General features: G+C 68.6%; 50 protein-coding genes and 3 tRNA genes (1 of these 53 cut by a window edge). 25 read left to right on the top strand and 28 right to left on the bottom strand.

The window, feature by feature from the left end; all coding sequences use genetic code 11:
- Both EPA64_RS12385 and EPA64_RS12380 read left to right on the top strand, forming a co-directional pair.
- Positions 1 to 748 carry the 3' portion of an RNA degradosome polyphosphate kinase gene (locus EPA64_RS12385; protein ID WP_134726665.1) on the top strand. Its footprint begins 1,418 nt before the window's first position, so 748 of the gene's 2,166 nt are visible here — the last part of the coding sequence; the start codon falls outside the window, past its left edge; the stop codon is at positions 746 to 748.
- A gap of 48 nt (positions 749 to 796) precedes the next feature.
- Positions 797 to 2,323, top strand: a complete 1,527-nt coding sequence (locus EPA64_RS12380; protein ID WP_134726664.1) for a Ppx/GppA family phosphatase — start codon at positions 797 to 799, stop codon at positions 2,321 to 2,323.
- A gap of 120 nt (positions 2,324 to 2,443) precedes the next feature.
- On the opposite strand, the gene trpA is transcribed toward EPA64_RS12380, so the two are convergent.
- Positions 2,444 to 3,241: a tryptophan synthase subunit alpha gene (gene trpA, locus EPA64_RS12375; protein WP_134726663.1), complete on the bottom strand. Its 798-nt coding sequence runs from the start codon at positions 3,239 to 3,241 to the stop codon at positions 2,444 to 2,446.
- 133 nt (positions 3,242 to 3,374) lie between these two features.
- Here trpA and ychF point away from each other — a divergent pair, with 133 nt between their 5' ends.
- A complete protein-coding gene (gene ychF / locus EPA64_RS12370) occupies positions 3,375 to 4,472 on the top strand; it encodes a redox-regulated ATPase YchF (protein WP_134726662.1) in 1,098 nt (365 codons plus the stop codon).
- 359 nt (positions 4,473 to 4,831) lie between these two features.
- Positions 4,832 to 4,921, top strand: a tRNA-Ser gene (locus EPA64_RS12365).
- 177 nt (positions 4,922 to 5,098) lie between these two features.
- Here EPA64_RS12365 and EPA64_RS12360 read toward each other — a convergent pair.
- From EPA64_RS12360 to EPA64_RS12335, 6 genes are read right to left on the bottom strand one after another with little or no spacing between them, the layout of a single operon-like run.
- Entirely contained in the window at positions 5,099 to 6,985 is a 1,887-nt protein-coding gene (locus EPA64_RS12360; protein ID WP_220443749.1) for a CocE/NonD family hydrolase, read from the bottom strand.
- Positions 6,982 to 8,556 carry an ABC transporter substrate-binding protein gene (locus EPA64_RS12355; protein WP_134726661.1) on the bottom strand — a complete coding sequence of 525 codons (1,575 nt, stop codon included), beginning with the start codon at positions 8,554 to 8,556 and terminating at the stop codon, positions 6,982 to 6,984. Before EPA64_RS12355 ends, EPA64_RS12360 begins: the two co-directional genes overlap by 4 nt.
- Complete coding sequence (locus EPA64_RS12350; RefSeq protein ID WP_134726660.1) at positions 8,553 to 9,611, bottom strand: ABC transporter ATP-binding protein; 1,059 nt, start codon at positions 9,609 to 9,611, stop codon at positions 8,553 to 8,555. The genes EPA64_RS12355 and EPA64_RS12350 overlap by 4 nt, the downstream gene beginning before the upstream one ends.
- Entirely contained in the window at positions 9,608 to 10,585 is a 978-nt protein-coding gene (locus tag EPA64_RS12345; protein WP_134726659.1) for an ABC transporter ATP-binding protein, read from the bottom strand. Before EPA64_RS12345 ends, EPA64_RS12350 begins: the two co-directional genes overlap by 4 nt.
- Positions 10,582 to 11,460 carry an ABC transporter permease gene (locus EPA64_RS12340; RefSeq protein WP_134726658.1) on the bottom strand — a complete coding sequence of 293 codons (879 nt, stop codon included), beginning with the start codon at positions 11,458 to 11,460 and terminating at the stop codon, positions 10,582 to 10,584. The genes EPA64_RS12345 and EPA64_RS12340 overlap by 4 nt, the downstream gene beginning before the upstream one ends.
- The gene (locus EPA64_RS12335) at positions 11,457 to 12,425 is read right to left on the bottom strand and encodes an ABC transporter permease (RefSeq protein ID WP_134726657.1); all 969 of its coding nucleotides are present in this window, start codon (positions 12,423 to 12,425) and stop codon (positions 11,457 to 11,459) included. The genes EPA64_RS12340 and EPA64_RS12335 overlap by 4 nt, the downstream gene beginning before the upstream one ends.
- Before the next feature lie 143 nt (positions 12,426 to 12,568).
- Here EPA64_RS12335 and EPA64_RS12330 point away from each other — a divergent pair, with 143 nt between their 5' ends.
- Positions 12,569 to 13,468: a LysR family transcriptional regulator gene (locus tag EPA64_RS12330; protein WP_134726656.1), complete on the top strand. Its 900-nt coding sequence runs from the start codon at positions 12,569 to 12,571 to the stop codon at positions 13,466 to 13,468.
- A gap of 489 nt (positions 13,469 to 13,957) precedes the next feature.
- On the opposite strand, the gene EPA64_RS12325 is transcribed toward EPA64_RS12330, so the two are convergent.
- The 11 genes from EPA64_RS12325 to EPA64_RS12275 all read right to left on the bottom strand — a co-directional run bounded on the left by EPA64_RS12325 (position 13,958) and on the right by EPA64_RS12275 (position 22,704).
- The gene (locus EPA64_RS12325) at positions 13,958 to 14,239 is read right to left on the bottom strand and encodes a CRISPR-associated protein Cas4 (protein ID WP_246026742.1); all 282 of its coding nucleotides are present in this window, start codon (positions 14,237 to 14,239) and stop codon (positions 13,958 to 13,960) included.
- On the bottom strand, positions 14,236 to 14,625 hold the full coding sequence (locus tag EPA64_RS12320; RefSeq protein ID WP_134726654.1) for a GtrA family protein: 390 nt from the start codon (positions 14,623 to 14,625) through the stop codon (positions 14,236 to 14,238). The genes EPA64_RS12325 and EPA64_RS12320 overlap by 4 nt, the downstream gene beginning before the upstream one ends.
- 7 nt (positions 14,626 to 14,632) lie before the next feature.
- Positions 14,633 to 16,207 carry a hypothetical protein gene (locus EPA64_RS12315; protein WP_134726653.1) on the bottom strand — a complete coding sequence of 525 codons (1,575 nt, stop codon included), beginning with the start codon at positions 16,205 to 16,207 and terminating at the stop codon, positions 14,633 to 14,635.
- A gap of 37 nt (positions 16,208 to 16,244) precedes the next feature.
- Entirely contained in the window at positions 16,245 to 17,150 is a 906-nt protein-coding gene (locus tag EPA64_RS12310; protein WP_134726652.1) for an NAD-dependent epimerase/dehydratase family protein, read from the bottom strand.
- Entirely contained in the window at positions 17,147 to 18,172 is a 1,026-nt protein-coding gene (locus tag EPA64_RS12305; protein WP_134726651.1) for a glycosyltransferase family 2 protein, read from the bottom strand. Before EPA64_RS12305 ends, EPA64_RS12310 begins: the two co-directional genes overlap by 4 nt.
- A 159-nt stretch (positions 18,173 to 18,331) precedes the next feature.
- The gene (locus EPA64_RS12300) at positions 18,332 to 19,051 is read right to left on the bottom strand and encodes a sulfate/molybdate ABC transporter ATP-binding protein (RefSeq protein ID WP_134726650.1); all 720 of its coding nucleotides are present in this window, start codon (positions 19,049 to 19,051) and stop codon (positions 18,332 to 18,334) included.
- A gap of 11 nt (positions 19,052 to 19,062) precedes the next feature.
- The gene (cysW, locus tag EPA64_RS12295) at positions 19,063 to 19,947 is read right to left on the bottom strand and encodes a sulfate ABC transporter permease subunit CysW (protein ID WP_134726649.1); all 885 of its coding nucleotides are present in this window, start codon (positions 19,945 to 19,947) and stop codon (positions 19,063 to 19,065) included.
- Positions 19,940 to 20,776: a sulfate ABC transporter permease subunit CysT gene (gene cysT, locus EPA64_RS12290; RefSeq protein ID WP_181953516.1), complete on the bottom strand. Its 837-nt coding sequence runs from the start codon at positions 20,774 to 20,776 to the stop codon at positions 19,940 to 19,942. Before cysT ends, cysW begins: the two co-directional genes overlap by 8 nt.
- A complete protein-coding gene (locus tag EPA64_RS12285) occupies positions 20,776 to 21,762 on the bottom strand; it encodes a sulfate ABC transporter substrate-binding protein (RefSeq protein ID WP_134726647.1) in 987 nt (328 codons plus the stop codon). Before EPA64_RS12285 ends, cysT begins: the two co-directional genes overlap by 1 nt.
- A 96-nt stretch (positions 21,763 to 21,858) precedes the next feature.
- Positions 21,859 to 22,077, bottom strand: a complete 219-nt coding sequence (locus EPA64_RS12280; protein ID WP_134726646.1) for a hypothetical protein — start codon at positions 22,075 to 22,077, stop codon at positions 21,859 to 21,861.
- Between the two features lie 174 nt (positions 22,078 to 22,251).
- Positions 22,252 to 22,704 (bottom strand): RrF2 family transcriptional regulator, encoded by a 453-nt coding sequence (locus tag EPA64_RS12275; protein ID WP_134726645.1) that lies wholly within the window; start codon positions 22,702 to 22,704, stop codon positions 22,252 to 22,254.
- Positions 22,705 to 22,906: 202 nt separating this feature from the next.
- On the opposite strand from EPA64_RS12275, the gene EPA64_RS12270 reads away from it, so the two are divergent.
- From EPA64_RS12270 to EPA64_RS12230, 9 genes are all read left to right on the top strand, one after another.
- Positions 22,907 to 23,392 (top strand): Lrp/AsnC family transcriptional regulator, encoded by a 486-nt coding sequence (locus EPA64_RS12270; RefSeq protein WP_134726644.1) that lies wholly within the window; start codon positions 22,907 to 22,909, stop codon positions 23,390 to 23,392.
- Positions 23,393 to 23,549: 157 nt separating this feature from the next.
- Positions 23,550 to 25,040 carry a cysteine--tRNA ligase gene (gene cysS, locus EPA64_RS12265; RefSeq protein WP_134726643.1) on the top strand — a complete coding sequence of 497 codons (1,491 nt, stop codon included), beginning with the start codon at positions 23,550 to 23,552 and terminating at the stop codon, positions 25,038 to 25,040.
- Complete coding sequence (gene cimA, locus EPA64_RS12260) at positions 25,037 to 26,647, top strand: citramalate synthase (protein WP_134726642.1); 1,611 nt, start codon at positions 25,037 to 25,039, stop codon at positions 26,645 to 26,647. The genes cysS and cimA overlap by 4 nt, the downstream gene beginning before the upstream one ends.
- On the top strand, positions 26,644 to 27,396 hold the full coding sequence (locus EPA64_RS12255) for a squalene/phytoene synthase family protein (protein ID WP_134726641.1): 753 nt from the start codon (positions 26,644 to 26,646) through the stop codon (positions 27,394 to 27,396). Before cimA ends, EPA64_RS12255 begins: the two co-directional genes overlap by 4 nt.
- Before the next feature lie 92 nt (positions 27,397 to 27,488).
- Positions 27,489 to 28,550, top strand: a complete 1,062-nt coding sequence (locus EPA64_RS12250; protein WP_134726640.1) for a protein-glutamate methylesterase/protein-glutamine glutaminase — start codon at positions 27,489 to 27,491, stop codon at positions 28,548 to 28,550.
- A gap of 328 nt (positions 28,551 to 28,878) precedes the next feature.
- Positions 28,879 to 30,198, top strand: a complete 1,320-nt coding sequence (ugpB, locus tag EPA64_RS12245) for a sn-glycerol-3-phosphate ABC transporter substrate-binding protein UgpB (RefSeq protein ID WP_134726639.1) — start codon at positions 28,879 to 28,881, stop codon at positions 30,196 to 30,198.
- A 55-nt stretch (positions 30,199 to 30,253) separates the two neighbouring features.
- A complete protein-coding gene (gene ugpA / locus EPA64_RS12240; protein WP_134726638.1) occupies positions 30,254 to 31,135 on the top strand; it encodes a sn-glycerol-3-phosphate ABC transporter permease UgpA in 882 nt (293 codons plus the stop codon).
- Positions 31,132 to 31,980 (top strand): sn-glycerol-3-phosphate ABC transporter permease UgpE, encoded by an 849-nt coding sequence (gene ugpE / locus EPA64_RS12235; protein ID WP_134726637.1) that lies wholly within the window; start codon positions 31,132 to 31,134, stop codon positions 31,978 to 31,980. Before ugpA ends, ugpE begins: the two co-directional genes overlap by 4 nt.
- A 2-nt stretch (positions 31,981 to 31,982) precedes the next feature.
- Complete coding sequence (locus tag EPA64_RS12230) at positions 31,983 to 32,987, top strand: sn-glycerol-3-phosphate import ATP-binding protein UgpC (protein ID WP_134726636.1); 1,005 nt, start codon at positions 31,983 to 31,985, stop codon at positions 32,985 to 32,987.
- Positions 32,988 to 32,997: 10 nt separating this feature from the next.
- On the opposite strand, the gene EPA64_RS12225 is transcribed toward EPA64_RS12230, so the two are convergent.
- On the bottom strand, positions 32,998 to 33,858 hold the full coding sequence (locus tag EPA64_RS12225) for an MBL fold metallo-hydrolase (protein WP_134726635.1): 861 nt from the start codon (positions 33,856 to 33,858) through the stop codon (positions 32,998 to 33,000).
- A 123-nt stretch (positions 33,859 to 33,981) separates the two neighbouring features.
- Here EPA64_RS12225 and EPA64_RS12220 point away from each other — a divergent pair, with 123 nt between their 5' ends.
- From EPA64_RS12220 to EPA64_RS12205, 4 genes are all read left to right on the top strand, one after another.
- Positions 33,982 to 35,319 (top strand): ATP-binding protein, encoded by a 1,338-nt coding sequence (locus EPA64_RS12220; RefSeq protein ID WP_134726634.1) that lies wholly within the window; start codon positions 33,982 to 33,984, stop codon positions 35,317 to 35,319.
- Between the two features lie 147 nt (positions 35,320 to 35,466).
- A complete protein-coding gene (gene lon, locus EPA64_RS12215) occupies positions 35,467 to 37,884 on the top strand; it encodes an endopeptidase La (protein ID WP_134726633.1) in 2,418 nt (805 codons plus the stop codon).
- Between the two features lie 243 nt (positions 37,885 to 38,127).
- Positions 38,128 to 38,640, top strand: a complete 513-nt coding sequence (locus EPA64_RS12210; RefSeq protein WP_134726632.1) for an HU family DNA-binding protein — start codon at positions 38,128 to 38,130, stop codon at positions 38,638 to 38,640.
- Positions 38,641 to 38,702: 62 nt separating this feature from the next.
- A tRNA-Val gene (locus EPA64_RS12205) sits at positions 38,703 to 38,777 on the top strand.
- Positions 38,778 to 38,927: 150 nt separating this feature from the next.
- Here the strand turns inward: EPA64_RS12205 and uvrB are convergent.
- Positions 38,928 to 41,111, bottom strand: coding sequence for an excinuclease ABC subunit UvrB (gene uvrB, locus EPA64_RS12200; protein ID WP_134726706.1), 2,184 nt, complete (start codon positions 41,109 to 41,111; stop codon positions 38,928 to 38,930).
- Positions 41,112 to 41,223: 112 nt separating this feature from the next.
- Positions 41,224 to 41,856 (bottom strand): superoxide dismutase family protein, encoded by a 633-nt coding sequence (locus EPA64_RS12195; RefSeq protein WP_134726631.1) that lies wholly within the window; start codon positions 41,854 to 41,856, stop codon positions 41,224 to 41,226.
- Between the two features lie 119 nt (positions 41,857 to 41,975).
- Here EPA64_RS12195 and EPA64_RS12190 point away from each other — a divergent pair, with 119 nt between their 5' ends.
- Positions 41,976 to 42,287 carry an ETC complex I subunit gene (locus EPA64_RS12190; RefSeq protein WP_134726705.1) on the top strand — a complete coding sequence of 104 codons (312 nt, stop codon included), beginning with the start codon at positions 41,976 to 41,978 and terminating at the stop codon, positions 42,285 to 42,287.
- 136 nt (positions 42,288 to 42,423) lie between these two features.
- Here EPA64_RS12190 and EPA64_RS12185 read toward each other — a convergent pair whose 3' ends face one another.
- Positions 42,424 to 42,672, bottom strand: a complete 249-nt coding sequence (locus EPA64_RS12185; RefSeq protein ID WP_134726630.1) for a DUF6522 family protein — start codon at positions 42,670 to 42,672, stop codon at positions 42,424 to 42,426.
- 615 nt (positions 42,673 to 43,287) lie between these two features.
- Positions 43,288 to 43,377 (bottom strand) — tRNA-Ser (locus tag EPA64_RS12180).
- A gap of 94 nt (positions 43,378 to 43,471) precedes the next feature.
- Here EPA64_RS12180 and EPA64_RS12175 point away from each other — a divergent pair.
- The 3 genes from EPA64_RS12175 to EPA64_RS12165 all read left to right on the top strand — a co-directional run bounded on the left by EPA64_RS12175 (position 43,472) and on the right by EPA64_RS12165 (position 48,362).
- Complete coding sequence (locus EPA64_RS12175; RefSeq protein WP_134726629.1) at positions 43,472 to 44,455, top strand: hypothetical protein; 984 nt, start codon at positions 43,472 to 43,474, stop codon at positions 44,453 to 44,455.
- Between the two features lie 234 nt (positions 44,456 to 44,689).
- A complete protein-coding gene (locus EPA64_RS12170) occupies positions 44,690 to 45,745 on the top strand; it encodes a cysteine synthase A (RefSeq protein ID WP_134726628.1) in 1,056 nt (351 codons plus the stop codon).
- A 16-nt stretch (positions 45,746 to 45,761) separates the two neighbouring features.
- Positions 45,762 to 48,362: a DUF3772 domain-containing protein gene (locus tag EPA64_RS12165; RefSeq protein WP_134726627.1), complete on the top strand. Its 2,601-nt coding sequence runs from the start codon at positions 45,762 to 45,764 to the stop codon at positions 48,360 to 48,362.
- Between the two features lie 696 nt (positions 48,363 to 49,058).
- Here EPA64_RS12165 and gyrA read toward each other — a convergent pair.
- The 3 genes from gyrA to EPA64_RS12150 all read right to left on the bottom strand — a co-directional run bounded on the left by gyrA (position 49,059) and on the right by EPA64_RS12150 (position 53,067).
- A complete protein-coding gene (gene gyrA, locus EPA64_RS12160) occupies positions 49,059 to 51,737 on the bottom strand; it encodes a DNA gyrase subunit A (RefSeq protein ID WP_134726704.1) in 2,679 nt (892 codons plus the stop codon).
- 204 nt (positions 51,738 to 51,941) lie between these two features.
- Entirely contained in the window at positions 51,942 to 52,442 is a 501-nt protein-coding gene (locus tag EPA64_RS12155) for a disulfide bond formation protein B (protein WP_246026741.1), read from the bottom strand.
- 28 nt (positions 52,443 to 52,470) lie between these two features.
- On the bottom strand, positions 52,471 to 53,067 hold the full coding sequence (locus EPA64_RS12150; protein ID WP_134726626.1) for a DedA family protein: 597 nt from the start codon (positions 53,065 to 53,067) through the stop codon (positions 52,471 to 52,473).
- 139 nt (positions 53,068 to 53,206) lie between these two features.
- Between EPA64_RS12150 and ypfJ the strand changes: the two genes are divergently transcribed.
- A complete protein-coding gene (gene ypfJ, locus EPA64_RS12145) occupies positions 53,207 to 54,052 on the top strand; it encodes a KPN_02809 family neutral zinc metallopeptidase (RefSeq protein ID WP_134726625.1) in 846 nt (281 codons plus the stop codon).
- Positions 54,053 to 54,074: 22 nt separating this feature from the next.
- Here the strand turns inward: ypfJ and EPA64_RS12140 are convergent, their stop codons facing one another.
- Positions 54,075 to 54,263 (bottom strand): hypothetical protein, encoded by a 189-nt coding sequence (locus EPA64_RS12140; protein WP_134726624.1) that lies wholly within the window; start codon positions 54,261 to 54,263, stop codon positions 54,075 to 54,077.
- 49 nt (positions 54,264 to 54,312) lie between these two features.
- On the opposite strand from EPA64_RS12140, the gene EPA64_RS12135 reads away from it, so the two are divergent.
- Positions 54,313 to 54,792 carry a type II toxin-antitoxin system RatA family toxin gene (locus EPA64_RS12135; RefSeq protein WP_134726623.1) on the top strand — a complete coding sequence of 160 codons (480 nt, stop codon included), beginning with the start codon at positions 54,313 to 54,315 and terminating at the stop codon, positions 54,790 to 54,792.
- On the opposite strand, the gene EPA64_RS12130 is transcribed toward EPA64_RS12135, so the two are convergent.
- A complete protein-coding gene (locus tag EPA64_RS12130; RefSeq protein WP_134726622.1) occupies positions 54,753 to 55,358 on the bottom strand; it encodes a gamma-glutamyl kinase in 606 nt (201 codons plus the stop codon). The genes EPA64_RS12135 and EPA64_RS12130 overlap by 40 nt on opposite strands.
- A gap of 164 nt (positions 55,359 to 55,522) precedes the next feature.
- On the opposite strand from EPA64_RS12130, the gene EPA64_RS12125 reads away from it, so the two are divergent.
- Complete coding sequence (locus EPA64_RS12125) at positions 55,523 to 56,098, top strand: DUF4202 domain-containing protein (RefSeq protein ID WP_134726621.1); 576 nt, start codon at positions 55,523 to 55,525, stop codon at positions 56,096 to 56,098.
- The last annotated feature ends 156 nt before the right edge of the window (positions 56,099 to 56,254 follow it).

Genomic DNA, 56,254 nt, shown 5'->3' with positions numbered 1-56,254 from the left:
CCCGATCACGGCGCGCATCTATACCGATTTGTCGCTGTTCACCTGCGACCCGGCGCTGGGGCGCGACGCGACCAAGGTGTTCAACTATCTGTCGGGCTATGTTCAGCCCGAGGGGCTGGAAAACCTGGCGATCAGCCCGATCAACCTGAAATCGACGCTGCTGGACCTGATCGCGCGCGAGGCGGAATACGCCCGCCGGGGCCGGCCCGCCGAGATCTGGGCCAAGATGAACAGCCTGATCGACAAGGAGGTGATCGAGGCGCTGTATGCCGCATCCGACGCCGGCGTCCGCATCAACCTGGTGGTGCGCGGCATCTGCGGCGTGCGTCCCGGCATCGCGGGGCTGTCGGACAACATCCGCGTCAAGTCGATCGTCGGGCGGTTCCTGGAACACAGCCGCATCGTCTGTTTCGGCAACGGCCACGGCCTGCCGTCGCGCAAGGCGCGCGTGTTCATCAGCTCGGCCGACTGGATGGGCCGCAACCTCACGCGGCGGGTGGAAACGCTGATCGAATGCCTGAACGACACCGTCAAGGCACAGATCACCAGCCAGATCATGGCCGCCAACATGGCCGACGAGGCGCAAAGCTGGCTGCTGATGCCCGACGGCCGCTATCTGCGCCACCTGCCGGACGGGCGCGACGACCTGTTCAGCTGCCACCGGTTCTTCATGGAAAACCCGTCGCTGTCCGGGCGCGGGACGGCGGGGGCGGGGGACGTTCCGGCCTTGACCCATTCGTCCGACTGAACCAAACGCAAGCCGCGCCCGTTGCGCGATGATGACCGGGGGATTCCCATGAACCTCACAACGACGTCGGGCCGGCGCGTGTCGCCCTTTGGCAAGCAGGGGCTGCCGGTGCGCTCGGCGCGCGAGCTGAAGCGGGTGGGGGTCGTCGATGTCGGCTCGAACTCGATCCGGCTGGTGGTGTTCGACGGCGCGGCGCGCAGCCCGGCGTATTTCTATAACGAAAAGATCATGGCGGGGCTGGGGCAGGGGTTGGCCAGGACCGGCGTCCTGAACCCCGACGGCGTGCGCCGCGGCATGGCCGCGCTGACCCGGTTCGCGGCGCTGGCGCAGGGCATGGGCATCGAATCGCTGACCTGCGTCGCCACCGCTGCCGTGCGCGAGGCCGCCGACGGCCCGGCGTTTCACCGCGCGGTCGAAAAGCAGACCGGCCTGCAACTGTGGGTCATCGACGGCGAGGAGGAGGCGCGGCTGTCCGCGCAGGGCGTGATGCTGGGCTGGCCCGACGCGCGCGGGCTGGTCTGCGACATCGGCGGCAGCTCGATGGAACTGGCCGAGGTCGCGGGCGGCACCGTCGGCCGCCGGATCAGCACGCCGCTGGGGCCGTTCCGCTTGCAGCAGGTCGAACCCAAGGCCCAGAAGCGTCATATCGAAAAGGTGCTGATCGAGACCGCCGAACAGATCGGCACGGATCACGAACAGCTGTATCTGGTCGGCGGGTCGTGGCGGGCCATCGCCCGCCTGGACATGGAACGCCGCGCCTATCCGATGACGGTGCTGCACGAATACCGCATGACGGCGGACGACGTGATGGCGACGGTCAAATGGATCGGCCAGAACGACCTGTCGGCGCTGCGCTCGCGCACCGGGATCTCGGGCAGCCGGATCGAACTGGTGCCGCTGGCCGCGCAGGTGCTGCGCCAGCTTGTGCAGACTTTCCCGGACTCGCGCATCGCCATCAGCTCGTATGGCATCCGCGAAGGGCTGCTTTACGAACAGATGCCCGACGGCATCCGCAGGCGCGACCCGCTGATCGAGGCCGCACGCTTCACCGAACGCCAGATGGCGCGGATGCCGGGATCGGGGAAAAAGCTGTATCAGTTCCTGATGCCGCTGTTCCCCGACGCGACGCCCGCGCGCGAACGGCTGATCCGGGCCGCCTGCCTGCTGCACGACACCAGCTGGCGCGCGCACCCCGATTATCGGGCCGAGGCGTGCTTTGACAACGTCACCCGCGCCAATCTGGCCGCGCTGTCGCACCCCGAACGGGTGTTTCTGGGGCTGGCGCTGCTGCACCGTTACAAATCCAGCCGGGCAGGGTCGTCGATGGCGCCGCTGTTCAGCCTGTTGTCCGAGGACGAGATCCGCGATGCCGAGACGCTGGGCCGCGCGATGCGCTTTGGTGCGATGTTTTCCGTGGGCGACCCGGCCGAGGCGGGCGAACTGGCGTTGGACCGCGAACAGGGGGAGCTGCGGCTGGCCCTGACCCGCACCGGCCGCGCCCTGATGGGCGAGGTGGCCGAGGCGCGGCTGGCCGCGCTGGCGCAGGTGCTGGGGGTTCAGCCGGTCGTGACGTGACATGATGGCGCGTCCACGCGGCGGGACGGCCGGTCAGCGGCAGGGGGCGCGCCCCGTTCCGGCCCCGTGCGGGCCGCCGGTCCCATGCGGCGGCATGCGGCGCATCCGCGCCGCCATCCGTCAGCCGCGATGCGCGCCTGCGGCGAGGCTGGCGACAAAGCCCAGCACCTCGTCCACGGTCTGCCCCTCGGCGATCCGCTTGACGATGGCCGATCCCACGACGCAGCCGTCGGCCACGCGGGCCACCGCCTCGGCCGCGTCCGGGGTCGAGATGCCGAAGCCCACCACCACCGGCAGTCCCGCGGCGGCGCGGATGCGCGCGACCTCGGGGGCGACCTCGGCCGCGTCGGCGGCGGGTCCGCCGGTGATGCCCGTGACGCTGACGTAATAGACGAACCCCGAGGTGTTGCGCACGACCGCCGGCAGGCGGCGGTCGTCGGTCGTGGGCGTCGCCAGCCGGATGAAGTTCAGCCCCGCCGCCTGCGCGGGCAGGCACAGCTCGGCGTCCTCCTCGGGGGGCAGGTCCACGACGATCAGCCCGTCCACCCCGGCCGCGGCCGCCTCGGCCAGAAAGCCGTCGACGCCGCCGGTGCGGGCATAGATCGGGTTGTAATAGCCCATCAGCACGATCGGCGTCTCGTCGTCGGTCCGGCGGAACTCGCGCACCATGTCCAGCGTGGCGGTGACGCTGCCGCCCGCCGCCAGCGCCCGCTGGCCCGCCGCCTGGATCGTGGGCCCGTCGGCCATCGGGTCGGTGAAGGGCATCCCCAGCTCGATGATGTCCACGCCCGCGCCGGGCAGGCCGCGCAGCACCGCCATCGACGTCTCGCGGTCGGGATCGCAGGCCATCGTATAGGACACGAACGCCTTGCGTCCCTCGGCCTTGAGTGCGGCGAAACGGGCGTCGATTCGGGTCATGCGTGCGTTCCCTTGGGGGTTGTCGGATCGCCGACCTTGCTAGGCCATCGCGGCGGCGGCGGGAACCCCGTCGCGCTTTACGCCCCCGCCGCCCTGACCTAAAAGGCCGCCAGACCGGGAAAAGGATGCGATCATGGGCTTTCGGATGGGGATCGTCGGGCTGCCGAACGTGGGCAAGTCGACGCTGTTCAACGCGCTGACGCGGACCGCCGCGGCGCAGGCCGCCAATTTCCCCTTCTGCACGATCGAGCCGAACGTGGGCGAGGTCGCGGTCCCCGATGCCCGGCTGGACCGGCTGGCCGCCATCGCCGCGTCGAAACAGATCATCCCGACCCGCATCACCTTTGTCGATATCGCGGGGCTGGTTAAGGGCGCGTCCCGTGGCGAGGGGCTGGGCAACCAGTTCCTGGCCAACATCCGCGAGGTGGACGCCATCGCCCATGTCCTGCGCTGTTTCGAGGACGGCGACATCACCCATGTCGAGGGTCGCGTTGACCCCGTCGCCGACGCCGAGACGATCGAGACCGAGCTGATGATCGCCGACCTTGAATCGATCGAGCGGCGGCTGGCGAACCTGTCCCGCAAGCTGAAGGGCGGCGACAAGGAGGCGGTGGCGCAGGACCGCCTGCTGAGGCAGGCGCAGGCCGCGCTGGAGGCGGGCCAGCCCGCCCGCACCGTCCCCGTGGCCGAGGACGACCGCAAGGCGTGGGACATGCTGCAGCTGCTGACGGCAAAGCCTGTCCTGTTCGTCTGCAACGTGGCCGAGGAGGACGCCGCGAACGGCAACGCCCAGTCCGACCGCGTGGCCGAAATGGCGCGCGCGCAGGGTGCGGGCCACGTCGTCATCTCGGCCCGGATCGAGGAAGAGATCAGCCAGCTGCCCGCCGGCGAGGCGCAGATGTTCCTGACCGAGATGGGGCTGGACGAGGCGGGCCTGGACCGCCTGATCCGCGCCGGCTATGCGCTGCTGGGGTTGCAGACCTATTTCACCGTGGGGCCGAAAGAGGCCCGCGCCTGGACGATCACCCGCGGCACGCTGGCCCCGCAGGCCGCCGGCGTCATCCACGGCGATTTCGAAAAGGGCTTCATCCGCGCCGAGACCATCGCCTATGACGATTACGTCGCGGGCAACGGCGAGGCCGGCGCCCGCGAGGCGGGCCGTTTCCGCGTCGAAGGCAAGGGCTATGAGGTGAAGGACGGCGACGTCCTGCATTTCCTGTTCAACGCCTAAGTTGCGCGGCGCAGGGGCGGTGTTCGGGCCTGCCGCGGCGCAGGTCGCGCGCTGACCGGCCGGCGGCCGGTGAACGGTTTTGGCCACAAGGCGGCCCCTGCTGGCGCGGGGGCGCGCGTCACACGCGCATGTGGCAGGTCGTCCCCTGAACGGGACGCCGCGCTGTAAACAGCACCGGGCCACAAGGCGGGCCGGTGGCGTCGTCGCGCGCGCCACTGGCGCATGTGGCAGGTCGTCGCGCCCGCACGCGTCACTCGCGCATCCGGACACCTGTTTACGCCGATCCGCACCGAAAAAACTGCAGTTATATAACCCCAGGCCCTTGTTCCCCGCCGCCCCCTGCTGCTAGACCCCGCGGCGGAGATGTGGCCGAGTGGTCGAAGGCACACCCCTGCTAAGGGTGCAGGCGGGAAACCGCCTCGAGGGTTCGAATCCCTTCGTCTCCGCCATCATTTTCATGATTTCAGTGGCTTACAAAAGCGGTGTTGCAGTTGAGTGTGCCCGGAATCGGCCGGCCGCGTCACTTCAGCCCTTCCAGCTCATACACGATGCAGTAGACCTCGAACTTGGGGCGACAGCGCCCGCCGCTCTGGCGGGCTGCTGTTTAGACTCCCCGGTGCGGCAAGTCAGTCGATTCTCATCAACTCAAGCCGCGTGCCGGCGCCCAGATGAACTGTGTTCGTCGCCACACGCGACCGGCGTGAGGTTCCCTCGGCTTCGCCAGTGTTAGGGTTGATGTCGAACTTGGGGAAGTTCGAGGACGAGATGTCCAACCGGATCCGGTGGCCCCGTTTGAACAGATTTGCCGTGGCGAACGGCTGGATCGTGATTTCGAAGGGACCTTCGCCTGCCTCGACCAGGCGCGGCTTGTCCCATCCGTCGCGGTAGCGAACGCGGAAGATGCCATCCGACAGGTTCAGCGCATAGCCGCGTGGATAGTCAGCCGACGGCGGATAGACGTCGATCAGCTTTGCCGTGAAATCGGTGTCAGGCGCATCGGTGGACACGCGCAGCCGGACGGTCACCGGGCCGGCGATTGTCATGTCCTCCTCAAGTGGCGCAGTCTCGAAGCTGAGCACATCGCGCCGCGCCGAGAGCGGCATCCCGGGCGAGGTGCAGCCGAAGAAGCCCCCTGACTCGACCTGGTCGAAGCCGCCCCCGGTGAAGATCGGCTCGCCCGAAGTCAGCGCGCCGCCGATTGTCGGGACGGGATCGCGGGGGTCATAATCATAGCTGAGGGCGCCTTTCCGGGGCTCTGTCGTGCCCAGCGTCATGTCAGGCGACGGATAGAGGACGAGGGGTGTCGCGTTGCCGGGCGGCCAGTCCGAGGCGCCGATCCAATGGCCGCCGTGATCGAGATGGCCGTCCTTTGTGCGCCGGCCCGAACCGCCGCCCATGATGAAGACCTTGACCGGCTGCGGGTCATCCTCGCCTGGTTCATCCTTCAGCCAGCGGGCGAAGAACTTCAGCCGGTAGCTCAGCCAGTCGCGGTCGATCTGTCCGTCGAAGGTCGCCGCCGGCCCGAAGTCCACATCCCCAAAGACCGTGCGCGAGCGGTTTCCGTGCGTCCATGGCCCCATGATCAGCGTCAGCGGCCGCCCGGGATCGCCCTTGAGACCCGCGTAGTTCTCCAAGGTCGTGGGGACATAGACGTCATACCAGCTCGACATGAAGATGATGGGCACCCTCGGGAAGCTGTCGTAATAGCCCGCCGCCCAAAGCCCGGTGCGCTTCCAGAAATCGTCAAAGGTGCCGTGCTGCCACTGGTCCAGCAGATAGGCCTCGTAGTCGGGATCCCACCGGACTGGCGAGCGGCCCCGCGTCCACGGGGTCTGGCGCATCCAGCCGAATATATCCTCGGCCTCGATGGCGGCGCGGATCTCCGGGTTTGCGATGGCACGCGGGCTTTCGTGGGCGCGGTTCCAAGCCCAGGTCGCCTGCTTCATCTCGAGCGCACCGCCCTGGCGGATGCCGCAGGTGAAGGCGTTCGAAAAGCCGCCTGAATCGACCGCCATGCAGGCCAGCCCCGGAGGATTCAGGCAGGCCATCGCCATCTGCACATGGGCGTCATAGCTGAGGCCCATCGTGCCGACGCGGCCAGCGTTCCAAGGCTGGCCAGCAAGCCAGACCATGCTGTCGTAACCGTCCTCGGCCTCGTTCACGTATTTGGTGAAGGTGCCTTCCGATCCATAGCGGCCGCGACAATCCTGCCAGACGACCGCATAGCCTTCCCGCACCAGCCGCATGGCCAGCTCGGGCCGGGTCATCGGCTTGGGGTCCGCCACGGACAACTCGGTCCGCGGCGTGCCCGCCTTGTCATATGGCGTGCGCTCGAAGATGACGGGGCGCGCGTCGCCAAGGGGCTGCCCGTTCCGTGCCGGCAGGTAGATGTCGGTCGCGAGCCGCACGCCGTCGCGCATCGCCACCATGACGTTCCGGTGGACGACGACGTCGGGGGCCAGCACCTCGGCAGGCGTCAGCTCGGCCGGGTTCGGAACGGGCGCCTGGGTCATTGTGCGCGCCGCACGTCCTGGGCCAGGGTGTCCTCGGCAAGGCCACCCTCGATCTTCAGGCCGTCCCGCGTCGCCCAGTGGTTCTTCTGCCAGTAGAGCGGCACGATCGGGGTTTCGGCGAAGACGGTCGTGGTCGCCTGCTCGAGCAGCTCCATCCGCTTAGTCTCGTCGAACTCCTGCAGGGCGGCTTCAAGCTGGGTGTCGAACTCAGGGTCCGAGAAGCGCATCCGGTTGAACGCGCCCTTTCCGGCATCCTTGTCATAGGTGTGAAGCAGCGACTGCAGCAGCGGCGCCGAGGTGGGCGTGGATGCCCCCAGCGAGAACACGAAGGCGCCATAGTCGCCTGCCGAGGCCGCCTTGGAATAGACGTTGTAAGGGAACACCTTGACGCCGTTCACCTTGAGGCCGCCCCGCGTCAGCATCTGCCCAAGCGCCTGCGCGAGATCCGCGTCGCCGGGAAAGCGGTCATTCGAGGACGAGATGGTGATGCCGAAGCCCTCGGGATAGCCTGCCTCGGCCAGCAGCGCCTTGGCCTGCGCAGGATCGGCCTGATCGGCTGCAAGGGTGGCGACATGGCCGCCCAGGCCCTCGGGCGCGAGTTGGCCGGCCGGGGTGCCCGCCCCGCCCATGATCCGATCAACGATCAACTGCCGGTCGATCATCAGCGAAATCGCCTTGCGCACGCGCGGGTCGCTGAAGGGGTTCGTGGCCAGCGGCTTGCCGTTCAGGTCGGTGACGTCGGCAGGCGCCTCGTCGCCCCGCTGCGACAGCGCGAGGTAGATCACCCGACCCGAAGGGGCCGAGACGACCTCGACGCCCTCGGTCTGTTCCAGACGCGGCACGTCCGCGGGCGGAACGGCGTCGATGACCTGCACCGCGCCCGACAGCAGCGCCGCGACACGGGCCGCGTCGTTCGAGATGAAGCGGACCTCGACATCCTTGAACTCGGGCTTCTCGCCCCAGTATCCATCATAGGCTTCCAGCCGCAGCGCCTCGCCCGGGGTCCAGGACACGAACTTGTAGGGCCCGGTGCCGACGGCCACGGCGGGCTGCATGAAATCCTCGCTGGCGCGGCCCTCGACGGCCGCCTGCTTGACGATGAAGACGCGCCCGATGTTCTCCATCAGCGATGGCGCGGGCTCGGTCGTGGTCACGCGCAGGGTGCGGTCGTCCACCTTTTCCAGCTTGGCAATGGCCGCGACCTGATCGGTGTAAGGCGCGGGCGAGTTCGGCACCTCGTCGGCGCGTTCCAGCGACCAGATCACGTCCTCGGCCGTCAGGGGCGAGCCGTCGTGGAAGGTGACGCCCTCGCGCAGCGTGATTTCCCAGGTCGTCGGATCGACGTTCTTCCAGCTTTCGGCCAGGCCGGGGCTCATCTGGTAGTTCTGGTCGAAATCGACCAGCCGGCCGAAGATCATCTCGGATGTCTGCTGGTTGTTTCCGGTGCGGGAGAACTGCGGGTCAATCGAGGATTGTTCGCTCGAACGGCCGATGATGAGGTCCTGGGCGAAGGCCGGGACGGCGCCAGCCAGCAGCGCGGCTGCCGCCACGGAGGCGAGAAAGCGTTTCATGGGGTTCCCTGTCGTTGAAGTTGTTCTTGCTGGGCAGAGCCGAGGCGCGGCGACATGCGCGCTTCGGGGTCGTTCAGGTGGCAGGCGGAACGGTGGGCGGGGACGATTTCGGCCAGGGCCGGACGAACCCGCGTGCAGACCTCCATCGCGAAGGGGCAGCGGGGGTGGAAATGGCAACCGGGCGGCGGATTGACCGGCGAAGGGATTTCCCCCTTCACGGTCGAGAAGGCGCGCCGGCGGCGGTCGAGCCGCGGGATCTCCTCCAGCAGGGCCTGTGTGTAGGGGTGGTTGGGCGCCGCGAAGACGGCATCCGCCGGCGCCTCCTCGACGACACGGCCCAGATACATGATGACCACGCGGTCCGAGATGTGGCGCACCACCGACAGGTCGTGGCTGATGAACAGCAGCGTCAGCCCCAGCTCGCGCCGCAGTTCCATGAACAGATTGATGACCTGCGCCTGGATCGACACGTCCAGCGCGGCGATGCTTTCATCGCAGACGAGGAACTCGGGGTTCACGGCCAGCGCCCGCGCGATCCCGATGCGCTGGCGCTGCCCGCCCGAGAACTGGTGCGGATAGCGACCCGCGAACGAAGGATCGAGCCCCACGCGCGCCATCAGCCCGGCCACGCGCGCAGGCACCTCTGCCGCGGGCACAAGTCCGTGGACGCGCGGCGCCTCGCCAATGATCTCGGCCACGCGCTTGCGCGGGTTCAGCGAGGACATCGGGTCCTGGAAGATGATCTGGGTCGCCAGCCGGGCACCGCGCGCCTCGGCCCCGCGCAGCGTGGCAATGTCACGACCCTGGTTCAGCACCCGCCCGGCGGTCGGCGGCAGCATTCCGGCCACGACGCGCCCAAGCGTGGACTTGCCGCAGCCGCTCTCGCCGACCAGTCCCACGACCTCGCCCCGTTTCACGGTCAGGTCCACGCCATCGAGCGCATGGACGGTCGCGGGCGGCTTGGCGAGGCCCGCGCGAATGGCCAGCCGCTCGGCCAGGTCAGGTTCCCGGCGGAACAGCTTGGTCACGCCTTCGACGCGGATCATCTCGATCATGGTGTGCCCTCCAGCGGGTGGAAGCAGCGCCAGCCGCGGTTCTCGGCCACGAGAGTCTCGGGCGGATCGACAAGGCAGGTTTCGGTGGCGCGCGGACAGCGCGGACGGAACGGGCAGCCCTCGGGACGGCCGAGCGGCGGCGGCGCCGAGCCGGGGATCTGGCGCAAGGGCCGGCCGCGGTCGTTCGCCATCGGAGTCGAGGCGATCAGACCCTGGGTATAGGGGTGGCGTGGGCTGTCCAGCACCTCGTCCACCGTGCCGCGTTCGACGATGCGCCCCGCATACATGACCGCGATCTCGTCAGCCAAGGCGGCCACCACGCCCAGGTCGTGACTGATCCAGATCAGCCCCATCCCCATCTCGGCCGCGAGCTTCTGGACCTGTGCGAGGATCTGGCTCTGGATCGTCACGTCCAAGGCGGTCGTGGGTTCGTCCGCGATGATCAGGTCGGGTTCGTGCAAGAGCGCGATGGCAATGGCCACGCGCTGGCGCATCCCCCCCGAAAACTCGTGCGGATAGGCGTCGATGCGTTCCTCGGGATGCGGGATGCCGACCTTGGCCAGCACCTCGACCGAGCGCGCCCGCGCCTCGGCCCGGCTGACCTTGCGGTGGGCGAGCACGGTTTCCACCATCTGCGTGCCGATCCTGAGGACCGGGTTCAGGGTCATCATCGGGTCCTGGAAGATCATCGCGATCCGGTCGCCGCGCAGCGCCCGCAGGCGGTCGGGCGATGCCGCGCGCAGGTCCTCGCCCTTGAAGTCCAGCGTGCCCTCGACGATGCGACCCGGCGGATCGACCAGCCCGAGCAGCGAGAACCCGGTGATCGACTTGCCCGAGCCGCTTTCCCCGACAAGGCCCAGGATCTGCCCGCGCTTCAGCATCAGGTCCACGCCGTCCACGGCCTTGATGGTGCCGGCGGGCGTGGGAAAATGGGTCTTCAGCCCGCGGACGGTCAGCAGGGTGTCGCCGCTCATGTTGCAAGCCTCGGGTTCAGGACTTGGCGCAGCCGGTCGCCGACCACGTTGATCGAGAAGACCAGCACCAGCAGCAGCAGGCCGGGGTAGACGCTGATCCATGTCTGCCCCGCCAGCAGCACCTGATAGCCGTTGGCGATCAGCAGCCCCAACGAGGGTTCTGTGATCGGCAGACCGATGCCGAGAAAGCTCAGCGTCGCCTCGGCGGCGATGGCGGTCGCCACCTGAATGGTGCCGATGATGATCAGCGGCGGCAGGCAGTTCGGCAGGATATGCATGGCAAGGATGCGCGCCGGCGACAGGCCGAGGCAGCGGGCGGCCTCGACATAGTCCTTGCCCGCCTCGACCAGCGCGGCGCCGCGGACGGCGCGGGCGAAATAGGCCCATTGCACGATCACCAGCGCGATGATGACCTTCCATGTCCCCTGGCCGAAGACGACGAGGATCATCAGCGCGATCAGGATCGTGGGAAAGCCCAGCATCAGGTCCACGACCCGCATGACGAAGGCATCGAGCCGGCCGCCCGCATAGGCCGCAATCAGTCCCAGCGCGGTCCCGACCAGCAGCGCCAGAACCCCGGCCGTCACACCCACCGACAGGCTGGTCCGCAGTCCGTAGAGCATGGCCGACAGCATGTCGCGGCCCTGCGCGTCGGTGCCGAGCCAGTAGGTCATGCCGCTGTAGCCTTCCGCGCCCGGCGGCAGGCGGGCGTCGAACATGTCGATCTGCCCGAGGTCATAGGGATTCTGCGGCGCCAGCACCGGTGCCAGGATCGCCGCCGCGAACAGCAGCAGGCAGACGATGGCCGCGATGGTCGCCTTGGGGCTGCCAAGCAGACCCCGCAGCGCCCGGACGAGAATGCCGTCCCTGCTCATGCCCGCCTCCGAACACGCGGGTCGAGCGCCGAATAGAGGATGTCCACGACGAAGTTGATGACGATGAACATCGTCACGATCACCAGGATGTAGGCCACCACGATGGGCCGGTCGAGCGCATTGATGGAATCGATGATCAGCTTGCCGACCCCCGGCCAGGCGAAGATCGTCTCGGTCACGACCGCGAATGCGATCAGCGAGCCGAACTCGATCCCCAGAACGGTCACGATGGGAATAAGGATGGTCTTGAGCACATGGACCATCAGGATGCGCCGCTCGGAGATGCCGCGGGCGCGGGCGAACTTGACGAAATCCAAGGGCATCGTCTCCTGCACGCCGGTCCGCGTGAGCCTGATCACCAGCGCGATCTGCGCAAGCGCGAGGTTGGTGGCTGGCAGGATCAGGTGGCGGATGCCGTCCCATGTCGCAAAACTGGTGCGGATCCCCAGGATTTCGCCCGTCTGGCCGCGGCCGGTCGAGGGCAGCCAGCCCAGCCAGACTGCGAAGATCATGATCAGCATCATCCCTTGCCAGAAGTTCGGCAGCGAGAAGCCCACGATCGAGCCTGTCATCACGCTCTCATCGACCAGCGTGCCGGGACGGCGCCCGGCCCACAGGCCCAGAGGCAGGCCGATCATCAGCGACAGGATCAGGGCGGTGAACGTCAACTCCAACGTTGCCGGCAGTCGCTCGAAAATCACGTCGAGCGCCGGGCGGTTGAAGACGAAGGAGCGCCCGAAATCGCCTGTCAGCGCAGAGCCGAGGAAGTGCAGGTATTGCACCGGCAGCGGCTGGTCGAGCCTGAGCGACGCCGCGACCTGAGCGCGTTCCGCTGCACTCGCATCCGCCGGCAGCAGGATCTCGAGCGGATCGCCGATCGCATACACGCCGACGAACACGATGATGGAGGTGACGAGCAGGACCAGCACGGCCTGCATCAGTCGGCGCAGCAGAAAGACCGTCATGTCCGCGCGTCGGCCCGCCGAAAATCGGCTGATTGCTTCATCTGCTGCCCTCTCCCCACCAGCTTCGGGCAACTTGCAACGCGATTCGGGTTTATGCAATGATATGAGATAATAGCGTCATTTGATGCGGGAATCGCATAGCCTTGGATTTGAACCTCCTTACGACCTACCACGCGATCCTCGAAACCGGCTCGACCCAAGGGGCGGCACGACGGCTTGCGGTATCTCAGTCCGCGGTCAGCCGGAGGCTGTCGCAACTTGAGGCAGAACTGGGGCTGGCGCTGTTCCAGCGCGACAAGGGCCGGCTGGTGCCGACGCGCGAGGCGCGGATGCTGGACGCGCAGATCGGCCTCGTGCTGGACCACGGCGCGCGGTTGCGGACCCGCGCCCGGGAAATCGGCAGCGGCAATGCCGCCTCGATCACGCTGCGCATCGCCGTTCCGGCGAGCCTGACGCTGTCGATCCTTCCCTCGATACTGCAGGAGTTCCTGTCCCGGAACGATCGCGTGCAGGTCGAGGTCCACAGCGGCGCCTACGACACGATTGAACGGATGCTGCTGGATGAACGTGCGGAAGTGGGCTTTCTGCGCATGCCCACGCAACGCGGCGGGCTGGCGACAACGCCGGTCATTTCCGCGCGGACCGTCTGCGTCATGTCGCAGGATCACCCCCTGGCGGGGCAGGAAACCGTATCGGTCAATGATCTCTTCGGAGTGCCGTTGATCCTGCTCGGCCGCTTGCGACTTCCGCGCCGGGACATCGACGAACTGTTCTGGGCGCATGGCCTGCGCCCGGATGTCCGTATCGAGGCGCATTCGGTGATGTCAGCTTGCGCCCTGGCGGCGAGGGGATTGGGCGTCACGTTGGTGAACGAATTGATGGCACGCGACTATGTGCATCTTCCGATCGCCATCAGGCCACTCGCAGAACGTGTCTTGCACCACTTCTCTTTCGCAATGGCAGAGCAGGTGCCGCCCAGCGAGACCATGCACGATTTCGTCCGGGTTGCGACCAACCATCTCACCGGGATGCCATTGTCCTGATCTCGTTGAACAGGACGCAGAGTGACGTAATCAGCTTAGCGACGTTCCCGAGCCGATTGACCAGCGTGTGGCCATTTCGAGGGCACGCCCGCCTTCAGTCCCAAGAATTGTGCCGCTGCATCTACTGCCGTAACCACGGGTTTTGTTTCAACGCGGCGGACTGCGCATGCAGGCGGCGAGCCGGACGCGCGCCCCCAAAAATGTTCGGATAGTATGCCCCAGGATCCATAATGCCGTATTATCCGGCCAAGAGGCGGGAAATTTCGTCGTCATTGCGCTAATGCGACTGTCCGCTGAACTGGCTAGAGACTGTACTTGAGTAGCACGATCCCTGGTAGCAGCCCGCAAGTCTGCGGCATGTCAGCTAAAGTGTGATTTCGATCTACATGGAGGAAGGTTACTACGACTTACCAGTTGGAAAAGACGACGGAGTCTCGGCTCGAACGGGGAGTGCTAGGGTGGTGACGTAAAGCGTGTTGAGCAGCTTCTTCACGGGCCTTCCTCGGCGGTAGCGGCCTCGACCTGACGGCGGCGCCAGGCCCGGACGGCGCGCGCCATGCTGTCAGGGCGGCACAGTTCGATCAGCGAGCAGGCGCGGCAGCGGCTGCGATGGGGCGTGGGCGGCGGGGTGATGCCGCTCGACAGGACGGCGGCCAGCTCGACCGCGGTCGCCTCGGTCAGGGCGCGCAGGTCGGGGTCGAAGGTGACGTTCACGCGCCGTTTCGTCGTGGCGTAGAACAGCGCGCCTTCGGGCACCGGCTGCCCTGTCACTCGATCGCGCGCGGATAAACCCAATGCCGGGAAACCAGATAGGTCGAGACGGCGATCACGCCGGTTGTCGCGACCTGTGCCGGGAAAAGCGGAACCCCAAGCCCCTCGACCAGAGCCGTCATCGCGGCGGAGTTGAAGGCAAGTGCGCCGAGATGCATGGCCACGAACCGCGCCGCCGTGGCCTTGCCGGGCCGTCCCGCGCCGAAGGTGAACCAGCCCTGCAGCAGGAAATTATAGATCATGCTGAGGACATAGCAGCAGGCGGTCAGCAGCGGCAGGTTCCCGATCTTTCCCTGCAGCAGGAACAGCAGAAGGAAATAGACGCCGGTGGACGACAATCCCACCAGACCGAACCTTGCCGCTTGCATCAGGTTGATGGTCTTCATGGCCCGATCAGTCGGCGTTTCGTTTCAGAAGAAAGCCGTAATCGCCCTGCATGACGATGCTGTAATCCGTGCCGACATAGTCCAGCAGGGCTGTCAGCACGGGCGTTGCGGGCTTGCGCGGGCGCAGCACGTCGCCTGTGCGTTCCACCGCCTCATGTTCGATCAGCACGAACGGGGGCTGCGTCCGGTGCAGGCTTTCGGCAATTTCGCCCATCCATGCCGTATACAGGGGGAAATCGCGGGTCATCAGCTCGACGGCGGGGGTGATGAAACGGTGGCTGGGTTGCCGTCCGGCCAGATAGGGGATCTGGTAAAGCGTGCCGTATTGCACAATCCGGTCGTCGGCCCCGGTTCCGGCCTTTATCATGGCGACCAGGCGGGCCTGATCGCTGCCGGTCATGCCGCTGTGCGGGACGGGCGTCATCCCGTGGGCGGCGATATCGGCCAGATAGTGCCTTTCCCCCCACAGCTTCTTGAAGGTTCCGGCGCAGACAAGCAGGACCGTCAGCACCAGCGCCAGCCGCAGCGCCGTCCGCGCCGGGCCTGCCCGCGCGGTCCGCGCCCATGTGGCCAGCCCGTCCACGGCGACGGCGGTCAGCAGGATCAGGACCGGCAGGGCACCGCCAAGGTGATAGCCGAAGCCCTTGTTCTGCGCGAAATACGACAGCGCGATGGCCGCGCACAGCCCGATCACCAGCATCGCCGGATAGGACAGCCTGCTGTCGCGGCGGACCCACAGGAACAGCCCGACGGTGGCGCAGAACGTCAGCCAGTGCCAGGCACCGAAGAACGTCGCGCGCAGGGTTGCCATCGGGTCCAGCGGCGGCTTGTCCAGATAGACCAGCGAGGTGAACACGACCGATTGCTGATACCAGTCGTCCAGATTGCCGATCCACACTCCCGCGCCGACGACCACGGCGAACGGCAGAAGAAAGCCGGCCGCAAGCAACCCGATGCGCGCGCCCGCCTCATGCTTGCGGGCGATCCCGACCCAGGCGCGGGGCGCCGCCTCAAGGATGATGAGGCCGGCGAGGACGGAAAGATAGGTCGGCCGCACCAGCACCGCGCAGGCCGTCAGCATCCCCGCGATCAGGAACGACCGCCGCTCGTGCCGGGGACCGGCCAGCATCGCCGCGCAGGCGCAGAGCAGCAGCCCCACCGCGATCACGTCCCGCTGGCCGGCCATCCAATAGCCCGAGGTCACGTAAAGCGTGGGATAAAGCGGCAGCACGATGAAACGGGCCAGATCAAAGCGCGCCCGGTGCAGGAACAGCGCCATCGCCAGCGTGACCGCCTGAAGCATCAGGAAATCGGCCAGATGCCAGCTATACGCGCGGGGTCCGAACAGGCGGATGGCGATTTCCTGCAGGATCATGCCGCCGGGCCAGTTCATGTCGAACGTCCCCGAATAATAGGGCACCCCCTGCGTCGCCAGCCACGCCATGTAATCGAACTGCATCTGGTCGGGCGACGGCGGGATCTTGAGATACAGCACCCCCAGAAACGGGATGGATGCGAGCCAGGCCAGCACAAGCCCGCGGCGGGCGAGTGTCGGCGCGGGCGGGCTGATGCGGTCGATCATCGGCATCATCCTTGTCGGCCCCTGCGCGGGCCCTTGGTCAGCGCGGCCGGGCGTGCGCCAAAAGCGCGATCCCCGTCGCCAGCGGCGTCCGGGTCCACCCGGCGGGCAGCGCCGAGGGCAGAAAGCTCATGTTGCGGGTGTTCGTCGGATGGGGATCGAACTGCAGGCGCAGCGGCAGGTCGAGGCAGCGGCCGACCAGCTCGATGATCTCGTGGACGGCGGTCGGTCGTCCCGCCGCCAAAAGATGGACGCTGACCGCGCCATTCCCCGCGGCGCCGATGCGGCTTGCGACGTAACGGCCGATGTCGTCGGCCAGCACATAGTCGCGCAGCGTCCCCGGACTGCCGAAGATGCGGGTGGTCGCGCCCTTCAGCGCATTGCCGATCAGCGCCGCGACAAGCCCCACCCGGCCCGTGCCCGCCGCACCATAGACGGTGCTGGGGCGGTGGACATGGCGCCCGTCCAGCGTCGTGGCCTGCCGCAGCAGGGTTTCCTGCGCCAGCTTGCCGTGGCCATAGGGGCGCAGCGGGCGCGGCAGGCTGGCGGCGGTGCAGTGGGTCTGGCCTTCGAACAGGCCACCGGCCGAGCTGAGCAGATGCACATCGACCGTCGGGGCGGGGCGGTCCGCCTTGATCTGGCAGGCGAACGTGACAAGTTCGTCCACCAGCGCGGTTTCGCGGGCCATATCCCCGGGGCTGGACCCAAAGCCGCTGCATCCGGCGGCCCAGACAAGGATGACGCGGTCCGGCGTCCCCAGCGCGCCCCGGATCGCATCGCGCTGCGCGCGACGCAGGTCCGCATCCTGCCAGTCATAGGGCAACAGCTCGCCCTGCGCCTGAAAGCGGATGCGCAACGCCCGCGCGATCGCGCTGCCGACCAGCCCCGTCCCGAACAAGAGAACCCGGCACCGCTGCCCGCCCGTGGCAAGGCGCCACATCCTCATGGGACCGGCCGTTGCGCGAACCACGATGCAAGCGCCGGATCGCTGGACCGGTCGATGGTGAAGAACGTGGGCTTGCCGTGCGCCTTGAGGATCAGGGTGGACAGATACTGCAGCGCAATTCCCAGCATGAACGAGGAAAGCCCGCCGAAGAACGAGACCGTCAGGAACAGCGAGGTCCAGCCCCGCACCCGGATTTCCTGCGGGTAAAGGACGTTGAGGGCCAGGAAATACAGGCTGCCCGCCACCGCCAGCCCCATCATCGCCAGCCCCAGAACCGCGCCCATGCGCAACAGCCTGATCTGGCTGGAAAACACCATCCGCCAGGCATGCGAGAACAGGGATTTCATCGTATAGCCGCTGCGGCCGGTGCGGATATACCGTTCGTCCTTCATGTCGGCATAAACCATCTGAATGCGCTGGGTGAACCACGACAGGGCGATGTCCAGATAGGTGTCATGCGTGCAGACGCTGGCGGCGGCGCGCGCCAGCGGCCCGCGGATCAGCCGAAAGCTGTTGAAGCTGGACAGGTTCCGGTTTTCCGTCAGCCACTGCATCATGCGCTTGAAGATGCGCGAGGTGAAATCCCGGACGGCCGCCTCGTGGACGCCGCCGTTCGGATGGGCATAGACAAGGTCGGCCCCGCTTGTCGCGGCCTTGCCCAGCATGACCGGGATCAGCTCGGGCCGGTGCTGCAGATCCTCGTCCATCGTCACCACCCAGTCGCCCGAACTGTGCAGGATGCCGACAATCGTCGCCGGGTGCTGGCCAAAGTTCCGCGACAGGTGCAGCGCGATGATCCAGGGATGTTCCGTTGCCAGCCGATCGATGAGCGGGGCGGAATCGTCGATTGCGGCATCGTCGACGAAAATGATCTCGGCCAGCGCGAACGGACAATCCTGCGCCTGCAGGTCAAGCCGGAGGTCGTCGATCGCCCTTGTGAGCGTCCGCAGATACTCGCCGCCGCAATATACGGGAACGACAATGCTGATTGTGACGGGCACCTGGGCAATGTCGTAAGCCATAGGCTCTCTTGCCAGAAATCCGGGGCTGCGCAGCCCAGCTTCATGCCCGAGGCCCTGAACCGTCAAGGGATTTCTGGGCCGGCGCCGCGGAACGCCCGCCCGGACACGCGCCGGGCGACCTGCGCGGCGCGACCCTGCGCCGCCAAACCCTGCACCGCATCACGCGCCGATGAAATCGCGCACAAAGCCGGTGGCGGGGCGGTTGCGGATGTCGGCGGGCCTGCCGACCTGCTCGATGCGACCCATCGACATGACGACGACCAGATCGGCAAGCGCCATCGCCTCGTCCTGGTCGTGGGTGACAAAGACCGTCGTCAGCCCGGTTTCGTCATGGATGTCGCGCAACCCCTGCCGCAGTTCCTTGCGGACCTTGGCGTCCAGCGCGCCGAACGGCTCGTCCAGCAGCAGCATCCGCGGCTCGATCGCCAGCGCGCGGGCCAAGGCCACCCGCTGGCGCTGCCCGCCCGACAGCTGGGTCGGGTATCGGGCGGCGATCTGGGGCAGCTGGATCAGGTCCAGCAGGCGGGTCACGCGGCGGGTGATTTCCGCCTTGGTGGGGCGGGAGGCGCGGGGCCGGGCGCGCAGGCCGTAAGCGATGTTGTCGAACACCGTCATGTGCCGGAACAGCGCATAGCTTTGGAACACAAAGCCCGCGCGGCGGTCCTGAACGGTCATGCCCGTGGCGTCCTGCCCGTCGAACAGCACGCGGCCGGACGTCGGAAACTCCAGCCCCCCCAGGATGCGCAGCAGCGTCGTCTTGCCTGACCCGGACGGGCCCAGCAGCGCGACCAGCGCCCCCTGCGGGATGGACAGCGACACCGGATGCAGCGCCGTTGTGGTGCCGAACGCCTTGGCGATCTCGTCGATTTCGATATGCATGGCGATCCTTGTCAGTGGCGGCGGTTGGCGGACAGCGAGTCCGCGTGCCGCAGTTCCAGGACGGTCTTGAGGGTCAGGGTGATCAGCGCCAGCCCGCACAGCAGCGCGGCCATCGAGAAGGCGGCGACCGAAAGATATTCGTTGTAAAGCATCTCGATGGTGATCGGCATGGTCGCGGTCTGGCCGCGGATCTTGCCCGACACGACGGCGACCGCGCCGAACTCGCCCATCGCGCGGGCCGTGCACAGCAGCGTGCCGTAAAGCAGCGCCCAGCGGATGTTGGGCAGCGTGACGGTGCGGAACGTCCGCCAGCCCGACGCGCCCAGCGTCAGGGCGGCCTCCTCCTCGGCCCGGCCCTGTTCGATCATCACCGGGATCAGCTCGCGGGCGACAAAGGGAAAGGTCACGAAGACCGTTGCCAGCACGATCCCGGGAATGGCGAAGACGACGGGAAGCCCGTGCGCCACCAGCCAGCCGCCCAGGGCCGAGTTCGCCCCGAACAGCAGCACGATGCACAGCCCCGCAACCACCGGGCTGACCGAGAATGGCAGGTCGATCAGCGTGATCAGGAACGCCTTGCCGCGAAAGTCGAACTTGGTGATCAGCCACGCGGCGGCAATGCCGAAGGCCGCGTTCAGCGGCACAGCGATCCCCGTGATCAGCAGCGTCAGCCGGATGGCGGACCGCGCATCGGGATTGCCGAGGCTGGCTATCGACGCGGCCCAGCCCTGGGCCAGCGCCTCGGCAAAGACGGCCGCCAACGGCGCGGCAACCAGCAGCGCAAGCCCGCCCACGGCGACAAGGATCAGGGCCGCGCGCAGGGCCGGGGCCTCGTCCGTGGGGCGGCGGAACGACGGCCGGGTGGCGGCGGGGCGGTGCAGGGTTGCGTCAGACATGACCGATCCTCCGGCGTGACCAGATCTGGATGAGGTTGATGACCAGCAGCATCAGGAACGAGATCAGCAGCATCGCCAGCCCGATCGCGGCGGCCCCGCCGTAATTGTATTCCTCAAGCTGGATGACGATCAGCAGGGGCGCGATCTCGGTCCGCAGCGGGATGTTGCCGGCGATGAAGATGACCGACCCGTATTCCCCGACCGCCCGCGCCAGCGCCAGCGCAAAGCCGGTCAGCGCCGCGGGCGCCAGCATCGGCAGGATGACATTGCGCAGGGTATAAAGGCGCGAGGCGCCAAGGCTGGCGCTCGCCTCCTCGATCTCGGCGTCGATCTCGTCGATGACGGGCTGGACGGTGCGCGTGACGAAGGGCAGGCCGACGAAGACCAGCGCCAGAAAGATGCCCCATTGCGTATAGGCGATCTTCCAGCCGGCATCGGCGGCAAGGCTGCCCAGGACGCCGTTCGGCGCATAAAGCGCGGTCAGCGCGATTCCCGCGACCGCCGTCGGCAGCGCGAACGGCAGGTCCACCGCGGCGTCAAGCAGCCGCCGTCCGGGAAAGCTGTATCGCACCAGCACCCAGGCCAGCAGCACGCCGAAGACCAGGTTGAACATCGCCGCCAGGAACGACAGCCGGAACGACAGCCACAGCGCGGCCCACACCCGGTCGCGGTTCAGCGTGTCCCAGATGTTGGCCGCGCCGAACTCGGCCCCCTGCCACAGCAGCGCGCCGACCGGCAGCAGCACGACCAGCGACAGCATGGACAGGGTGATCCCGGCCGAAAGGCCGAGACCGGGCATCGCGGAGCGCTGGATCAGGGGCGCGCGCATCATTTTGCCACATGGATCTGGTCGAAGATGCCGCCGTCGCCGAAGTGTTCCGGCTGCACCTTGGCCCAGCCGCCCAAGTCCCCGATCGTCACCAGGTCCAGCTTGGGAAAGCGGGCGACGTCGGCCGGGTCGGCGGCGCTGGCGTCCCAGGCGCGGTAATAGTGCTTGAACGCCAGCGCCTGCGCCTCGGGGGTGTAGAGATAGTCCAGATAGGCCGTCGCCAGCTTGCGCTGCGCGTCGTCGGCGATGTTGGCCTCGACCAGCGCCACGGGCGGTTCGGCCAGCACGCTGACCGAGGGGACGACGATGTCGAACTGATCCTCGCCCAGTTCCGCCAGCGCCAGATACGCCTCGTTTTCCCAGGCCAGCAGCACGTCGCCGATGCCGCGCTGCGCGAAGGTCGTGGTGGCGCCGCGCGCGCCGGTGTCAAGGACCGGAACATGGGTGAACAGATCGGCCACGAACGCCTTGGGATCGCGGCCGTTCTTCTCGGCCCAGGCCCAGGCGGCCAGATAGTTCCAGCGCGCCCCGCCGCTGGTCTTTGGGTTCGGGGTGACGACCTCGACCCCGTCCTGCAGCAGGTCGCCCCAGTCCTTCAGGCCCTTGGGATTCCCCTCGCGGACCAGGAACACGATGGTCGAGGTATAGGGGCTGGAATTGTGGGGCAGCAGCGCCTGCCAGTCCGCCGGCAGCTTGCCCGCCGCGGCGATCCTGTCGATGTCGGACGCCAGCGCCAGCGTCACCACCTGCGCGTTCAGCCCGTCGATCACCGAGCGCGCCTGCGCGCCCGATCCCGCGTGGCTCGTCTCGATCTGCGGGGTTGGATTGCCCTGCGCCGTCCAGTGCGCGATGAACGCCTGGTTCACGTCGCGGTAAAGCTCGCGGGTGGGATCATAGCTGACGTTCAGCAGGGACTGGGCGTGCGCTGCGGGGGCAAAGGCCAGCAGCGCCAGCGCAAGGGCGGAGATGTTGAACGGTCGGGTCATGCTGTGCGTCCTTTCAGGGATGGCGGCGGCGTGCGGCGGGCCGGCCCGAAAGGCAGGTGCCTTTCGGGGGATCGCGGTCGCGCCGTGGTGTCGCGGTCAGATCGTGGTTGTTTCCGGCAGCGGCTGGATGCGCGTGTCCCAGATGCCCCGGTCACGCCCGGCCAGCAGGGCCGCGGCGGATTTGTCGGGGTCGCGGCTGAAAGCCTGCAGCGGGGCGCCGTTGATGCGATGCGCCCGGCCGGTGCGCCGGTCGATCAGGGTGACGGCGCAAAGCGGCCGGGGGGCCGGGTCGTCGGGGCGGGTCCGTGCGGTCATTGTCTCGATCCTTCGATCGGTCCGGCCGTGAGGGTCGGCCATGCACTAAATAACGACCAAGTTGGTCGTATTAGGCAACAGGAAAGTTTGTTCGTTCTGAAGCGGTCGCAGAGAACAGGATTCCCCGGCGCCGCGGGCTTTCTTGCTGCAAACCCTTGAAAAGGATTACGGATATCAGTCCGCAGTGACCCGCGCCGCGACCGCCTCGGATCGCAGCATGTCGGCAAGGCTGAGCGAGTCGATCAGGATCAGATAGGACCAGAACACCTCGGCAAAGACCTTGCGCAGGCGGCAGGTCGCCTCGTCCGTGCAGTCGTCACAACGCTGATAGGCGCTGCGCGACAGGCAGGGCAGGGGGGCAATCGGGCCGTCGATCAGCCGCAGCAGTTCGGAAATGGCGATATCCTCGGGGCGCTTGACCAGGCTGTATCCGCCCGCGCGGCCGCGAATCGAGCTGACGATGCCGGCGTTGCGGATTTCCAGCAGGATCTGTTCCAGGAACCGCTTGGGCGTCCCCGACCGGCGGGCGATCGCCTCGATGGTCAGGGGCTGGGGCTGGTCGCGCCCTGATTCGTCCCCCAGCACCAGCAGGGCCTTGAGCGCGTATTTCATCTTTTGCGTGATCATGCGCCCCCCGGTCCCGCCGACACCCCTGTCAGCGATATAGGCCGCGCGTCCGCCGCAGGCCATAAACACGATCAACGCGCGTGATTTTCCCGCAGCGAGTTGCCGCCCCACTACTCGTCCGCCGCGAGCCATGTAGAATAACGACAAAGCTGCTAGACATTAGTCGTTTTTCCGGCATCCTTTGCGGTGAGAGGAGTCGCCCATGCCCGATGCCGCCGCGCCGCTGGACCTGATCGACCGCAAAATCGTGGCCGTGCTGATGTCGGACGCGAACACCCCCATCGCCCAGATCGCCGACAGGGTGGGCCTGTCCCAGACGCCCTGCTGGAAGCGTATCCAGAGACTGGAAAGCACCGGCGTGCTGACCGGGCGGGTGGCGCTGGCCAATCCGGCGATGCTGGGCCTCGGCCTGACCGTCTTTGTCAGCATCGAGGCGCCCGAGCATGGGCCGGAATGGCGTCAGACATTCGCCCGCGCCATCGAGGCCCTGCCCGAGGTGATGGAGACGTGGCGGATGGCGGGGGACATCGACTATCTGCTGCGCGTCGTGGTGCCGGACATGGCGGCGTTCGACCGATTTTACCGGGCGCTGACCGATGCCGTGCCGATCAAGAACGTGACCTCGCATTTCGCGATGGAACGGCTGCGCTATACGACCGCCTACCCGGTCAACACCCGCGACCGCTGACCGCGATTCCGCCGCGCCCCGCCGCTTGCCGGGCCGCACCGGCGCTGATAAGCGGGGCGGCATGAGCGCACTGGCCGCAACCATCTGCTGCATTACCGTCTGACACGCGACAGGCGGGCCGTTCACGCGTGACATGAACCCCGCCAAAGGGGAAATCATGGTCGAGATCAAGCTGACCAACACCCGGACCCGCCGGAAAGAGCGGTTCGAACCGCTGAACCCCGCCGACGTGCGGATGTATCTGTGCGGGCCGACCGTCTATGACCGCGCGCATCTGGGCAACGCGCGCCCCGTGGTGGTGTTCGACGTGCTGTATCGCCTGCTGCGCCATGTCTATGGCGCGGATCACGTCACCTATGTCCGCAACTTCACCGATGTGGACGACAAGATCAACGCGGCCGCGCTGGCTCGCCAGCAGGCCGGCGATGCGCGCCCGCTGGAAACGCTGATCGCCGAACGCACGGCCGAGACCATCGGCTGGTATCACGCCGACATGGACGCCCTGGGCGCGCTGCGCCCGGCGATCCGGGGCGAGGTCAGCGACCGGGCCGAGCCGCGCGCGACGGCCTATATCCCCCAGATGATCGCGATGATCGAACGCCTGATCGCCACGGGCCACGCCTATGCGGCCGAGGCGCATGTGCTGTTCGACGTGCGGTCCTATCCCGCCTATGGCCGGCTCTCCGGCCGGTCGGTCGACGACATGATCGCCGGCGCGCGGGTCGAGGTCGCCCCTTTCAAGCGCGACCCGATGGATTTCGTCCTGTGGAAGCCGTCCGACGCCGAAACTCCCGGCTGGGACAGCCCCTGGGGTCGTGGCCGCCCCGGCTGGCACATCGAGTGTTCCGCCATGTCCGAGGCGCTGCTGGGCCGGTCCTTCGACATCCACGGCGGCGGCATCGACCTGCAGTTCCCCCACCACGAAAACGAGATCGCGCAAAGCTGCTGCGCCTATCCCCACGACGATTTCGCCCGCGTCTGGCTGCATAATGAAATGCTGCAGGTCGAGGGCAAGAAGATGTCCAAGAGCCTGGGCAATTTCTTCACCGTGCGGGATCTGCTGGATCAGGGGATACCGGGCGAGGTGATCCGGTATGTGTTCCTGATGACGCATTATCGCAAGCCGATGGACTGGACGGCGGAGAAGGTGCGGGAGGCGGAGGCGACGTTGCGAGAATGGCATACGTTTGTCGAGCATTGCACAACTTCATCAGATCCAGATCCACAAGTTCTCGCCGCACTGGCGGACGACCTGAACACGTCGGCAGCAATCTCGCGGCTGCACGTCATGGTGAAGGAAGCGATGACGGGGAGCACTGACCATTTCATAGGCTTGAGAGCCTCCTTTTGCGCCTCTGCGCAATTATTGGGATTGCTCGCGCCTGAATTAGGATCTTGGACAATGCCGACTGCTGTCGAAAGAGAGATAAAAGAAACGCTCGGAGAAATCGGCCGAAGACTTCAAGAAGCGCGGCGTGTCAGCGACTATAATCGCGCGGATGCGATTAAGAACGGTCTAACGGATTTGGGTATTTCCGTCCAACTTGGAACGACCACATGCGACTTCAAGTGGGTAACTCCGCGCGATACTAAAGTCGCTCAGCAGCTCCTTGATGCCGTGGCAAACATGCTGCGAACTGTGCAATGACCCGCCTCACCCTCTACGACACCACCCTCCGCGACGGCCAGCAGACGCAGGGCGTCCAGTTCTCCGCCGCCGAGAAAACGGAAATCGCGGTCATGCTCGACGCGCTGGGGGTGGACTATATCGAGGGCGGCTGGCCGGGCGCGAACCCGACTGACAGCGATTTCTTCGCCGCCGCGCCCCCGACGCGCGCCACCATGACCGCCTTCGGCATGACGAAACGCGCCGGGCGGTCGGCGGAAAACGACGACGTGCTGGCGGCGGTGCTGGATGCACGGACGCCCGCCGTCTGCCTCGTCGGCAAGACCCACGACTATCACGTCCACGAGGCGCTGGGGATCACCCTGGCCGAGAACCTCGACAACATCGCCGCATCCGTCGCCCATGTCGTGGCGCAGGGGCGCGAGGCGATCTTTGACGCCGAACACTTCTTTGACGGCCACGCCGCCAACCCCGGCTATGCGCTGGACTGCCTGCGGGCGGCGCTGGACGCAGGCGCGCGCTGGGTCGTGCTGTGCGACACCAACGGCGGCACGCTGCCCGACCGCATCGGCGAGGTCACGGCGCAGGTCATCGCGGCGGGCATCCCCGGTGACCGGCTGGGCATCCACACCCACGACGACACCGGCAATGCCGTGGCCGGAACGCTGGCGGCCGTCGCCGCTGGCGCGCGGCAGGTGCAGGGCACGCTGAACGGGCTGGGCGAACGCTGCGGCAACGCCAGCCTGACGACGCTGATCCCGACCCTGCTGCTGAAAGAGCCGTTCCGCTCCACCCTGACAACCGGCATCGCGGCGGATGCGCTGGCCGATCTGACCCGCATCTCGCGCCGGTTGGACGAAATCCTGAACCGCGTCCCGCTGCGCTCGGCCCCCTATGTCGGCGCCTCGGCATTCGCCCACAAGGCGGGGCTGCACGCCAGCGCCATCCTGAAGGCGCCCGAAACCTATGAACACGTCGCGCCGGCTGCGGTCGGCAACGCCCGGGTGATCCCGATGTCGAACCAGGCGGGACAGTCGAACCTGCGCGCGCGGCTGGCAGGCGCCGGCATCGCGGTCGAACCGGGCGACCCCGCGCTGGCCCGCATCCTGACCACCGTCAAGGACCGCGAGGATCAGGGCTATGCCTATGACAGCGCGCAAGCCTCGTTCGAGCTGCTGGCCCGCGCCGAACTGGGCCTGCTGCCCGCCTTCTTCGAGGTCGAGCGTTACCGCGTCACCGTCGAGCGCCGCGTGAACGCCGCCGGGCGGCGCATTTCCGTGTCCGAGGCGGTGGTCGTCGCCAGCATCGGCGGCGCGCGCGTGATGTCGGTCAGCGACAGCGTGGACGCCCAAGGCAACGATGCGGGGCCGGTCAACGCGCTGTGGGGCGCGCTGGCCAAGGATCTGGGACCGTGGCAGTCGTCCATCGACGACATGGCGCTGGCCGATTTCCGCGTCCGCATCATCGGCGCGGGCACCGACGCGGTGACGCGCGTCACCATCGATTCCGTCGATGGCCGCGGCACCGCGTGGTCGACCGTGGGCGTGTCCCCGAACATCGTGGACGCAAGCTTCGAGGCGCTGGTCGAGGCGATCCGCTGGAAGCTGATCCGCGACGCCGCCGCATGAGCCTTGAGGCGCTGACCGGCACGCTGCAGACGGGCGACCCCGACCGGCTGGCGATGGCGCTGATGGCGCCCCGCGCGGCGCGCCCGCGGCTGATCACGCTTTACGCCCTGAACCTGGAACTGGCGCGGACGCCGCTTGCCGCGCGCGACCCGCTGATCGCGGAAATGCGGGTGCAGTGGTGGGTGGACCGGCTGGCCGGGCTGGCGGACGGCCCGCCGCCGCCGCATGAACTGCTGACGCCGCTGTGGGCCGCCTGGGGGGACCGGGCCGCGCGGTTCGCGGCGCTGGCCGAGGCGCGGCGCCGCGACGCCGCGCGCCGTCCCTTTGCCGCTGCGGCCGAGGCGGCGGATTACGCCGCGGCGACCGGCGGCGCGGTGATGACCTGGGCGGCCGCCGAACTGGGCGGGCACGGTCCCGCGGTTCGGGCGCAGGGGCAGGGTGCGGCCATCGTGGCCTGGCTGCGGGCGGAACCCGCGCTGCGGGGAATGGGCATGGGCTGGTCGCGGCCCGACGCGGGCCACGCGGCGGAACTGGCGGCGACGGGGCGCGCGGCACTTGCCCGCGCCGCGGCGGAACGGCGGCCGATCCCGCGCGCGGCGTCCGCCGTGCTGTTCGCGGGCGTCGGGCCGCAGACGGTGCTGGACGCCGCGGCAGCGGGGGGCGCGCCGCGCCCCGTGTCCGAGTTCGCGCGCCGCGCCGCGCTTGCCCGGCTGGCGCTGACCGGGCGCTGGTGGATCGGCGCGGCTTAACCGGTTCTTCAGCGGTCTGTGCGAGCGTCGGGGCGCAATCGAATCGCATGGGCGGCGCATGTTCCTGTTTCCTCAGCCGGCAGACCGCTGACATGCGTCCGGTCCGCGTCCTGATCGTCGACGACTCGTTGACCATGCGCCGGCTGATCCGGCTGGCGCTGTCCGCCGACCCGCGGATCGTGGTCGTGGGCGAGGCGCGCGACGCCGCCCACGCCCGCCAGCGCATGGCCGAGCTGGACCCCGACGTGCTGACCCTGGATGTCGAGATGCCCGGCATGTCGGGGCTGGATTTCCTGCGGCGCCTGATGGCGACGCGGCCGATGCCGGTCATCATGGTGTCCACCGAAACCCACGGCGGCAGCGCAGCCGCGATCGAGGCGCTGGCGCTTGGCGCCGTCGACTGCGTGGGCAAGCCTGCCGGCACCGCCTCGGCCACGGCCTTTGCCGCGCTGCCCGATCTGGTGGTGGCCGCGTCGACGGCGCGCATATCGCCACTGGGGCGCCGCACCGCGGGCATCCGTCCAGCGCCGCCGCAAGGCGGGTTCGTCTGGAACGGCCGCTTTGTGCTGATCGGTTCGTCCACCGGCGGGGTCGAGGCGCTGGAGCGTATCCTGGCCGAGTATCCGGCGAACTGCCCGCCCACGGTGATCGTCCAGCACATGCCGGCGGGCTTTCTGGCCAGCCTTGCAGGCCGGCTGAACGCGCGCGTGGCGCCGACGGTGCAGCTTGCCGCCAGCGGCGCGCCGCTGGTGCCGGGCCACGTCCATATCGCGCCGGGCGGCGACACCCACCTGACCATCGACGCGCGTCTGGCCCCCGTCTGCCGGCTGGTGCAGTCGGATCGCCGGGGCGGCCACCGTCCGTCCGCCGACGTGCTGTTCGAATCCGCGCTGCCGCTGGGGGGCAACGCCGTGGCGGTGCTGCTGACCGGGATGGGGCGCGACGGGGCGCAGGGCATGCTGGCGATGCGCCGCGCGGGCAGCGTCTGCCTGGCGCAGGATCAGCAAAGCTGCGTCGTCTTCGGCATGCCGCGCGTGGCGCAGGAACTGGGCGCGGTGGACCGCATGGTCGCCCTGCATGACATGGCCCGCGAAATCCTGGCCGCGTCCGGCCGGGGCGTCGGGGCGTTGGCCGGGCGCGGCGGTCGGGCATGACCGTTGCGCGGGTCCACGACGCGCCCACGCGTTCACGGCTGAAACGGCGGGCGGCCATCCTCTGGCGCCCAAAGGCGAACAGATCCTGCCCGGTGTGCGCCGCAAGTCCGGTCCCGTCGGGCGTGTCGAGTTCAGTTCTGGGCATGCCGCGTTTCGGGCTGCTGCGGTCCCGGCGTCGTCGGCGGCTTTCTCGCGGGCGCGTCAAGCGGCTTGCGCCAAGGCGTGCCAGCCTGCATCCTCACGGGACTGTCAACAAACTGTCGCGATGCGGCGCTAGTCTTCCGCCTGTTGCAACCGCCTTGATACGCACGACAAACAAGGGACCGACATGAACCGTCTTCTGATGACCTCGGCCGCGGCACTGATCGCCACGATGGGCGCCGCGCAGGCGAAAACCGAAATCCAGTGGTGGCACGCGATGGGGGGCGAGCTGGGCGCCAAGCTGGAAGAGATCGTGAAGGGCTTCAACGACAGCCAGGACGAGTTCACCGTCGTCCCCAGCTACAAGGGTACCTACCCCGAGACGATGACGGCCGCGATCTCGGCGTTCCGGGCCAAGCAGCAGCCCGCGATCGTGCAGGTCTTCGAGGTCGGCACCGGCACCATGATGGCGGCCGAGGGCGCGATCCGGCCGGTCCATCAGCTGATGAAGGACGAGGGCGCGGCCTTCGATCCGCAGGCGTTCCTGCCCGCCGTCGTGGGGTATTACACCGATACCGCGGGCAACATGCTGTCGATGCCGTTCAACAGCTCGACCCCGATCCTGTATTACAACAAGACCGTGTTCGAAAAGGCGGGCCTGGACCCGAACGCCCCGCCCAAGACCTGGGCCGAGGTCGAGCAGTTCTCGAAGAAGATCAAGGACTCGGGGGCGGCCCCCTGCGGCTTTACCACCGGCTGGGTGTCCTGGATCCAGACCGAGAACTTCTCGGCGTGGCACAACCAGCCCATCGGCACCGAACAGAACGGCATCGGCGGCCCCACGGCCCGGCTGACGCTGAACGGGCCGGTGCAGGTCAAGCACTGGGGCAATCTCAAGAAATGGGCGGACGAGGGCCTGTTCAAATACGGCGGCCCGGTCGGCGGCGACAACGCGCCCCCCATGTTCTACAGCCAGGAATGCGCGATGGTCATGAACAGCTCGGCCAGCCGGGCGGGCGTGATCGCCAACGCCAAGGATTTCGACCTGGGCTTCGGCATGCTGCCCTATTACGACGATGTCGAGGGCGCGCCGCAGAACTCGATCATCGGCGGCGCGTCGCTGTGGGTGCTGGAGGGGCGCCCGGCCGAGGAATACAAGGGCGCGGCCCAGTTCTTCAGCTATCTGTCCAGCCCCGAGGTGCAGGCAGACTGGCACCAGTTCTCGGGTTATCTGCCGATCACGCAGGCGGCCTATGACCTGACGAAATCGCAGGGGTATTACGACCAGAACCCCGGCGCGGAAACCGGGCTGCAGCAGATCACGCTGAACCCGCCGACCGAGAACTCCAAGGGTCTGCGGTTCGGCAATTATGTCCAGATCCGCGGCATCATCGACGAAGAGTTCGAGCAGATGCTGGCCGGTTCCAAGACCGCCCAGCAGTCGCTGGACGCGGTCGTCGAACGCGGCAACAAGCTGATCGAGGATTTCGCGGCGCAAAGCCAGTGATCACGGGGCGGGGGCTGCCGGTCGGCGGCCCCCATCCGAGCGCGCCGGACATCCGATGAAACGCACGATCTTCAACAGCCAACTGCTGCCGTGGCTGCTGCTGGCCCCCCAGCTTGCGGTGACGGCGATCTTTTTCCTGTGGCCGGCCGCGCAGGCGATCTGGCAAAGCTTTCTGCGCCAGGACGCGTTCGGCATCTCGACCACCTTCGTCGGCCTTGCGAATTATGCGGCGCTGACCGACAGCGCGGAATACATGAACTCGCTGCGGGTGACGGCGGTGTTCGCGGTCGCGGTCACGGCGCTGTCGATGGGGCTGGCGCTGCTGCTGGCGCTGGCGGTGGACCGGATGCGGTCAAGCGCGCGGGCCTATACGACGGCGCTGGTCTGGCCCTATGCGGTGGCGCCGGCCGTCGCGGGCATCCTGTGGTGGTTCATCTTCAACCCGACGGTGGGCGTGCTGCCCTATGTGCTGCGCGGGATCGGCTATGACTGGAACCACATCAGCTCGAAATCCGACGCGATGACCCTGGTGGTGATCGCCAGCGCGTGGAAGCAGATCAGCTATAACTTCCTGTTCTTCGTCGCCGGGCTGCAATCCATCCCCGCCAGCCTGCGCGAGGCTGCGGCCATCGACGGCGCGGGGCCGGTCAAGCGGTTCTGGACCATCACCCTGCCGCTGTTGTCGCCGACGACCTTCTTCCTGCTGGTCGTGAACATCGTCTATGCCATGTTCGAAACCTTCGCCGTCATCGACGCCACGACCGAGGGCGGGCCGGCGCAGGCCACGAACATCCTTGTCTACAAGGTCTATTTCGACGGCTTCATCGGGCAGAACCTCGGTTCGTCGGCGGCGCAGTCGGTGGTGCTGATGGCGATCGTCATCGTTCTGACGGTGATCCAGTTCCGGTGGGTCGAACGGCGGGTGGCCTATTCATGATCGAGAACCGTCCTGTCCTGACCTTGCTGGCGCATCTGGTGCTGATCCTGGGCGTCGCCATTGTCGCCATGCCGCTGTGGGTGGCGTTCGTCGCCTCGACCCACACGGCGACGGATTTCATGTCGGGGCGCGTGCCGATGTGGCCCGGCCCGCATTTCGTGGAAAACTATGCGCATATGTTCGGGCAGGGCGTGTCCACCAGCGGCACCCCGCCCATCGGGCCGATGATGCTGAACAGCCTGATCATGGCGCTGGCGATCGCGCTGGGAAAGATCGCGATCTCGATCACCTCGGCCTTTGCCATCGTCTATTTCCGGTTTCCGTTCCGCCGGCTGGCGTTCTGGGCGATCTTCGTCACGCTGATGCTGCCGGTCGAGGTGCGGATCGTGCCGACCTTCAAGGTGGTGGCCGACCTTGGGATGCTGAACAGCTATGCCGGGCTGTCGATCCCGCTGATCGCCAGCGCGACCGCCACGTTCCTGTTCCGGCAGGTGTTCCTGACCATCCCGGACGAGCTGACCGAGGCCGCGCGCATCGACGGGGCGGGGCCGTTGCGGTTCTTCCGCGACATCCTGCTGCCGTTGTCGCGCACCAACATGGCGGCGCTGTTCGTGATCCTGTTCATCTATGGCTGGAACCAGTATCTGTGGCCGCTGCTGATCACCACCGACCCCAAGTATTACACCATCGTCGCGGGCATCAAGCGCATGGCCGACGCCGTTGACGGCCTGCCCCAGTGGCATCTGGTGATGGCGACCGCCGTGCTGGCCATGCTGCCGCCGGTGCTGGTCGTCGTCGGGATGCAGAGGCTGTTCGTCAAGGGCCTTGTCGAGACGGAGAAATAGGAATGGCTGCGATCACCCTCGACAACCTCGGCAAGGTCTATGCCCAAGGCAGCCGCGCCGTGGGCGACGTCAACCTGGACATCGCGGATGGCGAGTTCATCGTGCTGGTCGGCCCGTCCGGCTGCGGAAAATCGACGCTGCTGCGGATGATCGCGGGGCTGGAAAGCATCACCGACGGGCAGGTCCGCATCGGCGGGCGCGTGGTCAACGACGTCGAACCGGCCGACCGCGACATCGCGATGGTGTTCCAGAACTATGCGCTTTACCCGCATATGTCGGTCCGCCAGAACCTGGCCTATGGGCTAAAGAACCGCCGCACCCCGCGGGCCGAGATCGACCGCCGCGTGGCCGAGGCGGCCGAGATCCTGCAGATCGGCCCGTTCCTGGACCGCAAGCCCCGCGCCCTGTCCGGCGGCCAGCGCCAGCGCGTGGCGATGGGCCGCGCCATCGTGCGCGAACCGGCGGCGTTCCTGTTCGACGAGCCGCTGTCGAACCTGGACGCCAAGCTGCGCGGCACCATGCGGCTGGAAATCAAGGCGCTGCAGACGCGGCTGGGCACGACCTCGGTCTATGTCACCCACGACCAGCTTGAGGCGATGACGCTCGCCGACCGGCTGGTGGTGCTGAACGGGGGGCGGGTCGAACAGATCGGCACGCCCCTTGACGTCTATCGCCGCCCGGCGTCGACCTTTGTCGCGGGTTTCATCGGCAGCCCGGCGATGAACCTTGTCCCCGCCGCCGCGCTGCCCTTTGCGGATGCGCCCGCGGGCGCCGTGGTCGGCATCCGCCCCGAAGACCTGCGCCTTGACGCGCGCGGCCCCGTCGCCATGACGCTCCGCGCGGTCGAGGAGCTGGGCGCGACCCGGCTGGTCCACGGCCACACCGGCGGCCAGCCGATCACCGCCGTGCTGCCCGTCGATGCGCCCCTGGGCGACCGGCTGCAGCTGGCCGTGGCCGAGGGCGCGGTCCATCTGTTCGACGCAACAAGCGGCAAGCGGATCAACTGACCGGCGGCCCTCAGGCCCTGCGCCAGATGGCGTCGGCGGCGATCCGCGGATCGGCTGCGACCGCGCCAAGGTCCGCCAGCGCCACCAGATGCGCCAGCACGTTGCGCGTCGCCGCCGGCAGCAGGGCAGGGGCAATGTCATAGACCCGCGCCGCCAGATCGGACGCGCGGCCCGGCCCGGCCTCCAGCGCGGTCAGGATCTGCGCGGTGCGCGCGCGCCGGTGCGCGGCCAGTTCGGCCAGCCGCGCCGCCGGGTCGCGGACCGGCCCCCCATGCGCCGGCAACAGCGTCCGCGCGCCCCGCGCCGCCAGCCGGTCCAGCGCCCGCAGGTAATCCGCGACATCCCCGTCGGGCGGAGAGATCAGCGTCGTCGTCCAGTCCATCACCACGTCGCCGCACAGGATGCGGTCACCCAGGGCGAACGACAGGTGGCAACCCATGTGGCCCGGCGTGTGCAGCGCCTCGATCCGCCATTCGTCGGTCTCGATCACCGCGCCGTCCGGCAGGACGACGTCGGGGCGAAAGCCGTGGTCCACGCCTTCGGACGGGGCCAGCTGGCCCAGGGCCGCAAGCCTGTCCATCACTGGCGAACGGCCCGCGTCCGGCGCGCCGAAGGCCATGACCGGCGCGCCCGTGGCCGCCGCCAGCCGGGGCACCGCGCCGGAATGGTCAAGATGCGGGTGCGTCACAAGGATATGCGTGATCCGTCCCGGACCCGCCGCCGCCAGGATCGCATCGACATGGCCGGGCAGGTCGGGGCCGGGGTCCACGACGGCCACCGCCTCGCGCCCGATCAGAAAGCTGTTCGTGCCCGGCCCGGTCAGGGCGGACGGGTTCGCCGCGGTCAGCACGCGCACGGGTATCTCGGTCATCATGCCTGCCTATGGGATCGCCATCGCGCCGCAGCAGACAGCCCGCGGCCGCCGGGCGCAAGCCGCATCGCCCGCCCTTTCGCAGCCGCCCGCCCGCCGCTAGTCTGGCGCGATGAGGCGCGCATGAACTTCTCATGGCTCAAGCATCTGATGCCGCGCGGGCTTTACGGCCGGGCCGCGCTGATCCTGTTCCTGCCGGTCGTGGTCGTGACGCTGGTGGTCGGCGTCATGTTCCTGCAGCGCCATTTCGAGGATGTGACCCGCCAGATGTCGGCGACCGCCGCGGCGGAACTGGCGCTGGTCGCCGATCTTGTGGCGCAGGCCCCCGATGACGCAGCGGCGCTGGCGGCGGGCCGGCGCGTGGCCGAGCCGTTGGGCCTGACCCTGCAACTGCCGCCGCCCCCCGGTCTGGCGGACCGGCGGGTGTTCTATGACCTGTCGGGACGGGTGGTGATCGCCGAACTGCGCGCCCGCATTCCCGCCGTCCGCGCCGTCGATCTGTCCGACCTGCGCCGCGTGGTGGTCGCCCTGGACGGCCCGCGCCCGTTTGCCCTGGCGTTTCCGCGCACCCGGCTGACCGCGTCGAACCCCCACCAGCTGCTGGTGCTGATGATCCTGACCTCGGCCCTGATGACGGCCATCGCCACGATCTTCCTTCGCAACCAGATGCGCCCGATCCGCCGGCTTGCCGTGGCCGCCGAGGCCTATGGCCGCGGCCGGGTGGAACCCTATCGCCCTGCGGGCGCCATCGAGGTGCGCAGCGCGGGCACCGCCTTCCTGGACATGCGCAACCGCATCGAGCGCCAGAACGAGCAGCGCAAGCTGATGCTGTCCGGGATCAGCCACGATCTGCGCACGCCGCTGACCCGGCTGCGGCTGGGCCTGTCGATGCTGTCCCCCGACCTGCCCCCCGAGGATGACGAGATCCGCGACATGGAACGCGACGTGGCCGAGATGGGCGCGATGATCGACGCCTTTCTGGAACACGCCCGCGACGCGGCGCAGGACACCCCGGCCGAGGCGCGGGCGGCGATCCCCTTTGTGCAGTCCGTCGTGGCGGACGCGCAGCGGGGCGGGCAGCCCGTCTCGGTCGGCACGATGCAGGGCGGGGTCGAGGCGCTGGCGCATTTCAGCCCCCAGGCCATGCGCCGGGCCGTAGAGAACCTGATCGGCAACGCCGTGCGCCACGGCACAAGGGCGCAGGTGGACGCCGCCGTGACCGCACGCAGCTTTCGCATCACCGTCGAGGATGACGGTCCGGGCATCCCGGCCGAGCGCCGCGACGACGCGCTGCGCCCGTTCGTCCGGCTGGACGCCGCGCGCAACCGCGACCGGGGGCAGGGGGCGGGGCTGGGGCTGGCCATCGCCGCCGACATCGCCCGCGCGCATGGCGGCCAGCTGCGGCTGAGCGATGGCGACCGGCTGGGCGGGCTGCGGGCCGAAATCGTGATCCCGCGCTGAGGATCGTTCCAACTCGATCTATTGAGTGAACATCGCGCGAACGCCCCACCATTGCAGCACGGCCCTGCTGCACCTAGATTGATCGCAAGCAGGAATGACGCGCTGCCCGCCTTGGGGGCGCCCGTTCCGGGCAAGAAAGGAACTCAGATGACCGAGACTTACACCAGCACCCATCCGGTCCTGCCGCTGCGCGACATCGTGGTGTTCCCGCACATGATCGTTCCGCTGTTCGTGGGGCGCGAGAAATCGGTGCGCGCGCTTGAGGCGGTGATGGAACAGGATCGCCCGATCCTGCTGGCCGCGCAGCGCGACGCGTCCATCGACGAACCGGCCACCGACGGCATCTTTTCCACCGGCGTGCTGGCCAACGTGCTGCAGCTGCTGAAACTGCCCGACGGCACCGTCAAGGTGCTGGTCGAGGGGCAGTCGCGCGTCCGCATCACCCAGTTCGCCGACAACGACGACTATTTCGAGGCGGCGGTCGAACCGCTGTCGGAAACCGGCGGCGACGCCGAGGCGTCCGTGGCGATGGTGCGCGCCGTGGCCGACGAGTTCGAGCGTTACGTCAAGATCCGCAAGAACATCCCCGAAGAGGCCGTGTCCTCCGTGGCCGAGGCCCGCGATCCCGCCCGGCTGGCGGACCTCGTATCCGGCCATCTGGGCATCGACATCCTGAAAAAGCAGGATTTGCTTGAGACGCTGGACGTCGCCAAGCGCCTTGAGAAGGTCTATGGCCTGATGCAGGGCGAAATGTCGGTGCTGCAGGTCGAAAAGAAGATCAAGAGCCGCGTCAAGAACCAGATGGAGAAGACGCAGCGCGAGTATTACCTGAACGAGCAGATGAAGGCGATCCAGCGCGAGCTGGGCGACGGCGAGGACGGCCAGAACGAGCTGGCCGAGCTGGAGCAGAAGATCGCCGCCACCAAGTTCAGCAAGGAAGCGCGCGAAAAGGCCGAGGGCGAGCTGAAGAAGCTGAAGTCGATGTCGCCGATGTCGGCCGAGGCGACGGTCAGCCGCAACTATCTGGATTGGCTGCTGGCGCTGCCGTGGGGCGTCAAGTCGCGCACCCGGCGCGACCTTGTCGCGGCCGAAAAGGTGCTAGACGCCGATCACTATGGCTTGGAAAAGGTCAAGGAACGGATCGTCGAATACCTGGCCGTGCAGACCCGCAGCGACAAGCTGAAAGGCCCGATCCTGTGCCTCGTCGGCCCGCCCGGCGTCGGCAAGACCTCGCTGGGCAAGTCGGTCGCCAAGGCCACGGGACGCGAGTTCATCCGCATCTCGCTAGGCGGCGTGCGCGACGAATCCGAGATCCGGGGTCACCGGCGGACCTATATCGGCTCGATGCCCGGCAAGATCATCCAGGCGCTGAAAAAGGCCAAGACCACGAACCCGCTCATCCTGCTCGACGAGATCGACAAGATGGGGCAGGATTTCCGTGGCGACCCGGCGTCGGCCATGCTTGAGGTGCTGGACCCGGAACAGAACGCGACCTTCGTGGACCACTATCTCGAGGTGGAATACGACCTGTCCAACGTGATGTTCCTGACCACGGCCAACAGCTATAACATGCCGGGTCCGCTTCTGGACCGGATGGAGATCATCCCGCTGGCCGGCTATACCGAGGACGAGAAGCGCGAGATCGCCAAGGGGCACCTGCTGCCCAAGCAGATCAAGGCCAACGGCCTGCGCAAGGGCGAGTTCTCGGTCACCGACGAGGCGCTGACCCATGTCATCCGCTATTACACCCGCGAGGCGGGGGTGCGGAACCTGGAACGCGAGATCGCCAAGCTGGCCCGCAAAGCCGTGACCGAGATCCTCAAGGGTCGGGCGACCTCGGTCGAGGTCACGCCCGAGACGGCCGAGGGCTATCTGGGCGTCCGCCGGCACCGCTATGGCCTGGCCGAACAGGACGATCAGGTCGGCGTGGTGACGGGTCTGGCGTGGACGCAGACCGGCGGCGATCTGCTGCAGATCGAGGCGCTGAAGCTGCCCGGCAAGGGCGTGATGAAGACGACCGGGAAACTGGGCGACGTGATGAAGGAATCCATCGACGCCGCCGCCAGCTTTGTGCGGTCGGTTGCGCCAGAGCTGGGCATCGAGCCGCCCCAGTTCTCGAAACGCGACATCCACGTCCACGTCCCCGAGGGCGCGACGCCCAAGGACGGCCCGTCAGCGGGTCTGGCGATGGTCACGTCGGTCGTCAGCGTGATGACCGGCATCCCCGTCCGCAAGGACGTGGCGATGACCGGAGAGGTCACGCTGCGCGGCAACGCGCTGGCCATCGGCGGACTGAAGGAGAAGCTGCTGGCCGCCCTGCGCGGCGGCATCAAGACGGTGCTGATCCCGCAGGAAAACGCCAAGGATCTGGCCGACATCCCGGCGAACGTAAAGGAGGGGCTGACCATCATCCCCGTCTCGAACGTCCGCGAGGTGCTGCGCCACGCGTTGGTGCGCATGCCCGAGCCGATGGACTGGGACGAGGCGGCCTATGAGGCGGCCGAGGCGACCCGCATTGCCGCGCTGCGCGACGGCGGCGCGGGGGGCTTGACGCTGGCCCATTGAGGCGCGACCGGACACGGGCTTACAGGGGGCGTCGCGTTTGCGGCGCCCCTTTTCCATTCCAACCGGGCCGGGCAGGGGCTTGAGGCTGGCCTATCAACGCGCGACCGGACACGGGCTTACAGGGGGCGTCGCGTGTGCGGCGCCCCTTTTCCATTTCAGCCGCGCCGGGCGGGGGCTTGACGCGGTCGCAGGGGCAACCTCATTAGGATGCCGAAAGTTTTTATTTTATTGCAGAGGTTCAGCATGAAAGACGCCAAGCGCCGTCCGGACGACTCGGGCGGGGACGAGCCGCTGCCGTCGCCGGCACCGGCGACCCGCGAACCCAAGGCCGGAAAGGCCGGCAAGGGGGGCAAGCGCGACCGCAAGCCCCGTGACGACAACAAGCCGGGCAAGGCGCGCCCCGCCGCCGCTGCAGCACCCGGGGATAAGGCGCCAGAGGAAAGCGCCCGCGACGATGCGGCGCCTGCGGATGCCGCGCCCCTGACCCTGCAAAAGCGCGAGTTCCTGGACAGGATCGTCGCCACAACCGGCCAGCCGCGGGCGCAGGTCCGGGCGGTCGTCGATGCCGCGCTGTCCGAACTGGGCCGTGCCGTGGGGGCGGGCGAGGATCTGGCCCTGCCGCCGCTGGGCAAGGTCCGCGTCGCCAACCAGCGCGGCGACAAGGGCGGCCCGGCGATCATCCTGCGCCTGCGCCGTCCTGCCGCGGCTGAAAGCGGGACTGCTTTGGCCGCGCCGGTTGCCGATGGTGACGCGTGACGCGACTTGGTGCCGATGACCCCTTGCGGCGGCGCTCGGCTGCGGCTATCTAGCCGTCCACCGGGTGATTAGCTCAGCGGTAGAGCGCTTCGTTCACATCGAAGATGTCAGCGGTTCAAATCCGTTATCACCCACCATTATTTCAGAACCGTCCTGCCCCGCAGGACGGTTCTTTTCGTATCGGCAATCGACATGGGGTCGCGGCCACGCCGTGAAAAGCCATTGCTCGCAGCGCACCATGACACCAAGGCCGCGACCCGGACATCTTGCGCGCGGCGGTCCCGGCCTCAGCCCCGGCGGCTGCGCTTGTTCCCGCCGCGCTGGCCGGCGCGGCCCGCCGTGGACCGGCCCTTGGACTTGACGGCCAGGTCAGCCGCCTCGTCCACCGCCTGCTGGCGGGCCAGCGGGTCGTCGGCGACGGCCAACTCCACCGCCTCAAGGCGCTTGACCTCGTCGCGCAGGCGCGCGGCCTCCTCGAACTCGAGGTTCTCGGCGGCCTTGCGCATCTGGGCGCGCAGCGCGTCCAGATGGGCCTGCAGGTTGGCGCCGACCAAGGGCTTGTCAGTCTTTGTCGTGATCCGCGCCTGATCGGTGTCGCCCTGCCACAGGCCCGCCAGAACGTCCTCGACGTTCTTGCGGACGGTCTGCGGGGTGATGCCGTGCGCCTCGTTATAGGCGTGCTGCTTGGCCCGCCTGCGCTCGGTCTCGGCCATCGCGCGTTCCATGCTGCCGGTGATGCGGTCGGCATAAAGGATCACCCGCCCGTCCACGTTCCGCGCCGCCCGGCCGATGGTCTGGATCAGCGAGGTTTCGGACCGCAGGAAGCCCTCCTTGTCGGCGTCCAGGATCGCGACCAGCCCGCATTCCGGGATGTCCAGCCCCTCGCGCAGCAGGTTGATGCCGACCAGCACGTCATAGGCGCCCAGCCGCAGGTCGCGCAGGATCTCGATCCGTTCGATCGTGTCGATGTCGCTGTGCATGTAACGCACGCGGATGCCCTGTTCGTGCAGGTATTCGGTCAGATCCTCGGCCATGCGCTTGGTCAGGGTCGTGACCAGCGTGCGATAACCCTGCTTTGCCACCAGCCGCACCTCGTCCAGCAGGTCGTCCACCTGCGTTTCGACGGGGCGGATTTCGATCACCGGGTCCAGCAGGCCGGTGGGGCGGATGATCTGTTCGGTGAACACGCCGCCGGTCTGGTCCATTTCCCATTGCGCGGGCGTCGCCGACACGAAGACGGATTGCGGGCGCATCGCGTCCCATTCCTCGAACTTCAGCGGGCGGTTGTCCATGCAGCTGGGCAGGCGGAATCCATGTTCGGCCAGCGTGAACTTGCGCCGGAAGTCGCCGCGATACATGCCGCCGATCTGCGGCACGCTGACGTGGCTTTCGTCGGCAAAGACGATGGCGTTGTCGGGGATGAACTCGAACAGCGTGGGCGGCGGCTCGCCCGGCGCGCGGCCGGTCAGATAGCGCGAATAGTTCTCGATCCCGTTGCAGACGCCCGTCGCCTCCAGCATTTCCAGGTCAAAGTTCGTCCGCTGCTCCAGCCGCTGCGCCTCCAGCAGCTTGCCCTCGTCGGTCAGCTGCTTCAGCCGGACCTGAAGTTCGGACCGTATCCCCTTGATCGCCTGCTGCAATGTCGGGCGGGGGGTGACATAGTGGCTGTTGGCATAGATGCGGATCTGCTTGTAGTCGCCCTCGCGCGCCCCGGTCAGCGGGTCGAACTCGGTGATGCTTTCCAGCTCGTTTCCGAAGAACGAAAACCGCCAGGCGCGATCCTCAAGGTGGGCGGGCCAGACCTCGACCAGATCGCCGCGCACGCGGAATGCGCCGCGCTGGAATGCGGTATCCAGCCGCTTGTATTGCTGCGCCACCAGTTCGCCGATGAACTGGCGCTGGTCATAGGATTGCCCCACCACCATGTCCTGCGTCATCGCGGAATAGGTTTCGACCGAACCGATGCCATAGATGCAGCTGACCGACGCCACGATGATCACATCGTCGCGTTCCAGCAGCGCCCGCGTCGCCGAATGGCGCATCCGGTCGATGGCCTCGTTGATCTGCGATTCCTTCTCGATATAGGTGTCGGACCGGGGCACATACGCCTCGGGCTGGTAATAGTCGTAATAGCTGACGAAATACTCGACCGCGTTGTCGGGGAAGAACCCCTTGAACTCGCCGTAAAGCTGCGCCGCCAGCGTCTTGTTGGGGGCAAGGATGATCGCCGGCCGCTGCGTCGCCTCGATCACCTTGGCCATCGTAAAGGTCTTGCCGGTGCCGGTCGCGCCCAGCAGCACCTGGTCGCGCTCGCCCGCGATGACGCCTTGCGACAGCTCGGCGATGGCGGCGGGCTGGTCGCCGGCCGGATCGAACCCTGTCTGCAGCGTGAACGCGCGGCCGCCTTCCAGCTTTTCGCGGCGCGGCGGCAGCGGCACCAGGACGGGCGCGTTGGTGTTGTTGTGGGCCATGAGAACCTCTGCCGGACCATGCGGCTTGCCATAGGTGGCCTCGGAACGGCGGCGGTTCAAGCGAAAGGGCCGCCCCGAACGGCGGCCCCTTGTTGCATCCGCGCCGGCAGGCTCAGTTCGCCGCGGCCTCGAACACGCCGCAGGCGACGCGGTCGCCGGCGTTGCCCGACGGCTGGCTGGCGTAATCGTCCTTGCCCGAATGGATGACAAAGGCGGATCCGTCATCGTCCATGACCTGGTCCATCGTCACGTTCATGGAGAAGAAATCGGCGTTCACCGCCCCGTCCGCGGCGGCGGCGATGTTGGGCAGGTCGCCGGAATGCATCCCGCCCGCGGCATGGGCGCCGTGCTGCTTGTCGCCGGCAAGGTGGCCGCCGGCGGATTCAAAGGCCGGGGCCTCGCACTTGCCGGTCTCGTGGATATGAACGGCGCGCTCGCCCTCGGGCAGGCCGATCAGCGCCAGCGTGACCTGGATCGCGCCCGACGCCGTCTCGGACACGGTGACCTGGCCGTGGTCGGCGCCGTCGGCCCCCTTGAGTGCGGCGACCGTGGACCGCATGGCGGCGCCGTCCGCCGCAGGGGCCGCAGTTGCGTCGGCGGGGGCGGCCGCGTCGGCGGGGGCGGGGGTCGTCTGACCCGGCGCAGCCATCGGCGCCAGCGCCAGCACCGCCCCCAGCATCAGCGCGGCCGGCAGCCGCAAGTCATCGAGTCGGGCCGCAACGGCGGCGGCGGTCGGACGGTTCATCGTCGGATCTCCCTTCTGGGTATGCCTGCCAACGCGCGGTCGCGGGATGCGTTCCCGCCGGGCTTGAACGCCCCGCACGGTTGCGCCAAAAGATGGGCACCACCATCGGGGTCATCTTCATGCGCGTCCGCATCTATCAGCCTGCCCGCAACGCCATGCAGTCGGGGACCGCCCGGACGAAATACTGGCTGCTGGAGTTTCCTGCGGCCGACCCGCGCGCCATCGATCCGCTGATGGGCTGGACCAGCAGCGATGACACCCAGGCGCAGGTCCGGCTGAGCTTTGCGACCCGCGCCGAGGCCGAGGCCTATGCCCGGGCCGAGGGGCTGGAGTATGTCGTGGTCGAACCGAACCGGCGCGCCGCGAACGTCCGCCCCCGCGGCTATGGCGAAAACTTCGCCACCGACCGCCGGACGCCGTGGACGCATTGACGGTCGTTGTTCGGGGCATGGCTGCTGCCGGCCGCGGCTGAAATCAGGCTGACATCCGCCGCTGTCACGCCTGCCCGCGTCACCTGGCGCCTGGCACAGCGGGCCAGGACGTCAGACGACGTGGCCTGACGCCGCATCAGACGTCGAAGATCGAACGCCGGATGATGGTGCCGGATTCGTCGATCGTCAGCCGCAGCGCACGGCCCTGATGGAAAAACGTCACCCGCCGCCGGCCCGCGTCGGCGTCCTGTCCCAGCTCGCTGCGGCTTGTCATCCGGCCGGTCCGCATCAACTCGGGGACGTCTGCCGCATCGACGCGGAAGCCTTGGGCGATGACCGCCGCATCGACCACCACGCGGTCCCCGTCAAAGGTGATGTCGCTCATTCCGCTGTCCTCTTGTGGTGAGTCGTGTGGTGCCCGGGCTCGTCTGGGTGGTGCATGCGTGACGACGTGCTGCAGAGATGCCGTTCCGCGTCATCATAACCGCGAAACTGGCTGAAGGCCCGGTCATATGGATCACAATCGCGGTGTTTCGGTCTGCGGCGGTGATGGCCCCAGGCGGGCGTCAGGTCTGTGGTCGCCTTGCGAAGCCATCGATGCGCCGACCGCCATCACCGATGCATCTCTGGCGTCACTGGCACGCCATCCGGTGACCGTCATGCACGTCAAGAAGTGAGCGCATGATCGAATCTGCACTCGTCGATCCGCAGACCGGCCTTGTGTCCCCGACAGGGGCCGGTCCTGATCATGAGTTCATGAGCCTGCAAGAGACCGTGCCCCGACTGATCGCCGTCCAGGTGCCGGACGGAGGCGTCCGGCAGGACACCCGTCACTGCACGGGCAGCGCCTTTGCGACCTTCCCGGCCTCCCCGAGCGGCCTGAAACGGCGGCGCCGGCGCCTGGAACCAACCGCGGCCGCGCCAGCCTGCTCCATGGCATGCACATTTACCCACAGAGCAGTCCGCCGCACTCAAATCCTGCTGGACGTATGGAAAAAAATGGCGGAGAGGGTGGGATTCGAACCCACGGAACCCGCAAAGGCTCAACGGTTTTCGAGACCGCCCCGTTCGACCACTCCGGCACCTCTCCGCGCTTTCTGGTGTGGTGGGCGGCGTTTAGCCGGGCGGGGGTTGAAGCGCAAGGGTCATTCTTGGAAAATACACGCGATCGGATGGGGGACCGGATGCCCGGTGACACGAGACGGCGGCGGCTGGCGGGGTTGCGCAACGACGTCGCGGGGAACCGCGGCCCGGCCGGGCACGGGCGCCGGGCGGCGCTGTGGGCGGCGGCTTTCGCGGCGGGGCTGGGCGGCGCAGGTCTTGGCGGGGCAGGGCTGGGCGGGGCGGCGTCGGGGCAACCGCTCGCGTCGCCCCCTGCCTCGCAGCAGGCCCTTGCGCCGATGGCGGACCGTGTCGCGGCGGCGCTGGACCTTGACCGGCTGGCCCTTGTCATCGCGGCCGAGATGACCGGCCTGGCCGATCCCCTGTCGTCAGCAGCCGACGGCACGGGCGACGCGCAATGGGCGCAGGCCGTCCGCCGCATCGCGACCCCGGACCGCCTTGCGCGGGGGCTGCGGGCGGGGCTCGACCAGGCCATCGCCGACATGGGCGCCCGCCCGCCCGCGCCCCTGGCCGAGGCGGTGGCGTTCTGGACCGGCGACCTGGGCCGGCGGGCGCTGTCGCTGCAGCTGTCGGCCCGCGTGGCGCTGGTCGATCCGGGGGTCGAAGCCGCCGCCAGCGCAGCCTTTGCCGAGGCGATGGCGCGGGCCGACCCGCGCGCGGCGCAGGTCACCCGGCTGATCGCGGCGGCCGATCTGGTCGATCCGGCGGTGGCGCTGTCGCTGAACATGGGCATGGCGATGCTGCGCGGGCTGCGCGACGCAGGCGGCCTGGCCGTCCCGCTTTCCGACGACGACATCGCCGCCGAAGTGGCCGCGCAGGAGGCGCAACTGCGCGCCCAGCTGGCCGGCTGGGCCGAGGCGCTGCTGTATCTGTCCTGCGCCGGGCTGACGGATGCCGAGGTCGAGGTGCTGATCGCCATCGCGGCCTCGCCCGGCGGGCGCGAGCTTTCGGCGCTGGCCGATCGTGCGGCGCTGGTCGCGCTGACCGATGTCGCGCGGTCGCTGGGGCGGGCGTCGGCCCGCGGGGCGCGACAGGACCAGCCGTGACAGTCCGGGCCGAAAGACCGGCGGCGTCCGGCCCGCCGACCCTGGCCGGTCCACTGGCGGGGGACGAGCTGACGCGCATGGGCGCATCGTGAACGGCCCGTTGCGGATCCTGGCGCCGTGGCTGGACCGGCGGGCCGATGCGCGGCGCGCGGCCCCGCCGTCTCGTGAACGGCGACGGCTTGTCGGGTCCGCCCGCGGCTGGTTAAAGCGGAGGGGACAAGGAAAGGTCTTGCGATGAACACCGCCCTGCCTTCGCGCCGCGACGTGGCGCCCGATCTGGCCGCCGCCATCGGCAACACGCCGCTGATCCGGCTGAACCGCGCATCCCAGGCGACCGGCTGCGAGATCTGGGGCAAGGCCGAGTTCATGAACCCCGGCCAGTCCGTCAAGGATCGCGCGGCGCTGTATATAATCCGCGACGCGGTCGCGCGCGGCGCCCTGCGCCCCGGCGGCACCATCGTCGAGGGGACGGCCGGGAACACCGGCATCGGGCTGGCGCTGGTCGGGGCTTCGATGGGCTTCCGGTCGGTCATCGTCATCCCCGAGACGCAGAGCCAGGAAAAAAAGGACATGCTGCGGCTTGCCGGGGCCGAACTGGTCGAGGTGCCGGCCGCGCCCTATCGCAACCCCAACAACTATGTCCGCTATTCCGACCGCCTTGCCCGCGCCCTTGCCGACACCCTGCCGGAAGGGGCCATCTGGGCCGACCAGTTCGACAACACCGCCAACCGCCGCGCCCATGCCGAAACCACGGGCCCCGAGATCTGGGACCAGACCGGGGGGCGGGTGGACGGGTTCATCTGCTCGGTCGGGTCGGGCGGGACGCTGGCGGGCGTGGCCGACGCGCTGCAGTCGAAAGGCGTCAGGATCGGCCTGGCCGACCCCGAGGGTTCGGCGCTGCACAGCTTCTATACCACGGGCGAGCTGGACGCGCCCGGCAACTCGATCACCGAGGGGATCGGGCAGGGGCGGATCACCGCCAACCTGGACGACGTGACGCCCGATTTCAGCTGCCGCATCCCGGATGCCGAGGCGCTGCCGGTGCTGTTCGACCTGCTGGAATACGAAGGGCTGTGCCTCGGCGGGTCGTCCGGCGTCAACGTCGCGGGCGCGATCCGCATGGCGCGGGACATGGGACCGGGCCACACCATCGTGACCGTCCTGTGCGACTTCGGCACCCGCTATCAGACCAAGCTGTGGAACCCCGATTTCCTGCGCGCCAAGGGCCTGCCGGTGCCGCACTGGCTGGAACGGGCGCCGGCCGACCTGCCCGACGTGACCGAGGGCTGAGGGCGTGGCGTCCGCGATGCAGGGGCGCCGCGCCAGCGGCGTCATCGTGGCGCTGCTGGCGGCGCTGTGGCTGGCGCTGGCCTGCGGCATGGCGCTGGCGCAGGCCCCGGCCGAGCCGGACTACGCCGCATGGGGCAGGTTCGCCGACCGGGCCGAGACGTCGGTGGACACCGGCCGCATCGGCGACGGGCAGCTGCTGCAGCTGCGCGCGCAGGCGGTGGACTGGCGCAACCGGCTGGCCGAGGCGCAGGGGATCAACGCGCCGCGCATCGCCACCGTCAAGGACCAGATCGCCGCCCTGGGTCCGGCCCCCGCCGAAGGCGCCACCGAAAGCGACGAGGTCGCCGCCCGCCGCAGCGCCCTGAACACGCAGCTTGCCGAACTGCAGGCGCCGTCGCTGCGCGCGGTCGAGGGCTTCAGCCGCGCCGCCAGCCTGGTCGCCGCCATCGACGAGGTGCAACGCACGCGGCAGGCGTCGGCGCTGACGCAGATCACGCCCTCGCCGCTGCTGCCCGGCAGCTGGGCGGCCGCGGCGACCGACGGAATGGCCGTGGCCCGCGGGCTGGTTGGCGATTTCCGCGGCCGGCTTGACGCCGTGGACGGGCAGCCCCCGCGCGAACGGTTGATCCGCAGCGCGGCCTATCTGGTGCTGGCGCTGGCGCTGCTGATCTTTGCGCGGCCGTGGATCGACGCGCTGCCGCGACGGCTGGCCGACCGGCTCAGCGATCATTCCCGCGACGCGCTGACCTTTGTCGTGTCGCTGGGCCAGATCGTCATTCCCGTGACCGGCGTCTATCTGGCGGTGCTTGCGGTCGACGCCACCGGGCTGGTGGGCGAATGGGGCCGCCCGATCCTGGCCGCGCTGCCGGTGGCGGCGCTGATCGGGTTTGCCGGGCGCTGGCTGTCGTGGTGCTTTTTCCCGCTGCGGACCGACCCGCCGATCTGCTTTGCCCGCCCGCAGCTTGAGCAGGGCCGGTTCTACGCGACGCTGCTGGCGGTCGCCACGGCGATCCACCATGTCGCGGGCCGCGCCATCCTGCCGCTGGGCGGGCGCTATGTCAGCGAGCCGCAGGCGGGCGCCACCATTCCGCTGCGGGTCAGCGACGCCGCCGCCGGGGTCTGGCACCTGCCGATCATCCTGCTGGGGGCGCTGGCGCTGTTCCGGCTGGGCGTCGTCCTGCGCGGGGCCACGCGGGTCGCCGGGCAGACCGGGCGCGACGCCAAGACCTATCGGCCGCGCGTCGTCGCGACCGTGGGCACCATTGCGCGCGTGGTCGCGGCCATCGCGCCGCTGCTGGCGCTGGCGGGCTATGTGAACCTCGCCAACGCGCTGCTGTGGCCGGTGGCGCTGTCGGTGGCGCTGGTCGCGCTGGTGATCCTGCTGCAGGAGTTCATCGCCGATCTTTATGCGATGGCCAAGCGCGACACCGCCGGATCGCGCGACGCGCTGGCCCCGGTGCTGATCGGCTTCGCGCTGGTGCTGGCCTCGATCCCGGTGTTCGCGCTGATCTGGGGCGCCCGCCCGTCCGAGCTGGCCGACTGGTGGACGGCGCTGCGCCAGGGCGTGCAGCTGGGCGGGGTGCGGCTGTCGCCGGGCGCGATCCTGACCTTTGTCGTCGTGTTCGGGTTCGGGTATTACCTGACCCGCGTCGTGCAGGGCGCTGTCCGCAACTCGATCCTGCCGCGCACCCGTCTGGACGCGGGGGCGCAGAATGCCGCCGTGTCGGGGCTGGGCTATGTCGGCATCTTCCTGGCCGCGCTGCTGGCGATCACCTCGGCCGGGATCGACCTGTCGTCGCTGGCCATCGTCGCGGGCGCGCTGTCGGTCGGCATCGGTTTCGGCCTGCAGAACATCGTGTCGAACTTTGTCAGCGGGATCATCCTGCTGGTCGAACGCCCGGTGTCGGTCGGCGACTGGATCCAGGTCGGGCAGGCGCAGGGCTATGTCAAGCGCATCTCGGTGCGCTCGACGCAGATCCAGACCTTCGACCGGACCCAGGTGATCGTCCCGAACTCGGACCTGATCTCGCAGCACGTCACCAACTGGACGCGCGGCAGCACGCAGGGGCGGGTGATCGTCAAGGTCGGCGTGGCTTACGGCACCGACACCCGCCGCGTGGCCGAAATCCTGCGCGACATCGCCGAGGATCAGCCCACGGTGCTGATCAACCCGGCCCCGACCGTGGCCTTTGTCGGCTTCAGCCCCGACAGCATGGATTTCGAGATCAGGGCGATCCTGTCGGACATCAACGGCGGCATCGGCGTGCAGACCGAGATGCGCCACCAGATCATCGAACGCTTTGCCGCCGAGGGCATCCAGATCCCGTTTGCCACCCGCGACGTGCGCATCATGAACGCCGGCCAGATGGCGCTGGTGCCGGCCGCAGCGGGCGCGGCAGGCACGGGCGCGGCGGGCACGCCGGGGACGGCACAAGACGGGGCAGGGGGCACGGATGGCGGCACGGGCACGGGTGGGCCGCGGCCCCCGAACCGCCCCGCCATTCCGGCCGAGGCCGAAGACCCGCGCATCACCCGCGCCGCATCAAGCGGGCTGGAGGATGCCGCCGGCAGTCAGGACAGCGGCGACGACGGCGACGGCGACGGCGAGACCCGTTGACCCCGACCGGGCGGCTGCCGGCAGTCAGGACAGCAGCGACGAGGGGAACTGGGATGGCGAGACCCGCTGACCCTGACCGGGCGGCCGACCGCCGCCGAGGATAGCGGCGGGGACGGCGACGGCGAGACCCGTTGACCCTGAACGGGGCGGCTGCTGGCAGTCAGGACAGCAGCGACGAGGGCGAGGGGGACAGCGACGGCGAGGCCCGCTGACCCCGGACCGGGGCGGTCGCTGGCAGTCAGGATAGCGGCGACGGCGGGGACGGCGATGGCGACGGCGAGATTCGCTGACCCTGAACGGGGCGGCCGCTGGCAGTCGGGACAGCAGCGGCGAGGGCGACGGGGACATGGACGGGGACGGCGAGACCCGCTGACCGGGCGGAGGGCGGCCGGTGTTCCGCCGTGACCCCCGCCGACGCGAGGCCGCAACGCTGCCGCACAGCGACGCAACACTGCAACGATGCCGGGCTTACCGGCTGGGTCGTCGCATCGACAACGCGGCCTGGAGGACCGCAGAGCGGTGCGACGTCTCATCGACGATCCGGCGTGCAGTCCCCTCGACGGTGCGGCATCTGATCGGCGATCCGGCGATCCGGCGATCCGGCGCGCAGGCCACGGGCGGGCGGCGTCTCATCGGCGATCCGGCGCGCAGGCGGCAGGCGGGGCGTTCCCCGCCCGCGCCGTCTCGGTCCGGGCCTCAGCCCTCGCCGCCGTCGTCCTCGGCCGTCTCGGCCACGCGCGCGACTGACACGACCTCTTCGCCCTCGGCGGTGTTGAACACCCGCACGCCGCCCGCCGAACGCGACCGGAAGCTGATGCCATGCACCGGCACGCGGATCGACTGCCCGGTCGAGGTCGCCAGCATGATCTGGTCGTCCAGCATCACCGGGAAGGATGCGACCAGTTGCCCCCCGCGCATCGCCTTGTCCATCGCCATCACGCCCTGGCCGCCGCGCCCGCGCACCGGATAGTCGTGGGACGAGCTGATCTTGCCCGACCCCCGCGCGGTGATCGTCAGGATCAGATCCTCGTGCGCGGACATCTCGGCATAGCGTTCCTGCGGCAGCGGACCTTCGGCCACGGTCTCGTCGTCGTCGGGTTCGGCCCCGTCGTCCAGCGCGCCTTCGACGGCGCGGCGCATGCGGATATAGGTCGCGCGTTCCTCGGGCGAGGCCTCGAAGTGGCGGATGATCGACATGCTGACGACCCGGTCGCCGTCGGCCAGCCGGATGCCCCGAACGCCGGTCGAATCGCGGCCCTTGAAGATGCGGACGTCGGTCGTCTGAAAGCGGATCGCGCGCCCCATCGCGGTGATCAGCATGACGTCGTCATCCTCGTCGGCGATGCGCGCGTTCACCAGGCTGACGCCCTCGGGCAGCTTCATGGCGATCTTGCCGTTGCGCATGACGTTGGTGAAATCCGACAGCGCGTTGCGCCGCACGTCCCCGTCCGAGGTGGCGAACACCACCTGCAGATTGTCCCAGTCGCTTTCCGGCACGTCCACCGGCATCAGGGCCGCGATCGAGGTGCCGGCGTCGATCGGCAGGATGTTGACCAGCGCCTTGCCCTTGGACGTGCGCCCGCCCATCGGCAGCCGCCAGGTCTTCAGCCGATAGACCATGCCGTCGGTGGTGAAGAACAGCAGCTCGGTGTGGGTGTTGGCGACGAACAGCGTCGTGACGACGTCGTCTTCCTTGGTGGCCATGCCCGACAGGCCCTTGCCGCCGCGTTTCTGGCTGCGGAACTCGATCAGCGGCGTGCGCTTGATATACCCGCCCGAGGTGATGGTGACGACCATGTCCTCGCGCTCGATCAGATCCTCGTCGTCCATGTCGCCGGCCCAGTCGACGATCTCGGTCCGGCGGGGGACGGCGAACAGGGTCTTCACCTCGGTCAGCTCGTCGGCGATGATGCCCATCACCCGGTCGCGCGAGGCGAGGATTTCCAGATAGTCGCGGATCGCGTCGGCCAGCGCGCGCAACTCGTCCGTGACCTCTTGCACGCCCAGCTGGGTCAGGCGCTGCAGCCGCAGTTCAAGGATGGCGCGGGCCTGGGTCTCGGACAGGTTATAGGTGCCGTCCTCGTTCACCGGATGCAGCGGGTCGTCGATCAGCCGCAGGTATTCCAGGATCGCGCCGGCGGGCCAGCGCCGTTCCATCAGCCGGTCGCGCGCCTCGGCCGCGTCGGCGCTGGCGCGGATGGTGGCGACGACCTCGTCCACGTTGGTCACGGCCACGGCCAGCCCGCACAGGATGTGGCTGCGCTCGCGCGCTTTGCGCAATTCAAAGGCGGTGCGGCGGGCCACCACCTCTTCGCGGAAGGTGATGAAGTGGGTCAGGAAATCGCGCAGCGTCAACTGTTCGGGCCGGCCGCCGTTCAGCGCCAGCATGTTGGCGCCGAAGCTGGTCTGCATGGGCGTAAAGCGGAACAGCTGGTTCAGCACGACCTCGGCCGTGGCGTCGCGTTTCAGTTCGATGACGACGCGGACGCCGTTGCGGTCGGATTCGTCCTGGACGTGGGCGATGCCCTCGATCCGCTTGTCCTTGGCCAGTTCCGCGATCCGTTCGATCAGCGTGGCCTTGTTCACCTGATAGGGCACGTCGTCCAGGACGATGGCCTGCCGGCCGGAGCGCACCGCCTCGACCCGCGTGCGCGCCCGCACGATGACCGATCCGCGCCCTTCCAGATAGGCCTTGCGCACGCCCGAGCGGCCAAGGATCAGCCCGCCAGTGGGGAAATCCGGGCCGGGGATGATCTCCATCAGCCGTTCGGTGGGCGTGTCGGGGTTGGCGATCAGTTCCAGCGTCGCGTCCACGACCTCGCCCAGGTTGTGGGGCGGGATGTTGGTCGCCATGCCGACGGCGATGCCGCCCGCGCCGTTGACCAGCATGTTGGGGAACCGCGCCGGCAGGACGGTCGGTTCGCGGTCCTTGCCGTCATAGTTGTCCTGGAAATCGACCGTGTCCTTGTCGATGTCCATCAGCAGCCAGTTGGCCGCCTTGGCCATCCGCACCTCGGTATAGCGCATGGCCGCGGCGCTGTCGCCGTCCATCGACCCGAAATTGCCCTGCCCGTCCAGCAGCGGCAGCGACATCGAAAAGCTCTGCGCCATCCGCACCAGCGCGTCATAGATCGCGCTGTCGCCGTGCGGGTGGTATTTGCCCATGACGTCGCCGACCGGGCGGGCCGATTTGCGATAGGGCTTGTCAAAGGTGTTGTTCGTCTCGTCCATCGCGAACAGGATGCGGCGGTGGACCGGCTTCAGCCCGTCGCGCAGGTCGGGGATCGCCCGGCTGACGATGACCGACATCGCATAGTCGAGATAGGACGACCGCATTTCCTCGGCGATGCCGATGGTGGGGCCGTCGTGGTGCATGACGTGGCTGGCCGCGCCTGCGGCGTCGCCGGAATCGTCGGGGTTCGCGCCCGGGATCGGGTCGTCGCTGGTGTCGTCCTGGGGGGTGTCGGCCAAGGGGCGTGCCTCAATATCTTGTTGCCCGCAGGTCTATCACCCGCCGCCCTTGGGTTCAATCGCGGGGTTTGCCGCGCGCCGCCCCGTCAGCGTCCCGTCAGCCTTCCGTCAGCGCCCCGGCCGCGCCGCCGCCACGCCCCAAAGCACCGTCAGCCCGGCCGAGATCAGCCCGTTCCACGCCGCCATCGACAGCCCCAGGAACACCCACACCGGCTGGTCGCAGCGGATCACCGGCGCGCCCTGCAGCTTTGCCATCAGGTCGGCGGGCGACATCCGCGCCAGATCGCCCACCCCGCCCGAGCAATGGGCGGGACCGGCCCACCAGCCCAGTTCGACCCCGGTGTGATACAGGGCAAGTCCCGTGGCCACCGCCGCCGCCGCCAGCCCCAGCAGCGCCAGCCAGCGCCGCCAGCCCAGAAACCAGACCGCGGCCCCGATCAGCGCCGCCGCGACATGCGGCCAGCGTTGCAGGATGCACAGTTCGCACGGGGCATAGCCCGCGGCCTGAAAGCCAAGGGCCGCGACCAGCAACAGCGCCGAGGCCGCCCCCGCCAGTCCGGCCGCCATCCTGCCGTCGCCTGTCACGCCATCGATCATCGGTCGGATCATCCCTAACTTCTTCTTCCTGTCAGCGCCGTCAGTGCGGCCGCCACGTCGCCACGCGATACAGATAGACGCCGATCACCGCGGCCACCACCAGCTTGGACAGCGGGTCGATCGCGGCGCCCACGCGCTCATACTGGCTTTCCAGCAGATACCCCGCCCCGGTCAGCAGGCCGGTCCACGCAAGGCTGCCCAGCGTGGTCAGCAGCAGGAACCGCCCCCAGGGCATCATCGCGATCCCGGCGGGGACCGAAATCAGCGTGCGGATCGTCGGGATCATCCGCCCCAGCAGGACGGCCATGCCGCCGTGGCGCGCGAACCAGCCCTGCGCCGCGTCGATGTCGCCGGGCGAGACGGTCATCAGCCGCCCGTGCCGCGCCGCCCAACGCTTGAGCGCGGCGGCGCCGATGCGGCGCCCCAGCAGGAACCACAGGCTGGTGCCCGCGACCGACCCCGCCGTGCCCGCCAGCACCGCCGGCACCAGCGACAGCGCGCCCGTCCCGCACAGATAGCCGGCCAGCGGCATGATCACCTCGGACGGGATCGGGGGGAACACGTTTTCGGCCAGCATCAACAGGAAGATGCCGGGATAGCCCCAGCCCTCGATCACCGTCAGCACCCAGTCGAACATCCGTCCCGCCTTTCGCGCGCCCGCTCGCCCGCGCACCTGCCCCTGAAACCCCGCCCTGCGGGAACCGTCAACCCCGCGCAACCGTTTGGCGCACGACATCTGGACGGGCGCGCGCCCCTTGCGAAAGGATTTGTTCGGCATGGAATGGCGGGGCCGTCGCGGCAGCAGCAACATCGATGATCGCCGCGGCATGGGCGCGTCCGGGGCGGGCGGCCTTGGCGTGGCGGGCATGCTGGTCGTTCTGGCGGTCGGCTACTTCTTCGGGGTGGACATCTCGCCCATCGTCAATGGCGTGTCGCAGTCGCAGCCCGGCGTGGAACGCGAGCTGACGGCCGAGGAACGCGAGACCGGCCAGTTCCTGTCCGTCGTCCTTGCCGACACCGAGGAGGTGTGGGCCGACGTGCTGCGCACCCAGGCCGACATGACCTATCGCGACCCGACGCTGGTCCTGTTCTCGGGATCGGTGCAGTCGGCCTGCGGCGGCGCCTCGGCCGCGATGGGGCCGTTCTATTGCCCGGGCGACCAGCGGCTTTACCTGGACACCCAGTTCTTTGACGTGATGGAACAGAAGATGGGCGCGGGCGGGGATTTCGCCGCCGCCTATGTCGTCGCGCACGAGATCGGGCACCACGTCCAGAACCAGATCGGCATCCTGCGCCAGGTCAACGGGATGCGCGCGCAGGCGTCGCAGACCGACTCGAACCGCCTGTCGGTGCTGACCGAACTGCAGGCCGACTGTTTCGCCGGCATCTGGGCGCGCCACGCCAGCGAACGCTATGGCTCGATCAGCCGGGCCGACATCGACGAGGCGGTGAACGCCGCCCGTGCCGTGGGCGACGACATGCTGATGCGCAGCGCGGGCCGCGCGCCGATGCCCGACAGCTTTACCCACGGGTCCGCCGCCGACCGCAGCGCGTGGCTGACACGCGGCATGCAGACCGGCGAGATGGCGCAGTGCAACACCTTCGCCGAGGCGGGGCTTTAGGGCAGGATTTCAGGGCGGGCCTTCAGGGCCTCAGCCCGCCGCCGCCGCGCCCGTGGTCCAGCGTCAGCGCCTCGGGCCACCAGCCCAGCCATTCCAGCGCCAGGATGACCAGCGCGAAGGCGATCAGCCCCAGCACCAGCGCGACCCGCCCGTCGGATGGCGGGTTGCGCACCCAGCGCGCGGCGCGGATCAGCCAGCCCATGTTGTTCATCGGTTGCGTCCTCTGCTAGATACGGGGGACCGAACGACAGGACCGCCTTGTGCCGAACCACGTTGAAACCCGCCGCCTGCCCTATACGGCGCGGCAGATGTACGATCTTGTGGCCGACGTCGAGCGGTATCCCGACTTCCTGCCGTGGAACAGCGCCGCCCGCATCCGGTCGCGCCGCGCGGGCGACAGCGGGTCCGAGGTGATCGAGGCGGACCTGGTCATCAGCTTCAAGGTGTTCCGCGAACGCTTCGGCAGCCGCGTGACGCTGTGGCCCGACCGGATGCGGATCGACACCGAATATCTGGACGGCCCGTTCAGCCACCTGCACAGCGACTGGACGTTCGCCGACCGTCCCGACGGCGGCTGCGACGTGCGGTTCTTTGTCGATTTCGAGTTCCGCAACGCAATCCTGCGCCGGGTGATCGGGGTGGTGTTCGGCGAGGCGATGAACCGCATCGTGCGCGCGTTCGAGGATCGCGCCCGCGCGCTTTACGGAACCGGCCGCGCGGCCGATTCCCACAAGGCGTAATCCTCGGCCAGCGCCTCGCGCAGGCGCGCGGCGGTCCCCGGCTCCAGCGTCAGGTCGGCCGTGGGCGAGACATTGACGCGCTTCAGCTTCAGCGGGGTTTTCAGCGCGTCCTCGAAAAAGCGCAGGGCGACGTCCATCTGTTCGTACTGGAACAGGATGTCGGGGCCTTGCGCGCCCGCGGCGGGCGACAGGAACCCCGACTGCCGCCCCAGCGCCGCATAGGGCGGCCGGTGGTCCGACAGGTAATCCTGGATGAACCCTTCAAAGCTGATGCCGACCGTGCTGTTCGGCTTGCCCGCGTTCTGCGGGCGCAGGCGATAGCGATACCAGCTGCCCAGCCACGACAGCGGCTCGCGCATGATGGCCGCCACCCGGAACCGGGGGCCGGGGATCTTGCCCAGCAGCGGCGCGATCCGCAAATTGTATTGGCCCATCGTCAGGTGCTTGATCTCGGGGCGGGACCGCAGAACCATCTCGGCCCGCGGCGCCAGCGCCGCCTCCAGCGCGGTCGTCCCGGTCTTGGGGATCGACAGCAGCACCAGCCGGGGGGCGACAAAGGCAAGCATGGCAGTCCTTTTCAGGTGCGGCGTTTTCGGGCAGCGCCGGTATCCCGGCGGACGGGCGGAATGGCAAGGCGCTGCCGCGGAATGTCACGCCCGATCCGGCGCCCCCGGTGGACAAGCCGCGCCGCGCCGTGCCATGCCGGCGCTGCCCGAACCCGGAGAGCCCGATGCCCCCCCGCGACACCGTCTTTGCCGCCATCGACACGGCCAACGCCGCCGACCCCCGATCCGAGGACGGCCAGCCGGTCGAGCTGCTTTACGGCCAGCGCATGACCGCCGAACAGCAGCGGCTGTTTCCCGATGCCGATGACGCGCTGGCCATCGCCTGCCGGGGCCAGCACATCGAACGCTGGCTGCTGCGCCGCGACGCCTATCCCGAGGGGCGCGAGGGCTATCTGGCGTGGCGGCGCGATCAGGGCCGCCGCCACGCCGACCGCGTCACCGGGCTGATGCGCGAGGCGGGCTATGGCGACGACGCGGTGGCCGCCACCGGCCGGATGCTGCGCAAGGAGGGGATCAAGCGCGACCCGCAGGTCCAAGCGCTTGAGGATGTGGCCTGCTTCACCTTCATCCGCCACTATCTGGGCGATTTCGCCACGACGCAGGATCCGGGCGCGCTGGTCCGCATCGTCGAACGCACCGCCCGCAAGATGTCCCCCGCGGCGCGCGCCCGCGCGCTGGCCGAGTTCCCGATGCCGCCCGAACTTGCCGCCGCGTTCCAGCTGCCCGAGGACGCGCGCTAGGCGCGGCACCGGGCAGGGCGGCCGCGTTGACAGCGCCCCTGCCGCGTCGCAGCATCAATCATCCAGCACCGCGGCCAGGGCCGCGGGCCAGACCAAACGGAACACGGGCGATGACACAGGCGCCGGGCAAAGTCTTCCTTATCGGCGCGGGTCCGG

It is taken from the genome of Paracoccus luteus (assembly GCF_004522155.1).
GTDB classification, from domain to species: domain Bacteria; phylum Pseudomonadota; class Alphaproteobacteria; order Rhodobacterales; family Rhodobacteraceae; genus Paracoccus; species Paracoccus luteus.
The sequence above is the reverse complement of the archived record's forward strand: the minus strand, read 5'-3'. Positions and strand labels throughout refer to the sequence as shown.

Coding starts and splice junctions, on each gene's coding strand:
- EPA64_RS12380 (WP_134726664.1), top strand. CDS start 797: ATGAACCTCACAACGACGTCGGGCCGGCGCGTGTCGCCCTTTGGCAAG.
- trpA (WP_134726663.1), bottom strand. CDS start 3,241: ATGACCCGAATCGACGCCCGTTTCGCCGCACTCAAGGCCGAGGGACGC.
- ychF (WP_134726662.1), top strand. CDS start 3,375: ATGGGCTTTCGGATGGGGATCGTCGGGCTGCCGAACGTGGGCAAGTCG.
- EPA64_RS12360 (WP_220443749.1), bottom strand. CDS start 6,985: ATGACCCAGGCGCCCGTTCCGAACCCGGCCGAGCTGACGCCTGCCGAG.
- EPA64_RS12355 (WP_134726661.1), bottom strand. CDS start 8,556: ATGAAACGCTTTCTCGCCTCCGTGGCGGCAGCCGCGCTGCTGGCTGGC.
- EPA64_RS12350 (WP_134726660.1), bottom strand. CDS start 9,611: ATGATCGAGATGATCCGCGTCGAAGGCGTGACCAAGCTGTTCCGCCGG.
- EPA64_RS12345 (WP_134726659.1), bottom strand. CDS start 10,585: ATGAGCGGCGACACCCTGCTGACCGTCCGCGGGCTGAAGACCCATTTT.
- EPA64_RS12340 (WP_134726658.1), bottom strand. CDS start 11,460: ATGAGCAGGGACGGCATTCTCGTCCGGGCGCTGCGGGGTCTGCTTGGC.
- EPA64_RS12335 (WP_134726657.1), bottom strand. CDS start 12,425: ATGACGGTCTTTCTGCTGCGCCGACTGATGCAGGCCGTGCTGGTCCTG.
- EPA64_RS12320 (WP_134726654.1), bottom strand. CDS start 14,625: ATGAAGACCATCAACCTGATGCAAGCGGCAAGGTTCGGTCTGGTGGGA.
- EPA64_RS12315 (WP_134726653.1), bottom strand. CDS start 16,207: ATGATCGACCGCATCAGCCCGCCCGCGCCGACACTCGCCCGCCGCGGG.
- EPA64_RS12310 (WP_134726652.1), bottom strand. CDS start 17,150: ATGAGGATGTGGCGCCTTGCCACGGGCGGGCAGCGGTGCCGGGTTCTC.
- EPA64_RS12305 (WP_134726651.1), bottom strand. CDS start 18,172: ATGGCTTACGACATTGCCCAGGTGCCCGTCACAATCAGCATTGTCGTT.
- EPA64_RS12300 (WP_134726650.1), bottom strand. CDS start 19,051: ATGCATATCGAAATCGACGAGATCGCCAAGGCGTTCGGCACCACAACG.
- cysW (WP_134726649.1), bottom strand. CDS start 19,947: ATGTCTGACGCAACCCTGCACCGCCCCGCCGCCACCCGGCCGTCGTTC.
- cysT (WP_181953516.1), bottom strand. CDS start 20,776: ATGCGCGCGCCCCTGATCCAGCGCTCCGCGATGCCCGGTCTCGGCCTT.
- EPA64_RS12285 (WP_134726647.1), bottom strand. CDS start 21,762: ATGACCCGACCGTTCAACATCTCCGCCCTTGCGCTGGCGCTGCTGGCC.
- EPA64_RS12280 (WP_134726646.1), bottom strand. CDS start 22,077: ATGACCGCACGGACCCGCCCCGACGACCCGGCCCCCCGGCCGCTTTGC.
- EPA64_RS12275 (WP_134726645.1), bottom strand. CDS start 22,704: ATGATCACGCAAAAGATGAAATACGCGCTCAAGGCCCTGCTGGTGCTG.
- EPA64_RS12270 (WP_134726644.1), top strand. CDS start 22,907: ATGCCCGATGCCGCCGCGCCGCTGGACCTGATCGACCGCAAAATCGTG.
- cysS (WP_134726643.1), top strand. CDS start 23,550: ATGGTCGAGATCAAGCTGACCAACACCCGGACCCGCCGGAAAGAGCGG.
- cimA (WP_134726642.1), top strand. CDS start 25,037: ATGACCCGCCTCACCCTCTACGACACCACCCTCCGCGACGGCCAGCAG.
- EPA64_RS12255 (WP_134726641.1), top strand. CDS start 26,644: ATGAGCCTTGAGGCGCTGACCGGCACGCTGCAGACGGGCGACCCCGAC.
- EPA64_RS12250 (WP_134726640.1), top strand. CDS start 27,489: ATGCGTCCGGTCCGCGTCCTGATCGTCGACGACTCGTTGACCATGCGC.
- ugpB (WP_134726639.1), top strand. CDS start 28,879: ATGAACCGTCTTCTGATGACCTCGGCCGCGGCACTGATCGCCACGATG.
- ugpA (WP_134726638.1), top strand. CDS start 30,254: ATGAAACGCACGATCTTCAACAGCCAACTGCTGCCGTGGCTGCTGCTG.
- ugpE (WP_134726637.1), top strand. CDS start 31,132: ATGATCGAGAACCGTCCTGTCCTGACCTTGCTGGCGCATCTGGTGCTG.
- EPA64_RS12230 (WP_134726636.1), top strand. CDS start 31,983: ATGGCTGCGATCACCCTCGACAACCTCGGCAAGGTCTATGCCCAAGGC.
- EPA64_RS12225 (WP_134726635.1), bottom strand. CDS start 33,858: ATGACCGAGATACCCGTGCGCGTGCTGACCGCGGCGAACCCGTCCGCC.
- EPA64_RS12220 (WP_134726634.1), top strand. CDS start 33,982: ATGAACTTCTCATGGCTCAAGCATCTGATGCCGCGCGGGCTTTACGGC.
- lon (WP_134726633.1), top strand. CDS start 35,467: ATGACCGAGACTTACACCAGCACCCATCCGGTCCTGCCGCTGCGCGAC.
- EPA64_RS12210 (WP_134726632.1), top strand. CDS start 38,128: ATGAAAGACGCCAAGCGCCGTCCGGACGACTCGGGCGGGGACGAGCCG.
- uvrB (WP_134726706.1), bottom strand. CDS start 41,111: ATGGCCCACAACAACACCAACGCGCCCGTCCTGGTGCCGCTGCCGCCG.
- EPA64_RS12195 (WP_134726631.1), bottom strand. CDS start 41,856: ATGAACCGTCCGACCGCCGCCGCCGTTGCGGCCCGACTCGATGACTTG.
- EPA64_RS12190 (WP_134726705.1), top strand. CDS start 41,976: ATGCGCGTCCGCATCTATCAGCCTGCCCGCAACGCCATGCAGTCGGGG.
- EPA64_RS12185 (WP_134726630.1), bottom strand. CDS start 42,672: ATGAGCGACATCACCTTTGACGGGGACCGCGTGGTGGTCGATGCGGCG.
- EPA64_RS12175 (WP_134726629.1), top strand. CDS start 43,472: ATGCCCGGTGACACGAGACGGCGGCGGCTGGCGGGGTTGCGCAACGAC.
- EPA64_RS12170 (WP_134726628.1), top strand. CDS start 44,690: ATGAACACCGCCCTGCCTTCGCGCCGCGACGTGGCGCCCGATCTGGCC.
- EPA64_RS12165 (WP_134726627.1), top strand. CDS start 45,762: ATGCAGGGGCGCCGCGCCAGCGGCGTCATCGTGGCGCTGCTGGCGGCG.
- gyrA (WP_134726704.1), bottom strand. CDS start 51,737: ATGCACCACGACGGCCCCACCATCGGCATCGCCGAGGAAATGCGGTCG.
- EPA64_RS12155 (WP_246026741.1), bottom strand. CDS start 52,442: ATGATCCGACCGATGATCGATGGCGTGACAGGCGACGGCAGGATGGCG.
- EPA64_RS12150 (WP_134726626.1), bottom strand. CDS start 53,067: ATGTTCGACTGGGTGCTGACGGTGATCGAGGGCTGGGGCTATCCCGGC.
- ypfJ (WP_134726625.1), top strand. CDS start 53,207: ATGGAATGGCGGGGCCGTCGCGGCAGCAGCAACATCGATGATCGCCGC.
- EPA64_RS12140 (WP_134726624.1), bottom strand. CDS start 54,263: ATGAACAACATGGGCTGGCTGATCCGCGCCGCGCGCTGGGTGCGCAAC.
- EPA64_RS12130 (WP_134726622.1), bottom strand. CDS start 55,358: ATGCTTGCCTTTGTCGCCCCCCGGCTGGTGCTGCTGTCGATCCCCAAG.
- EPA64_RS12125 (WP_134726621.1), top strand. CDS start 55,523: ATGCCCCCCCGCGACACCGTCTTTGCCGCCATCGACACGGCCAACGCC.